The organism is Candidatus Sericytochromatia bacterium, assembly GCA_035285325.1.
Taxonomy (GTDB): Bacteria; Cyanobacteriota; Sericytochromatia; order S15B-MN24; family JAQBPE01; genus JAYKJB01.
Genome location: JAYKJB010000038.1, coordinates 1 through 57469 on the forward strand (window position 1 = coordinate 1; position 57469 = coordinate 57469).

Below are 57469 nucleotides of genomic sequence, written 5' to 3' on the forward strand. Positions count from 1 at the left end.
CCCAGGCCGAGGCTGAACGCTTGCGCCTGGGAGAGGGCTCCATGTTCCAGGTCAACCTGCGCGAACAGGTGGCGGCCGAGGCCGCCGTGCGCGAGGTGGACGCGCTGGCCGAGCATCAGCGAGCGCGAGCCGCCTACCAGGCAGCGGTGGGGCGCTATGCGTTGCCGGAGCGCCCCGCAGCCCCTCCCACTCCCCGTTGACTTCAGGTCTGGGTTTGTTTAATCAAGGCTTAACCCTGTTTTAGGGTTTTGTTGGCCTTTTGTCGGTCGCTTCCCCGACAAGCTCCGGGTCGTTCCATCGCTCTGGAAGGGGGCCCGTGTGTCCGTTCGTCTGGTTCCGTGGCTGCTGCTGGCTGCCACGCTGGTGGCTTGCGGCCATCCCACGCCCGGCGTGCGCTGGCGGGAGGGGCAGCCCCTGCTCGCCCGGCAGCGAGCCACCCCCGAAGTCTTGTTCGTGAAGCTGAAGCCCGATGCGGCTCAGGTCGCGGGCACCCGCTTGGCGGCCGCCCATGGCCTGCGAGAACTGGCTGGCGAGCAGCCCCTGCTCGCCAAAATGGGCTGGCGTGCTTGGCGTCGGCAGGCCGGGACGCCTGAGCCTGCGCAACTGCGGGCCCGCCTGCAGGCCGACCCGGCGGTGGCCGAAGTGGCCTTCGACGAGGCGATCGCCCTGGTGCCGGAGGCGCCGCGACCGCCGGCTGCTCCAGCCTTTGGGCCGGCCGCGACGGGCCCTGACCCGTTGGCCCCTCGCCAGTGGGCCGTGGCCAAGCTGCAACTGGAAGCGGCCCACCGCATCACCACGAGCAGCCCCCGGGTGATGCTGGCGATTCTCGATTCCGGGGTGGACTGGACGCACCCTGACCTGGCGACGGCCGATGGCCTTTCCCGGGTCGTGAAAGGACGGGACACCCTCAAGCACAACGATGAACCGCACGATGGCCACGGGCACGGGACCCACGCGGCCGGCATCGCGGCGGCCAGCGCCAACAATGGGGTGGGCGTGGTCGGGGTGGCTCCGAATTGTCGCATTCTGGCCGAGAAGGTGGTCTCCGACTACGGGTACGGCGACGTGGCCAGCGTGGCGGCCGGCATCGTCCATGCGGTCGACCAGGGGGCGCAGGTGCTGAGCATGAGCCTGGGGTCGCCCACCCCGAACCCGGTCGTGCGCGACGCCGTGCTGTACGCACAGGGCAAGGGTGCGGTGCTGGTGGCGGCCATGGGCAACAGTGGCCACGAGGACATCCTCTATCCGGCCGCCTTTCCGGGCGTGATCGCGGTCGGGGCGACTCGCTCTGACGACACGCGGGCTTCCTTTTCCTCCTTCGGCGACTGGATCTCGGTGGCCGCCCCAGGCGACAACATCGTTTCGACCGTGCCGAGCCACGCCAGCATGCACCCGGTGCGCGATTACGGCTGGATGAGCGGCACCTCCATGGCCACCCCGCATGTGGCCGGCCTGGCGGCCTTGCTGCGTGATCTGCATCCGGATTGGACCTTCGAGCAAGTCAAGCAACGGATCGAACAGACGGCCACCCCGCTGGGCGGTTCGGCATTCAACAAGTACTTCGGCCACGGCCGGATCGACGTGTATCGCGCCGTCAAGTCCTGAACCGCTCTCGCCTCGTTCGTGTCTCCTCGCCCGGCCGGCTTGCCCGCGCCGGGCGAGGGCCTGGTGCGGTAGCATGGTCGTGGGCGTTTCTGCCCACGGGCCGATCGGCCGGGAGACCTGGCGATGCAACTGACCCCCTGGGAAAACGAACGCAAGCATCAGCCCTTGCGTGAGGACATTCGCTACCTTGGAAACCTGCTGGGGCAGGTTCTGCGGGAGCAGGCGGGTCCCGAAGTGTATGCACGCGAAGAGGAACTTCGCCTCGGCTTCAAGCAGCTGCGCGCCACGCCGGACGACCAGGCCCTGCGGGCGCGCCTCGAAGCGGCGATCGCCGAACTCGACACGGCCACGGCGGCTCAGGTGCTGCGTGCCTTCACGCTCTACTTCCAGCTGGTCAATCTGGCTGAGCAGCACCATCGCGTGCGTCGCATCCGGCAGCGGGGGCAGGAGGCAGAGGCGCCGGCGCCTGCAGGTTCGCTGGACGCGGTGATCGGGGGCCTGGTCGGGCAGGGGGTTTCTCCCGCTGCCCTGCAGGCCTTGCTGAATCAGCTGAGCATCGCGCCGGTCCTGACGGCGCATCCCACCGAAGCCTTGCGGCGCACCGTGCTGGAAAAGCTGCATGGCCTCTCTCACGCGCTGACCGCCCGGGACAGTGGCGTGCTCGAACCGGCCGAGCGGCGGCGCCTGGATGCCCGCATTGCTGCCGAGATTGAATGCCTCTGGCAGACGGACGAGGTCCATCACCGGGCGCCCAGCGTCCTCGATGAGGTGCGCCATGGCCTGTATTACCTGGACGAGGTGCTGTTCGATGCGGCCCCGCGCGTCTGGCAATCCCTGGAAGAGGCGCTCGCGCATCACTATCCGCAGGCCAGCTGGACCGTGCCCCCCTTCCTGCGCTTTGGCTCGTGGATGGGCGGCGATCGCGACGGCAATCCCTACGTCACAGCCGAGACGACCTATGAGGCCCTGCTGATGGCGCACAAGCGCCTGCTGCGCCGCCACCTGGCCCAGGCGGAGCGATTGTCGGCCGACCTCAGTCAGAGCACTCACTGGGTGGGCGTGTCGGACACCCTGACGGAGAGCCTGCGGGCGGACGCCCAGCGCTTTCCCGAGGTGGTGCGTGAGGCTCAGGAGCGCAACCCGGCCGAGCCGTACCGTCAGAAACTGGCGGTGATCCAGCATCGGCTGCAGCGCACTCGCGCCTGCTGGCCCGACACGCTGGCCGCTGCGCAGGCCTTCAAGGCCTCCCCGGATGAGGCGGGATACCCCGATGCGCAGAGCCTGCTCCAGGAACTGGCCCTGCTCCAGGCCAGCCTGGTGGAGCAACGGGGGGCGCGCATCGCGCACGATCGGCTCGACACCTGGCGTCGCCAGCTGGCCATGTTCGGCTTTCACGGGGCGCGCCTGGATTTCCGTCAGCACAGCGAGGTGCATCGCGCCGCCCTGGCCGACGTGGTGGACACGCTGCGCTTGCTGGAACGCCCGTTCGCGACGCTGTCGGAAGCGGAGGCCACCGCCTGGGTGCTGGGCGAACTCGCCGGGCATCGTCCACTGGTGCCCGAGGACCTGACGGATTTCGCGCCGGCCACCCAGGAGGTTTTGCGCACCTTCCGGGCGATCGCCACGGCGCGCCGCACCTTCGGTCCCGCGGCGATTGGCAGCTTCATCGTCAGCATGACGACATGTCCGCTGGATGTGCTGCTGGTGTTGCTGTTCGCGCGCGAGGTGGGGCTTTTCCGCGCCGAAGCCGGTGGTCGCGTGCGCAGTGGGCTGCAGGTGGTACCGCTGTTCGAGACGGTGGCCGACCTGCGCGCGGCCCCGCGCATCCTGGCGGCCTTGCTGGAAGTGCCCGTCTTCCGTGCCCACCTGCGTGCGTTCGACGACGTGCAGGAGGTCATGCTGGGCTACAGCGACTCCAACAAGGACGGGGGCATCTTGACCTCAGCCTGGGAGCTGTACCAGGCCCAGCAGGCCATCTGGGCGGTGGCCCGGCCGGCCGGCGTCTCGCTGCGCCTGTTTCACGGCCGTGGTGGCTCGGTGGGTCGTGGCGGCGGTCCCTCCCACCTGGCGATCCTGGCGCAGCCACCTGGCACGGTGGCCGGTCGCCTCAAGCTGACGGAGCAGGGCGAGGTGATCAGCCAGAAGTACGGCCTCGATAGCCTGGCCCGGCGCAACCTGGAACTGGTCACCTCGGCCGTGATCGAGGCCTCGCTGCGTCCTGAGCTGCACGCGGCGGCACCGCAGGAGGTCGCCCGCTGGGAGGCCGTCCTGGCCGATCTCAGCCGGCGGGCCTTGGTGGCCTACCGCGGCTGGGTCTACGACGACCCTGACTTCCTTGACTTCCTGCAGCAGGTCACGCCCCTGTCCGTGCTGGCGGGGCTTCAGCTGGGTTCCCGTCCCGCCAAGCGACGCGCCTCGTTGCGCATCGAGGATCTGCGGGCGATTCCCTGGGTGTTTGCCTGGACCCAGACGCGCATGATCCTGCCTGGCTGGCTGGGCGTCGGTACGGCGCTGGAGGGCTTCTGCCTGGCGGATCCGCAGCGCAACCCCGAGGTGCTCGCCACCATGGCGCGTCAGTTCCCGTTTTTCCGGGTGCTGCTCTCGAATGTGGCCATGACCCTCGCCAAGGCCGACCCGGCGATCGCCTCGCGCTACGTGAGCGGTCTGGCCGGCGACGAGGCCCGCCTGCAGCGCCTGTGGGACGCGTTGCAGGCGGAGTACCATCGCAGCGTGCGCCTGGTGACCCAGGTGCTCGGTCATGAGGCCTTGCTCGCGGACGATCCGACTCTGCGGCGCTCGATCGCCGTGCGCAATCCCTATGTCGACCCGATCAACTATCTGCAGGTCGACTTGCTGCGGCGCCACCGGGCCAGTGGCGAGGCGCTCGACCCGGCCCTGCGGGATGCGTTGAAGCTGAGCGTCAGTGGCATCGCCGCCGGCCTGAAGAACACGGGCTAGCGGTCGCGCGGAGCCGCCCATCGCCTAGGGCATCGGGGTCAGTTGCACCCGCACGGTGCTGCCGTAGACCTCGCGCACGGCTTGCGCGAGTAGCGCGGCGCGGCGGTCCCCCAGCCGGGCGAGCAGGGGCGCTCGCAGCGCGATCGGCAGCGTGCCGTCCGATTGCGGGACGTCGATGCGGCCTTGCTGGGCCAGCATGGCCGCCAGGCTGCGGCTTTCTCGCTCGATGACCTGCAGCAGGCGCTGGTCGGGCGAGACGTCGCAGGAGGGCTCGGGCACGGCCGTCTCGGCGCATGGCGCGGCACTCGCGGGTGAGACCGGCAGGCCCTGCAGCGGCGGCAGACGGAGGCCCTCGGTCTGCGCCAGTTCCCGCACCATGTGCCAGAAGGCGATCGCCGTGGCCTCGACGTCTGCCATCGCGCGATGGCGGGCTTGCATCGGAACCTCGTAGTAGGCCACCAGGCTGTCCAGGTTGTGCCGGCGCAGGTGCGGGTTGCAGCGCCGCGACAGTTGCACCGTGCAATAGCGTCCGTTGAAGGGCCAGCTCAGTCCGGCCTGCTCGAATTCAAACTGCAAGAAGCGGGCATCGAAGCCGGCATTGTGCGCCACGAAATGGCCGGGTGCGGCCGCCAGGTGGGCACGGAAGGCTTCCATGGTGGCCTGCGCGCGTGGTTGACCACGCACCATCGCGCTGGTGATGCCGGTCAGGCGCGTGATGAACTCTGGAATCGGTCGTCCCGGGTCGATCAGGCTTTCGAAACGGCCAACCACGCGCCCGTGCTGCAAGGTCAGGCAGGCCACCTCGATCACCCGGGCGGAAGGCGGGGCGCTGCCGGTGGTCTCGGTGTCGACAACGTGGAATCGCTCGCCTCGCCCGGCGGCCTGTATCAGCCCTTCCCACTCGCTTGGCATTGGGTATAACGCTCCTGAGCTTGATATGTTCCCCAGGGGGGCCCGGTCGGCACCAGGGGGCGACGGCTCGTCCCGTGCTCGACGACTTCGCAGGCGTTTTTGTGCGCCCACGAGGAGGGGTGTTTCCGTGGTTCAACGCGCTCTGGTCACGCTTCCACTGGTCTGCGCCACCTTGTTGCTGGCTTGCCAGGCATCCCCCGGAATGAAGCCGTCTGCCGTTTCCGCCGACGCCGTCAAAGCCGGCAAGGGGGGCAAACTCATCGGTCAGGACGGCAACAACGTCGTGAGCGACCGCGGAGCCGCGCTGATCGGGATGGACGGCGCCACGCTGCGCACGGTGGTCGGGTCGGTGAAGGCGCCGCTCAGCCTGAAGGCCAGTGGAGGCGTGACGCTGATCTCGGACCGCGGGCTGGGCATCATCTCGGACCGCGGAAGCAACCTGGTGTCGGATCGCACCAGTGGCTTGGTGGCCCACGTGCCGCGGCTGGTCGGGACGCGCGACCTCAGCCGCCCCTCGGACGCGGCCCGTGCGGGAGCGCTTCGCCACGTGCTGCAGCAAGCCGCGCCCCTCGCAGAAGGGCTCGCGGTGGGCGCCCGCGTGTACCTGGCGGATGCGGCCGGACAGCGCATCCTCGGGTTGCCGGAGGGGCGGACCGATGCCAACGGCCAGTTCCAGATCGCCAACGTGCCCAGGGATTACACCTTCGTGGTGGTGGCCGAGGTGCCCACGGAAGCAGGGCGGACGGCCAAACTCCAGACGATCGTGCGGCCTGCGGCCCTGCCCAGCGCAGTCACGCTCGAAGCGGCCTCGACCCTGGTGGCGGCCGGGGTGCTGAAGGGCCTGGTCGGTCAGGACATGGGGCAATTCAATCCGGCCAGTTTCCAGACCGTCGTCGAGGCGACGCGCCGCAACCTGACGCCTCAGGAGCTGCCCGACCTGACGGACCGCCTGGCGGTGGAGCGCCAGATGAGCGCCTTGGCTGCTCGCATCGAGGGCCTGGAGGCCAGCCTGGAAGCCATGCGCAAGGACCTCCGCGCGGTCGAAAAGTCGCTGGAGGAACTCAAGCGGGAACTGGCCACGCGGCCTTCGGGCGAGGCCACGCCGCTCACCGGAACCCCTGCCTCGGACCTGCCGGCGACGCCCACTGCCCGCCCGAGTGCCGCGCAGACGGTCGCCCCCACTCAGGTTGCCACCGCCACGCCATCGCCGTCGGCCCAACCGACCCCGACCCCGACGCCAGCGCCAGGCTCTGCCGAGACCTGGCAGGTCACCACGGTGGCCGGCGTGGGCCAACAGGGGGCGGCAGCGGGCAGTCTGGCCTCGGCCTGGTTCAATCAACCGCAGGGGGTCGACCTGGATGCCAATGGGCGCATCTTCGTGCAAGAAACCATGAGGGTTTGGCTGCTGGATGCGGACAAGGCGTCGGTGTATGCCAGCACCGATTTCCCCTTCACGGGTCTTGCCCTGAATGGTTCCGGCGCCTTGTATCTGAGCATGTCCCAGGGCGTCTGGCTGGCTGGCTACGCGCTGTACCCGGTCGCAGGCGACCAGAGCGAGGCGGGCCACGCCAATGCGGGGGGAAAGCTCGCCCGCTTCACCACGCCGGGGGCCTTGCTGGTCGATTACCAGGGCAACCTGCTCGTCGCCGACACCGGCAATCACCGCATTCGCAAGGTGGCCCTGATCGACCAGTCGAATGCCGTCTCGGATCTGGCAGGAGGCCCGCTGGGCAGTGCCGATGGCGCCGCCTTGAATGGCGCCCAATTCAATGCGCCGAACGGCCTGGCCCTCGACCCTGCCGGTCACTTGCTGGTGGCTGACACCGGCAACCATCGCATCCGGCGCATCGCGGACGGGGTCGTGACCACGCTGGCCGGTAGTTCTGAAGGGTTTGCGGATGGCACGGGCACGGAAGCCCGTTTCAACCGCCCCCGCGGCCTCGCGGTGGATGCCCAGGGCAACCTCTACGTGGCGGACAGTTACAACAACCGCATTCGCAAGGTGACGCCGCAAGGCGTCGTCACCACCGTGGCCGGGGCTGCCCCCTCGGGCAAGCTGGATGGTCCCGGCCTTGACGCTCGCTTTTTCAGGCCGTCCGACGTGGCCGTGGGCCCAGGGGGCGTGTTGTACGTGGCTGACACGGGCAACAACCTCGTGCGGAAGCTCACGCCCCGCCCATGACACAGGAGAAGACCAACCCCGCTTTCGACGCTGGAACCCAAGCTTGGGGAGGGCCCGGGTGGCTCGCTTTCGACAACCGCTTCGTGCGCGAGCTCCCGGTGGATCCGCGTTCGGACCTCGGCAGCCGTCAGGTCCGGGGAGCCCTCTCCTCACGGGTGGCGCCGACGCCTGTTGCCGCCCCGCGCCTGCTGGCCCATGCCGCGGAAGTGGCCGACATGCTGGCGATTCCGGCTGACTATGTTCGGCATCCCGACTTCGCCGAAGTCTTTGCCGGGAACCGCCTTCTCCCCGGCATGGAGCCGATTGCCACCAATTACGGGGGCCATCAATTCGGTGTCTGGGCAGGCCAGCTGGGGGATGGTCGGGCCATCTCGCTGGGCGAGTGCCTGCTCCCTTCCGGCGAGCGCTGGGAGCTTCAGTTGAAAGGGGCGGGGCCGACGCCCTATTCGCGTGGTTCGGATGGACGCGCCGTCCTGCGCTCCTCCGTGCGCGAGTTTCTCTGCAGCGAGGCCATGCATCACCTCGGCGTGCCCACCACGCGGGCGCTCAGCCTGGTGGCAACAGGGGACGCGGTCGTGCGCGACATGTTCTATGACGGGCATCCCCGCCCGGAACCTGGGGCGATCGTCTGCCGGGTGGCGCCCTCGTTCATTCGCTTCGGTCATTTCGAATTGCTGGCCGCCCGGGGGGAAACGGACCTGTTGCGCCAGCTGGCGACGTTCACGCTGCGACGGGACTATCCTCATCTGAGCCCTGAGGGGCTGGCGGACGACGCGGCATTGACCGAGATGTTCAGAGAGGTCTGCACCCGCACGGCCCGCATGGTGGCGGCCTGGATGCGGGTGGGCTTCGTGCACGGGGTCATGAACACGGACAACATGTCGATCCTGGGCCTCACGATCGATTATGGACCCTATGGCTGGCTGGAAGACTTCGACCCCAACTGGACTCCCAACACGACCGATGCCGGGCAACGCCGCTATGCCTTTGGCCAGCAACCGCAGGTGGCCCTGTGGAACCTGACCCGTCTGGCGGAGGCGCTGGCCCCTCTATTCGACCGCCCGGAGCGTCTTCAGGAGGGGCTGGATGCCTATGTCGACACCTTCAATCAGGCCACACGCGAACACCTGGCGGGCAAGTTGGGCCTGCGTGCGCTGCGCGAGGGCGATCTGGCCCTCGCGCGTGAGCTGGACACGCTCATGCAGCGCGGTGAGGTCGATATGACCCTGTTCTATCGGGGCTTGATCCAGCTGGACCTGGAGGAGCCTCGACCTGAGGCGCTCGGGGAGGTTTTCTACAGCGACGCCAAGCGCCAGGCCGTCTGGGCGGACCTGTCGAACTGGCTGGAACGCTATGCACGTCGCGTGCAGTCTGAAGCCTGGTTGAGCGCTGAGCGTCAGGCCCTGATGCGGCTTGCCAATCCCCGCTACGTGTTGCGCAATTACCTGGCGCAGGAGGCCATCGATCAGGCCGAAGCGGGCGATCCCTCCGGCATCGAGCGCCTGCTGCAAGTGCTGCGAGCGCCCTGTGAGGACCAGCCCGAGCACGCTCGCCTGGCCGCGCTTCGCCCCGAGTGGGCCCGTCATGCGGCTGGCTGCTCCATGCTGTCTTGCAGCTCTTGAGAGCGGCACCTCCTCACGACGCGCGCGCCCTGAGGTCAATTCGCGGCCTGGCGCTCTGAACCGTGTTCCCAGACCAGCTGGTCGCGCGCCACCTCCCAGAACTGGCTGAAGGAACGCATCGTCCGCGCCGGGTTGGGGGTGAAGCGTGCCACGTGTCGCAGGCGCGCCAGTTGCGGCAGGTGTTCGGCGTAGCCGGGATTCAGGCTTGCCGTCGCGGTCGTACCTGCCGGCAGTCCCTTCAGGCTCGCCAGGTCGCCGATCCAGACCGCATCGCAGAGACTGGCGAGGCGGGTCAGCACGAAGCGCCAGCGCAGGGTGCTCCAGGGAAATCGGGCGTGGAAGGGCAGGTGCAAGACCCCCAGACGCCAGGCGGGCAAGGCGCTGCGGCTGCGCAGATCCCACGGGTGCAACAGTTCCCAGGGGCCTTCCCGCAGGGGGCGTGGGCCCTCCCCGCGAGGCTTCCACCAGCCTTCACCGGCCTCGACGAGCGGCACGAACAGCTCGTCCCACAGCGCCAGAGGTGGCACGGCGTGGTTTTCAGGCTGGTCCGCTGCCTTTCGCTCGCCTGGCTCAGGGCCGACATCGCCGGCTTCCCGAGCCAGCTGGGCCAGGCGGTCGTAATCCGTGTCGATCGCCGTGCCCGGGCTGTGCCAGCTGGCAGGGGCGTAGCGCGCCACGTTGGCGCCATTGAACAGGTAGGGTTTGCTCGAGAAGGTGCCGGCCACCCATTGCCAGCTGAGGCTGTTGCTTGCCAGGTCGCCATCGAGCAAATGGGCGTACATCCAGGCGGCTCCGACCGACCAGTGGACCTTGCGCAGGTGTACCAGGTAGGAGGCCAGCCACATGCGGGCGTGGTTGTGCAGGTGTCCGGTGTGGTGGAGCGTTTGCACGGCCTGATCGATCGCGGGCACGCCGCTGGCAGCCGCCAGCACGTCTGCTGGCATTTGCCGCGCGTAGGCTCCCGGCCAGACCGGTGGGCGCAGATCGCGGAAGATGCGAGCTCCTTCGCGCTCCCACACGTGATGGAAAAATTCGCGCCAGCCCAATTCCATCACCAGCTTGTCGTCGGCCGTCAGCGGTCCTCGTTCAGCCAGCGTCGCCAGAATTTCCCGCGGCGCCACGAAGCCGTGCGTGATGAACGGGGAGAGCCCGGTCACCCGACCATCCAGGCTGTTGCGGGTGCGGGCGTACGCCTTGGGGTCGACCCCGCGCAGCCGCCGTCGCCAGGTCTCATCGTGCGGGAGGGTGCGGTCGAACAGACTCAGTTGCATCACGCCACCCTCGGCAGGGCCGCGCGATGCAGCCAAGCAGCGGTGTGCCAGCCCGAAAGCCAGGCGTCCTCGACGCGCGAGCCTCGGCACCAGTCCCCGCAGGCCGCCAACCCCAGACCCTCATCCAGCAGCCCTTGCACCCCGAGCGCCTCAACCACCTTGGCGTAGCGCCAGCGGTGGGCGCGTGCGTGGCGGGGCGCCGGCAGTGCCTGCCCCGCCCAGTCGTCGAAGGCGGCGAGCAGGGGAGCCACCACGTCCTCTGCCGGCGCTTCCAGGTGCGTGTGGGACCACGATGCGCCGGCATGCAGCACCCACCGCTCGCCCGAGTCGCGTCCCGGCTTGCTGGCGTCCCGTGCGACCCAGGCCAACACGGGATGTTCGGCCTCCATGGCGTCGAAAGGCAAATCCAGCGGCTCGTCCCAGGAGACCATGAGAGCCCAGCACGGGGCCATGCGGGCCTGGGCCACGCGGGCGGCCAGACTCGGGGCGACCGGCTCCAGCAGCTCGTGGGCCTGCGGCGCGGGCACGGCCAGCACCACCTGGGTGAAGGGGCCCCAGCGCTGCCCTCCCTCCGCGTCCAGATACCAATCCTGGCCATGCCGCTGCAGGCCCACGATGCGGACACCCCGTTCGATCGAGAGATTCTGGACCAGGGCCTGGGCCAAGGCGCTCATCGACGGACTGCCCACCCAGCGGGTCGGGTCTTCCCGATCGCCGGGCTCGCGATCCGGGCGTCTCAGCCGCCAGGCAGCGCGCGCCACGCTGCCGGTCGCGATGCCCTCATTGATCCAGATCTCGAAGTCGGGGTCCCGCACGGTCACGAACTGAGCCCCGTGGTCGAAGTTGCCGGCTGTGGCGTCGTGACGGGTGCAGACCCGGCCCCCGGGGCCTCGACCCTTGTCGAACACCTGCACGTCGTGACCCATCCGCCTCAGGCGCTGGGCACAGGAAAGACCGGCCATTCCGCCACCCACGATGGCGATGGTTGGGGAGGCGGGCATCATTGGTACCTCCGGTAGCACACAAGCTTGTGTAATTATTGTACAGGACAATGGTTGCACATCCAAGCCTCTGGTTACAATGGGGGCGTGCCGACCGGCAGGAGGGAAGTCACCCCGTGGAACTGCGTGTCAATGGACAGCTCCTGCGCTGTGAGGCGCCTGCGGAGATGCCGCTGCTCTGGGCCTTGCGAGATTTGCTGGGACTTACGGGCACGAAGTTCGGGTGTGGTCAGGGCCTGTGTGGCGCCTGCACGGTCCTGCTCGATGGCGTGGCGGCACGGGCCTGCATCACGCCGGTGGCTGCTGTGGGGACGCGCGCGGTCACGACCATCGAAGGCTTGCACCCGCAAGGGGAGCACGCCCTGCAGCGCGCCTGGCGAGATCGTCGGGTGCCGCAGTGCGGTTACTGTCAGCCGGGCCAGCTCATGCAGGCCGCTTCCCTGTTGCGGGAGTATCCCCGACCTACGGATGCCCAGATCGACGCGGCCATGGCCGGCAATCTTTGTCGCTGTGGAACCTATCCGCGCATCCGCGAGGCCATTCACGAGGCGGCGGGGACCACGGCATGATTCGCAAGGTGAGTCGTCGCGGATTCCTCAAGGGTCTGGCCGCCGGGGGGCTGCTGCTGGCGGTGGGAAGCGTGTCCCGTTCGGCCCAGGCCGAAACCTGGGGCGCGACCGGTCCCTTGCCGCGCGTCCCGCACGACCCGCTGGTCTGGCTGGCGATCGCGCCGGATGGGACGGTCACCATCGTGGTGCATCGCTCCGAGATGGGGCAGGGCAGTCGCTCGACCCTGGTCGCGGCGGTGGCCGATGAGCTCGAGGCGGATCTGGCCCGCGTGCGCGTGGTGCAGGCGGAGGGAGACGAGGCGCGCTACGGTTCCCAGAACACGGATGGATCGCGCAGCATTCGCATGGACCTGACGCGCCTGCGGGAGGTCGGGGCGGCGGCCCGCCAGATGCTGATCGCCGCGGCCGCCCGCCGCTGGGAGCTGCCGCCCGACGAACTGCTGGCGATCCAGCACGAGGTGCGTCACCCGCCCAGTGGGCGGCATTTCGACTATGGCGAACTGGCGCCGGAGGCCTTCCGAGAGCCCGTGCCCCGTGCCGTCAAGCTCAAGCCGATGGCGGACCTGCGGGTGCTCGGCCGCGAGGGGATGCCGGCCTTTGACCTGTCCGACATGCTGACCGGCCGGGCCGTTTACGGGGCCGATGTGGTCTTACCGGAACTGGTCTACGCGGCGATCGCCCGTCCGCCCGTCGTCGGCGGGCGCCTGTCAGGCTGCGACACGGCCGCGGCGCGGCGTGTCCCCGGGGTCATCGCGGTCGAGACCCTGCCTGGCGCGTCGATTCCGACCGGCTTCAAGCCGCTGGGGGGGGTGGCGGTGCTGGCTTCCAACACGTGGGCGGCCATTCAAGGCCGCGATGCGCTCGCGCCCCGCTGGGATGACGGCCCTCATCAGGATTACGATTCGACCGCCTATCAGCAGGAGCTGGCCACGCTGGTGGCGCAACCAGGCCGACTCGTGCGCGAACAGGGGAACTGGGAGACGGCACGTCGGGAGGCCGCGCGCGTGCTGTCGGCCACCTACCATGTGCCCCATCTGGCCCAGGCCCCGATGGAACCGCTCGTGGCGACCGCCCACGTGACGCGCGACGGCTGTGAGATCTGGGCCCCGACCCAGCATCCCCAGGAAGCCCGCCAGACGGTGGCCAGCCTGTTGGGGCTTTCCGTCGAACGGGTGCGCGTCCACGTGACGCTGCTGGGCGGCGGGTTCGGGCGCAAGTCGAAGCCGGATTTCATCGCCGAGGCAGCCTGGCTTTCCCGGGCGATCGGTCGCCCGGTGCGCGTGCAGTGGACCCGCGAAGACGACCTTCGCCACGGCTACTACCACGCCGTCAGCACCCAGCGGATCGAGGCAGCGCTCGATGCCCAGGGGCGTTTGCAGGGCCTGTTGCACCGCACCGCCTTCCCATCGATTGCCTCCCTGTTTGCGCCGATGTTCGCCCTGCGCTTGCTGTACGATCGCCCGGTCGATCCCGAACTCGGCATGGGCTTTTCGGACTTTCCTTATGCGGTGCCTCACCTGCGGCTGGAAGCAGCCCTGGCCGAACCTCACGTGCGCATCGGCTGGTATCGGGCGGTGGCCAACCTGCAGCACGCCTTCGCCGTCAATTCCTTCCTGGCCGAACTGGCCGCGGCCACGCGCCAGGACCATCGCGACCTGCTGCTGACGCTGCTCGGTCCGGACCACCGCGTCGAAGCGCCAGGCTGGAACTATGACGGCCCGGCCGGCCAGCATCCGATCGACACGGCCCGGCTGCGTGGCGTGCTCGACGTGGTGGCGCGGGAGGCCGGGTGGGGGCGGGACTTGCCAGCCGGACACGGCCTGGGGTTGGCCGTGCATCGGAGCTTCCTCAGTTACGTGGCGATCGCCCTGCGCGTCGCCATCTCGCCCAAGGGGCAACTGCACATTCCCCGCGTCGATGTGGCGATCGACTGTGGCTTCGTCGCCAATCCGGACCGGGTGCGCGCCCAGCTGGAGGGCGCCGTCATCATGGGGCTCAGCAACGCCATGTATGGCGCCATCACCTTTGCCAAGGGGCGCGCCAGCCAGGCCAATTTCCACGACTATCCGGTGATGCGGGCCGATGCGGCGCCCCGGGAGATTCGCACCTGGTTGCTGCCTTCCGAGGGGCCGCCGGGCGGGGTGGGGGAGGCGGGCGTCCCGCCGGTGGCGCCGGCCCTCTGCAACGCGATTTTTGCCGCCACGGGGCACCGGGTGCGGGAATTGCCGTTGGCCCAGGCCAGCTTGCCGTTCTCCCTGGGATAGCGCCCCGTCCTCGCTGGGTGGGCCTGGCGTCCGCCTGGTTTGCCGTCGGGTGGGCGCTTGGGGGCCGGCGACGGACCCCAGCAAAAACCGCTCCCAGGCAGGGAGCGGCGAGGAGTCGTCCGGCGCGGCGGCTACTGGCCGGCCTTGCGCAGGGAGAAGCGGCGCGCCTCTTCGAGCAGGCCGTCCAGGTAGCGGAAGGTGGAGCGTCGCTCGTCCGGCGTTTGTTCCCAGAAGACCGGGTCCGACAGAAACCCCGCGAAGATGCGGCGTGCGTTGGCCTCATCGACCAGCCGGCGCTCCTCCGGCGTGGCCGGGTGCTTGCCGTGCTGGGGCGAGGGAATGGCAGGCGGGGGAGGCGCTGAAATCGGCAGATAACCTGCGGTCACCAGCAGTTCGTCCGCATCCACCTCGAGCGCGGCCGCGAGGCGAATCACGTCCTCGCGATCGGGCGGATTACGGGCGCCTCGCTCGATCCGGCACAGGTGGGAGTAGGTGAACGGGCCGCGCTCTTCCATGTCGCGCAGCGTCAGCCCGGCTTCCTCCCGGTACTGACGCAGGAGCGCGCCGAAACGGGTTTGGAAGGGCGGTGGGTTGCCTTTGCGGCGGTTCGCTGATGTGGCTGGCATGGGGCCAGTCTAACAGCCTGCATCGTCGTCGCAAAGCGCTTCTTGGCTGTTTCGAGGCTTATCCATGATGGAAAAGATCGGTCTAAAATTATGCCGCCCAGGTGCGAGCTTCCGCGCTGCCCGAGGCCCTCTCAAGGCCTTGATTTCCCGTGGGGGGGGCGTTTCGTCCCATTCTGGCGCTGCGGATGAGGTGGGCTCACCACACGGTTCAAGGCGGCGGAAGGGGTTTCCATTTGCCAGATGAGAAACCGCCCTGACCTAGGAAAAGTCAGAGGTTTTGGCCCCGGAAATTCCGCTGTCAATTGGGAAAAAAAATCAAATCCGCCTGGGTCGCCATGAACGGGGGTTTTTATGGCTCTGGTGAGACGATTTGCAGATCAAGAAAATTGGTCTAAACTCGGCAACTTGATATTGTGAAAAATTGTAAAGGGATTGATGCTCGAGGCGGCGGCGCCATCAGCCCTCGAAAAAGTAGCCGCGTCGCCCGAGCGTCTTCAGCCAGCGCGGATGCTTCGGGTCGCTTTCGATCTTGGCGCGCAGGTTTCGCACGTGCGCATGCACCGCATCCACCGAGCGGGCCTGTCCCTTGATCGCCGTCAACACGCTATCGGCCAGCTCCTCCGCCGAGAAAACCTCCTTCGGATGCTGCATCAGATGCGCTAGCAGCGCCGTCTCGAGGCGGGTCAGGGCGACCTCGTGCCCCTCGACCGCTACGACATAACGCGCCGGGGACAGGCGGAATTCCGGGGGGCCGAATTCGGCCCGGACCTCCTCTTCCGAGGCGGAGACCAGGCGCAGGAAGGCCTGCACCTTGAAGATCAGCTCCAGCGGGTCGAACGGTTTGACGATGTAGCCATCGAAGCCGGCCTTGTAGGCCTCGTACTTGTCGACCGTCTGGTCGCGCGCCGTCAGCGTGATCATCGGAAGGCGGGCCGTTTCCGGGCGCTCGCGCGCCCAGCGGCATAGCGAGAGCCCGTCCTGGTCGGGCAGCATCAGGTCGATGATCAGCAGATCGGGCCGGCTGGCGGCGATGCCACGCCGCGCCTGAGCGGCGTCCTCGTAACCAGTGGTGGCGTACCCTTCGTTTTCCAGCAGAAAGGCGATCAGGCGTCTGATGGCGTCGTCGTCTTCCACGATGGCAATGTGCTTGGACACGTGGACTCTCCCGCGCGCGATTTGTCTCAAATGTACCACGGAAGCAGCGCTCGCTGCTTCGTTCTGGCGCCCGGCGGGCTGGCCTTCAGGATGACCTTGCTTGTCTGGGGTCAGCCTGACGCCTATACTGATCGGCGAGGGGGCTTTCTGTTCGCCCGGCAGCGCCCGCCTTGACCGCGATTGTTAAGTGTCGCGAGGTGTCTGCCCTTGGATGCCCATCTGCGGGAAATGCTCGACCTGTTGCTGCGCTGGAGCCATCTGGTCGCCGGCATCCTGTGGATCGGCAACTCCATGCTCTGGAACTGGCTCGATCGCAACCTGACGCCGGGGGATGCGGCCGACCCGCTGCATGAGGGCACGATCTGGCTGGTTCACAGCGGCGGCTTCTACGAGATGAAGAAGCGGCAGCTGGAACCCCACCAGTTGCCGCCCCAGCTTCACTGGTTCTGGCTGCAGGCCACCACGACCTGGCTCACGGGGGTGGCCCTGCTGGTGGTGGTCTACTACATGGGCGGCCGTGCGGCCCTGGTCGATACCGAGATCGCTCCGTGGTCACAGGGGCAGGCGATCGCCCTCAGCGTGGGCCTGCTGGTGGGCTGCTGGCTCGTGTACGACGTGCTCTGGCGCTCGCCGCTGGCGCAGCGGCCGCGCCTGGCCGCTGCGGTTTCCCTGCTACTGCTCGCGGCGCTGGCTTACGGCCTGACCCGCACCTTCAACGGACAGGCCGCCTTCCTGCACCTGGGTGCGATTCTCGGCACCCTGATGGTGTCCAACGTCTGGCAGCACATCTTGCCGTCCCAGCGGGAGCTGGTGCGCCTCACCCGGGCCGGTGAACGTCAAGAACTGGCGCTGGCCAAAGCGGCCAAGCAGCGCTCCATTCACAACAACTACATGACCTACCCGGTCCTGTTCACGATGCTCTCAGGGCATTTCCCGAGCACCTACGGGGGGCCCCACGCCTGGCTGGTGTTGCTGCTGCTGGTCCTGAGCGGCGCCCTGGTGCGGCACCTCATGAACCTGCGCTTTCAGTGGCCTGCGTGGCGCTATGCCCTGGCCGCGACGCTGGCGATCGCGTTGCCGCTGCTCTACTGGCTGACCCGGCCGGCGCCGCTCCCCGCCACATCGGGAGCGCCCGTCGCCTACGCGCAGGTGCGCGCGATCCTGCAGGCACGCTGCAGCGAATGCCACGCGACGCATCCGCGCCATCCGGCCTTCGCGACCGCCGCCGCGGGGCTTGCGCTGGAGGATCCGACCCAGGTGCAAGCGGCCGCCTCGCGCATCCGGGCTCAGGCCGTCGACACGCGGGCCATGCCCCCCGGCAACGCCACGGGCATCAGCGAGCAAGAACGCGCCATCCTGGGCGCCTGGATTGCCCAGGGCGCTCGGCTGAACGCTCCCTGAGGGCGTCGCCTCCGCTGGCTCCGGGCGACCCGGAATGGCGATTGCCTCGCCATCGGGCGCGCTGGCTGGCCGAGTCGGCAGCCTTCCCCATTGACGGCGGTCGGGGTGCGTGCGATCGTATTAACGTATTCTTTCTTAAGGCTTAATCTAATGATAAAGATGCAACCCTGCCTCAGCCTCGTGGCCCTTGTGCTGACGGCCTGCGGGAACCTCCCGCCCGCCGTTCCCACGCCCGCGGTCCGTGAGGGCGGTGTTCGCGCGGCCGGCGTTCGCGCGGCCGAGGAGATCCTGGTGTCGTTCAAGCCGGGCGTGCAGGCGCAGCCCTTGTTGCAGCGCCTCGGCATCAAGGCACGCGCTCGCCTGGCAGCCCTGAACGTGCTGGTGGTCGCGGCCCCGGATCGGGCCGGGGCCCTGCAGGCTTTGCGCCGGGACCCAGCCGTGGCCTGGGCCGAGCCGAATGGGGTGGTGCGCCTGCCGCGCCCGACAGGGGAAGCGCCGGCCCTGGCCTTCCGCGTGGCGCAGGGGGGCGACCCGTTGATCGATCAGCAATGGGGCCTGGCCAAGCTGGAGGCGTCGGCCGCCTGGGGCGTGACGCCAGGGCGCCGCGAGGTCAAGGTCGGCGTGGTGGACACCGGCATCTACTACAAGCATCCGGAGTTCGGCGATCGCGTCGATCCGGGCTTCGACTTCATCAATCGGGACGACGACGCTCGGGACGACATGATGCACGGCACCCACTGTGCGGGCATCGTGGCCGCGGGCTTCGACGATGGGCACGGCATCGCCGGGGTGGCACCGGGCGTGCGTCTGCTGGCGGTCAAGGTGATGGACCAGGTCGGCGAGGGCACCTGGGCCAACATTGCCGATGGCATCGTGTATGCGACCCAACGGCGCTGTGACATCATCAACCTGAGTTTGGGGGCCTCCAACTCGTCCTACACCCTCAAACAGGCCGTGGCCTACGCTGTCGAGGCAGGGGTGCTGGTGGTGGCCGCGATGGGCAACGAAAATACCGACACCCCCAGCTTCCCCGCCGCCTACCCCGGGGTCATGGCCGTCGGTGCCACCAAGGCCGATGACAGCCGGGCCGGCTTCTCCAACGTCGGGGCCCACATCTCCGTGGCGGCCCCAGGCCATCGCATCCTCTCGACGGTCCTGTACGGAAAATACGAGGCCGTGAGTGGCACGTCCATGGCGGCGCCGCACGTCGCCGGCCTGGCCGCGTTGCTCAAGAGCGCCCATCCGGACTGGACGGCGGCTCAGCTCAGGGCTCGCATCGAAGCCACCGCCGATGATCTGGGCGCACCGGGCCAGGACCCGGTCTTCGGGCACGGCCGAATCAACGCGCGTCGGGCGCTGACGGAGGCCCGTTGAGCGACCTGCCAGGGGACGCGCAAGCGCCCGCTGGTGACGCAGAACCTCACATCCCGAGACCGCTCGGCCCGCAGGCGGTCCCGCCCGCGCGCGCAGGGACCGTCAAGCCGATTCGTCCTCGTCTTCCGGGAGGGCCTGGCAGTCCAGCAGCGTGACCGAAGTATTGAGCGGGTTTCCCAGTGCCTGCTCCAGGGCTTCCACCAGTTTCCACAGTTCCGCCTGCACCAGCTTGCGGGCCCGGTCCTCATCGTCCGGGCCCGCGAAGCGGGTTTCAATCAGGGCGTCGAGCTTCCAGCGCATGCGCCTGACGCGCCTAACCCTCGTCGTCGCCGCCGAACAGTCCGCCGATCAGGGCGCCACCGGCACCCGCCAGCGCCCCGGCGGGAGAGGCCGCCGCGGCTCCCTCGCGCTGGATCGGCAGCAGCTTCATGAGCCACGACGAGAAGGCATCGGGATTGCGGGTCTGCATCCAGATCGTGCCAGGGCCCGTGAACTTCATGACCAGCCCTTCGCCGGTGGTGGCCGAGTTGATGCCCCGCTTCAGGAAGCCGCCTTGCTCCGACGCCATGCCCACATCCATCTGCACGCCTTCCTCGTAAGCAACCAGATGCCCGCTGTCCACCGTGTAGCGCTCGCCGGGGGCCAGCTTCTTTTCGTGGACCGCGCCGAAGCTCGTCAGCAGGGCCGTTCCGCTGCCTGCGATACGCAGGAAGAACAGGCTCTCACCGCCGACGAGGTTCTTGACGGCGCGACCGAGGTTGAAATTGGTATCGACCTCCACGCTCATGTCGCTCGCCAGATAGGAGCCACCCTGCACCAGCAGGGCCCGTCCCCCCAACTGCACCGCCATGATGTCTCCCGGGGTCCCGGGGGCCAGGGTCACCTCACCCGCCTTGTCGGTGGCGCGGATGGAGGTGATGAAGAAGCTCTCACCACCCAACACGGAGCGCTTGACCGCCCCGAGCGCGGCACTCAAAAAGCCTTTTTTCTCGCCGCCGGCGTTCAATTTGGCTTCCAGGACCAGGTCCGACGACATGCTGACCATGGCACCGGACTCACAGCGGATTTCCTCGCCGGGGCCCAGTTGGACCACTGCCAGCGAATAGGAAGGTTGATAAGCAATCTCGTAGCGCACGATGAAACACCTCTCGAATCGAACGAACAGGGCGCGGCGTCATTGTAGTCGCGCAGGACGGTGGCCGCAACTGAGGTGTTCGCAAGCCTCCAGGCCGTCGTCAGGGGCGGCGATGCTGGCTGGGCTCACGGGACCTTCGCCATCAAGGGGCGCTGCCGGGCGGACGCGGGGGAGGCTTGTGGCCCGGGTTCGGGCGACCGATCAGAAACTCGTCTTGCACCTCACGCAGACGCGCGGCCAGATGGCTGTCCAGCTTGCGCGGGCGAGCCTCCGAGCCGGGACGGGGGCTCGCCTGTTGCTGCACGAAACGGTCGTGGATGCGTCGCCCCTCGATCTCCTGCACCGAGACGACTTCCCGCCCCTCGGGCAGCGCACCATCAGGGCTGGCAGGGTCTTCCGCCCGGCGCCCCCCGCTCGGCAGCCATTCGTCCCGCGCTTGCGTGATGCCCGCGCGCAGGTGGGTTTCCAGATCGTCTCCGTGCGCCACGCCGCTCGCCTCCTGCATGGGTTATACCTCGACGCCGGGGCTTGGCTGAGCCGTGCGGGGCGCGAATCCCTCGGAGCCGCGCTAAAGGGTTGACCCCGTGGCGGCGTCAGCCAGTCCGTAGATGGCCAGATAGCGCGCCACCCGGGCCTCCAAGGTCGGCAGGGGGGCCACCTCCAGACAGATCGCATCGGGCTGGTAATTGCGGCAAACCGGCGGGCGATCGTCGTAGATCCGGCAGAGCTGGTCAGCTCCCAGATGACGACAGGGCTGCCCGAGCGGTTTGCACAGGGTGCTGATGTCCGGCGCGACGCAACACGCGCCGCAGGCCACGCAGGTGATCGCTCCGTCGGCGGATACGCTCACGGCGCGCTGGCTTCCGGCGTCGCAGGGGCCGGCGGGACGACGGTCTCGACCGCCGTCGGTTCGGGCTGCGGCGGGCTGGGGGGCAGCGGCTCGGGGGTACTCCACTCGGTTTCCGGGAGCGGCTCCGCCAGGGGGGAGCCTTCCAGGGCCGGCTGCAGGGGCGGCCCGCTGGCCGAGGGGGGCGCCACCGGCGCCGGTTCGGTCGGCAGGCTCAGGCTGGCCTGCGGATCCAGGGTGGCCGACGCGTTGGGGTCCAGCGCCGGGTCGTTGGCGCCGGGCAGGCCCCGAACCGGCAAACCCCGGTGGGCCGCCCGCATGAAGCGGGACCACAGCGGCGCCGCCAGCTGTCCCCCGGTGGCCTTGCCGCCCAGCCGGGAGTTGTCGTCATTGCCGAGCCACACGACACAGGCCATGTCCGGCGTGTAACCAGCGAACCAGGTGTCCCGGTTCTCACTGGTGGTGCCGGTTTTTCCTGCCGCGGGCCGCCCGAACTGGGCCGCCGCGCCCGTGCCGAAGTTGATCACCCCCGAAAGGCAGCGATGCAGGGCGGCCACGGCCGTGTCTGCAAATACTGAGGTGCCGCGCGCCTGGGTTTGCTCGATCAGCTGGCCACTCTGGTCTTCCACGCGGTCGATCAGGTGTGGTTCGGCGTAGGCCCCGTTGGCCCCCAGTGTTGCGTAGGCCCCGGCCAGCTCGAGTGGGGTGACTTCGGCTGACCCCAGCGCCACGGAGAGTTCCGGCGGCATGTTGCTGGTGATGCCGGCCAGGCGTGCGGTGTTGATCACCTCCTGGATTCCCACCATGTCGGCCACCCGGACGGCCGGGACGTTGTAGGAGAAGGCCAGCGCCTGCGCGAAGGTTACCGTGCCCCGGAAGCGGTGGTCGTAGTTTTGCGGACGGTATCCGCCGAAGTTCGCCGGGCTGTCCTCCACGGTCGAACCCGGCAGGTAGCCCTTGCTGAAGGCCGTGAGGTACACGAACGGCTTGAAGGTGGACCCGGGTTGACGCAGGGCCTGGACGGCGCGGTTGAACTGGCTGGCGTCGTAACTGGTGCCCCCTACCAGGGCCCGGATGGCCCCCGTGCCCGGCTCCACGGCAACCAGCGCACCCTGCTTCACGCGAAATCCGGCATAGCGGGCGACGCCCGAGCGAATGATCGCTTCGGCCTCTTCCTGCAGGGTCAGGTCCATGGTGGTGTGGATCCGCAGGGCCCCCCTTTCGACCAGGTCGCGACCAAATTTTTCCGTCAGCTGCTTGAGCACCTGGCTGGTGAAGTACGGCGCCCGGTAGGCGTAATCAGGGGTATTGGCAAAGTTCAGCTTGCGGGAGGCCGCTTCGGCCGCCTCGGCGGGGGAGAGGAAGCCGGCGTCGACCATCCGCTGCAGCACGATTCCCTGCAGCCCCTTGATCGATTTGGGATTGCGGTAGGGCGAGTAATACTCCGGGGCAGGCAGCAGGCCTGCCAGCAGGGCGGCTTCGCCGGCTTCCAGTTCCCGCGCCTTCTTACCGAAGTATTTCTTGGCGGCCGCTTCGACGCCCCAGGCCCCGTGGCCGAAGTACACCTGGTTCAGGTACATCTCCAGGATCTGACGTTTCGACAGGGTGCGTTCGAGCTGGAGGGCCAACCACATGTCCGCCACCTTCCGCGAGAGCGTCCGGTCGGCGCTCAGGAACAGATTTTTCGCCAGTTGCTGGGTCAAGGTGCTGCCCCCGCCCCGCTCACCGCGACTGAACAGGGCGCGTGCGATGCCCCGCGGGTCGATGCCGAAATGCTCGTAGAATCGAATGTCCTCCGAGGCAATCACAGCTTGCTGCATCGGCACGGCGATGTCGTCCAGGGGAACGATCTCGCGGTTCTCCCCATTCTGCAGGCTGGCCACCACGCGGCCGCGGCGGTCGTAGATCGTCGTGACTCCGGAGGGTCTGGCGGCCAGCAGGGTTTCGACCGGCGGGATGTGCCAGACCATGAAGCCGACGCCGGTGGCCAGGCCCGCAGCCCCGGTGGCGGATAGCACCAGGGTCGCCACCAGCCACGTTTTGAGCAGGGAACGGGTGGGCGCGGAGGATGAGCGACGGCGGCGTTGAATGGTCATGAACGTACGAGGGGAGACCGAAGCAGCGGGTGGGGGCGGGCGCCATTATACCGCACGGATGGCTTTCTTCCGCGATGACACGCGGGCCCGGGCGCGTTCCCGACGGCGATCACTGAATACGCCCGAAAGCTGGGTAGGATCTGAACAGGCTTGCGTATGAAAACCCGAATGGCCCTGCTGCGCGCGGCGTTGACCGCGATATCGGTTGGTGTACTGGCCGCTCCCGCGTGGGCGGACGCTCCCGTTTGCGCCATGTGTGGCAAAGAAATCGGTCCAGGGCGATACGTCCAGGACCAATGGCGCGCCAACTTCCACCTGCAGCATCAGAGTGCGCCGCGCTGCTATTACTGCGCGCGTGCCATCTCCCCTTTCAATACCGGCGGCGGCGTGCGCTATCCGGGTGGTCGTGAGGTGTGCAACATCTGCCACCACACCGCAGTGGTCGATCCGAACCAGGCTGCCGCGGCGCTGGCGCGCGTGCGGCAGCGCATGAGTAGCTGGGGCCTGCAGTTCGACTACGGAGAGATTCCGGTCCGCCTGGTGGACCAGGCGACCCTCAATGCCATGTTTGGCCGGGGCAGCGCTTCCCACGATGGCAACATCAATGGGCTCACCACCAAGCGCTGGACCAAGGACGACAAGGGCCGCGTGCTGGCGCGCGAGGTCACGATTTCCATGCTTTATGGGCTGCCGCTCGAGGTCTACGAAAAGACCATGGCCCATGAACTGATGCACGCCTGGATGTTTCTCGACAGCCAGCCGGAACACGAACCGGTGCTCGAGGAAGGGGTCTGCAATCTGGCCGCCTACTATGTGCTTCAAGAGAATCCGAGCGATCTGGCGAATTTCACGCGAGAGGCCATGTGGCGCTCGAAGGACCCGGTTTACGGGCAGGGGTTGCGGCGGGCGATCGCCTTCGTCAAGCGCCACGAATTCTCCGGTCTGGTCAAGATGCTGCGTGAACGGAAGGGCTTTCCGGCCGGCTTCTGACCTGCCAGCGGGGAGGGCTGCCAGGGCCTGATCAGCGGGTGCTGCGCGGCCTCGGATGCGCGTGGTAGCATGCCGACCGGGGAACCGGAGCGCCGCTTCAGAGGCTGTTTGATGCCGAACGCTGCACCGCCAGTCGCGGACGTCGTGATCGTGAATATCCGGGAGCTTTGCACCCTGGCGGGCCCCCCGGGGCAGCCGCGGCGAGGGCATTGGGCCAGTGAACTGGGCCTGCTGGCCGATGCGGCCGTGGCGATCGCCGGTGACCGGATCGTCTGGGTGGGCCGTTCGGACGATGCGCAGAGGGCCGTCCCCACGCACGCCGAGACCCGGGTGCTGGATGCGCGGGGCCTGACGGTCACGCCGGGCCTGGTGGACCCACACACCCACCTCGTATTCGGTGGCAGTCGCGAGGAAGAGTTCGTGCAGCGGCTCTCCGGGGCCAGCTATGCCGAGATTCTGGCGGCGGGGGGAGGCATCCACCAGACGGTCGCCCACACGCGGGCGGCCGCGCCCGAGACCTTGTTCGAGGAAGGACGGGCACGCTTGCGGCGCATGCTCGCGCACGGCACCACCACGGTGGAGGCCAAGAGTGGCTACGGCCTGTCTTGCGCTGAGGAGGTCAAGCAGCTGGAAGTCGTGCGCCGGCTGGCCGCAGAGGGACCGCTGGAACTGGTTCCCACCTTCATGGGGGCGCACGCCGTGCCGCCCGGAATGGAGGCCGATGCCTACACGCAACTCGTGATCGACGAGATGCTGCCCGAAATTGCCCGTTTGGGGCTTGCACGCTACGTGGATGTCTTCTGCGAGCAGGGCGTCTTCACCCCCGCGCAGACGGAGCGTATGTTTGCCGCTGCCAAGGCGGCCGGCTTCGGCTTGCGCCTGCACGCCGATGAGCTGTCGGACCTCGGGGGGGGCGCACTGGCGGCCCGCTGGGGGGCCGCCTCCGCTGACCATCTGCTGATGACCGGGGCTGACTCCGTGGCGGCCCTGGCCGCTTCCGACACGGTGGCGGTCATGCTGCCTGGCACGCCCTTCTTTCTGGGCATGCGGGAACGCGCCCCGGCGCGGGCCCTGCTGGCGGCCGGCGCAGCCCTGGCGATCGGGACCGATTTCAACCCCGGCTCGTGCTTCTCGGAGTCCATGCCGATGATGATGACCCTGGCCTGCTTGCACCTGAGCCTGACGCCCGCGGAGGCTCTGGTGGCCTCCACCTGGAACGCGGCCTATTCACTGGGCCTCAGCACGCGGATCGGCAGCATCGAGGTCGGCAAACAGGCCGATCTGGTGGTCTGGGACGTGCCGAATCACGCGCACCTGGCCTACCACTTTGCGGTTCCGCTCGTGAAGCACGTGCTCAAGAAGGGCCAGGTGTGCCTGTGATGGGGGGGCAGGCCACGGGGGTGCTGGCGTCCCTGCTGCTGGCCATGCCCTTGCCGCTCGACGTGGGGGCGCCCGTGCCGGCCTCGCCGGCCGAGACCAGCCTGCGCCTGAGCGCGACGCCCCGCGTGAGCCTGAGACTGCAACCTGAGCTACGCCGCTTGAAGGGGGAGGCCACCTGGCAACTGACGGGGGAGTGTCCCCGCAGCCTGGTGGGCATCTTGCATCCTCGCCTGGTGGTGGAGGCCGTGAGCCTGAACGGCCGCACGTTGTCCTTCGAGCGCAGCGGGGAGCGTCTGGTGGTCGATGTGGGCTCGCGTCCCGCGCTAGCGGCTGGCACGCTGGTGTTGCGCTATGCCGGGCGTCCGTTGGCGTCCCAGCAGGGTGCCTTGACCCAGGATGTCGATCCTCGCGTTGTCGTGTTGCGCGAGGGAGGGCAATGGCTCCCGCAATGGCAGACCTTGCCACGCAGCGGGGTTCAGCTGTCGGTCGAGCTGCCGGATGGCTGGCGGGTTCAGGCCATCACGCCGCGGGCAGAGGTTCGGCGGGAAGGGCGCAGCTGGGCCTGGCAATTGCCCGCCGGACAGCTGCCGGCTTGGTTGGCCGGTCCGCATCGTGAGGGGCGCCTGGACGGGGTCTCGACCTGGTCGCTCGCTCCGTTGCCGGAGAATGCCAGCCGTCTATCGCCCTGGCTCGCCGGGCGACTCGGCGAGGCGGTACAGCCTGCCCTGGCGACCTGGATTGAACTGCCTGGTGGCTTTGCGCCCATGGCCGGGGCTGGGGTGCTGGCGTCGCGTCGTCCGCCCGGCGGCGGGGAGTCGCTGCTGCTCAGCTTGCATCTGTCCGCAGCCAGACCGCAGGCCGCGCTGATGGCTGAACGGCTGTGGTTGGTCGAAGGGTTGGCCTGCTACCTGACGCGACTGGCGCAGGCCGCTGGCGCTCCTGCCCGGGTGCGGCGCGAAGCGGAGGCCGCCTATGGGCGCTTCGTGCAGGAACGACCGACCCAGGATCGCCCGATCGCGCAGGCCTGGTCGGCTGCAGAGCCTGCCTGGACGGCCCTGATTCGGGATAAGGGGGCGCTTTCCTGGGCGATCTGTCACGAGGCCGCGGGCGATGAGGCCTTCTGGGGCTTGCTGCGCGCCTGGCGAACCGAACTGGGCCGCGGGGGCGGCACGTGGGAGGAGTTTCAGGCTGTCTCCGCGTTGCCGGTTCAGCCCTGGCGTCGCTGGTTCGAATTGCCCGGGTTGCCGGGGGTGCGTTTCGAGAACGTCTCCCTGCGTGGCGCGGATGGGGCCTGGCAGGTGTCCGGGGAACTGGCTCAGCCGCGGGGTGGCACGGGCTATGACACCGACCTGGTCCTGGTTGCTCAGGACGGTGTTCAGCGCGTGTCCTTCAAGACCTTCTCGGAACGGACGCCCTTTCACTTCTCGAGCCCGAGTCGGCCGTTGCGTCTGGTTTTCGACGCCTCCGGGCGTGCACCGGTCGCCCGCCGCGAGGTCGTGCGCATCACCGAGGCGCTGGCGGCCCCAGGGGCGCTGATCGTGTTTGGTACCCAGGGAGATGCGGCCACCGCCACCGCCAGCCAGGAGGTGGCCCAGGCCCTGCGGGAGCGCCTGCGGCAACTCGATGGCGTCACGCGTGACCTGCTTCCGGACTCGGCCCTGGCCGAGCTGCCGTCGCGTCCGCTGATTCTGGTCGGCACCCCGGCGGTCAATGCGGTGGCGCATCGTCTGGCCGATCAGTTCCCGGTGCGCTTCGTGCGCCCGGCCGGCAGCCAGGCGCCGGCGATCTGGTGGCAGGGGCGTGCCTGGACGGCCCGCGATGCGGGGGTGGTTCAGGCCATTGCGAACCCTCAGGCGCCCCGAGAGACCGTCCTCTTGCTGGCGGGCCTGTCACCGGCCGCCTTGCGGGCCTCGCTCAATCATCTGGAGCAGGCCAATACCTTCTGCTTGTACGACCGGCGTGGCACGCTGGAGATGGGCACGGCGCTGTGTCCGTTTCCAGACTTGGAGTACCCGCTCTACTGAACCCCCAGGATCGTCCCGCAGGGACATCCTTCAGGGCGAAACGCTCGGGGCTGGAGGGGCCTGGTAACCCGGGTCTTCCTGGGATACGCGGGCCTTGTGGATGCGATCGCCGATCGTGAGTTCCCGCACCACGTCCATCCCACTCGTGACCTGGCCGAAGATGGCGTACGACTCCTCCAGATGAGGGGCCGAGTCCAGCGTCACGAAAAACTGGCTGTCACCGCTGGTGGGGGACTTGCCGCGAGCCAGGCCCACCGTGCCAGGCAGGTAGCGCACCGTCTGCCCGACAAATTCCGGGGCGATCGTCTTGCCGGATCCGCCCCGGCCGATCTCAGGATGGGCCGCCGGCTTGTTGCGCGTGCCCGGATCGCCCATCTGAACGGCGGTTCCCCGCACGATGCGATGGACGGCCAGCCCATCGTAGAAGCCCGCGCGAACCAGGCGCACGATCTGCTCCACCGTTTTGGGGGCTTCCCTCGGGAAGGTCACGAAAGTGAAGTTGCCCTTGCTGGTCTCGAAGGTGAGCCGCGCGCCCAGATGGATCACGTGGCCGGCCTCTTCCTCCACGAGCGGGAGCGGGGCGCCGGGCTGGCGATCGGCTTGCTGGGGCGTGGACTGGGACTTGGCGGCCATGGCCCAGGCCGGTGCATCGGACAGGCCAAGGCCCGTGAGCAGGGCAAGCGTCGACAGACAGAGCAAGCGCGTGTGCATAGTGAGGAATTGTAGCAGCCCATTTCTTCAAGGCGCCAGCGGTTTATTCACAGACAGGGCCTCGTGATAGATGCGTTGCAACCGCAACATGTTGTCAGACAAGCCATAACGCTGTTCGATGCGCTGGCGCACCAGGGGGCGCCGGCGCCTGATCTCGTCGGGGCTGGCGATCGCCTGCTGCATGACCTGTGGCAAGCCCTCCGACAAGCGTGACGGGTCGAGGGTCCAACCCACGCCCGAAATCACCTCACCGTCGGCGCCCACATCCGTGGCGGCCGGCACCGCGCCACAGGCCATCGCCTCCAGCAGGGCCAGCGAGAGACCCTCGATGCTCGAGGGCAGCAAGAAGACGTCGCTGCCACGCAAGATGTCGATGCGCGCCGCCTCGTCTTGAATCCAGCCCAGCCAATGAACCCCGCTGAGGTGGCCCCAGCGAGCCCGCAGCCTGGCGGCCAGCACGCCGTCCCCGACCAAGGCGAGCTTGGTGTCCGGGGAACGACGCAAGCCTGCCCAGGCGCTCAGCAGCTGGTGGACATTTTTCTCGGGGTCCAACCGCCCCATGTAGGTGAACAGCAGATGCGCCGGATGAGCCCGACGAAAGTGGCTCTCTCCGGGGCTGTATCGACGCAGATCCACCCCGTGGGGAAGCACCCGCAGGCGGTTGCCGGGTACCCCCAGCTCGGCCACGCGCCGGGCCTGACCCTCCGAAAACACGATCACCCGCTGGCAGGCCCGCAGGGTCGGCCCGTACAGCTGATAGACCAGGGCGGATACTTGCCCGGGAAAGCTCGGGCGGTGGTCCAGGGCCACGTGGAAGGTGGCCACCAAGGGGATTCCGAGCTGCTGACAGAGCCTGGGCAGGCACCAGTCGAGGGGCCCCAGCGCGAATGAGGCGTGGACCAGGTCAGGGCTGAACAGCTGCAGCTTGTCAGCCAGTTGCCGCAGCGCGGCAGGGCGTGGGACGACGAACAGGGGGGTGCGCAGCAGGGCCGGCAGGCACTCCTCGCCATCCGCAGCGTCGTGGACGTGGCAGAACATGACCTGGTGCCCGGCCTGACGAAGGGCTCCGATCAGTTCTCGGCAATAGGTGACGATGCCGCAGAATGGGTACTTCTTGCCCAAGACCGCGATGCGCATCGTGGTTCCTCCATCCGCGACCCTAACGACTTTCCAGGCGGATGCGGATGTGCGAGCTGGCTGATTTCTCCTGGGCAAGGGGGAGGTCGATCCGCAGATCGATCCGTCCCCTTCGCCCACGTGCCGCCATTTCAGGGGGTTTGCCGGCTCGTTGGCCGTCCGGAAAGCCAAAAAAATGGTTCAGAAAAGGTTAAGTTTCCGAACTTCAACGCAAGTTTAGGGGCCTTTAAACCTAAATTAACCCCAAGAGCCGTTTGTGAGATCAGCCCAGGGCCCTCGCCCTGACGCCAGGAGGAACCATGCCCACTGCCGTTGCCAACCGTCCCCTCGTCAGCGCCAAGCCCGTTGCCGCTCCGGCCGCGTTGCCCGCTGGTGACAAGCCTGTGGCCGCGCCGGCTGCTGCCCCTACGCTGTCGCCGGTGGCCGCGAACACCCCTTCGCTGATGAACGGGCTCGACATCATTCGCACCAGTGCGGCGGTCGGCCAGGCGGCCGGGCGGGTGGCCTTCACGCCCCCCGTGATTGTCGACATCTTCAAGTCCAGCATTCGCTCGGGTTTCAGTCTGACCAACATTGCCTGGTTCGTGGTGCCGTCGGCCATTCGCAATGGTCGCGATGTCGCCAGCGATAAGATTTCCGTGGGCCGGGCGGCGGCCAACGTGTCGACCGAAGCCACCATGGGCATCGGCAAGGGCATCATGGCCGGCACGGTGGTGCAGTCGCTGTCGATTGCCACCGGTCCGCTGATGGGGCTGCTGCCCATCTCGCCCGCGATCCTGCCGTTCGTGAGCATCGGGGTCGGCCTGGTGGGCATGGTCGGCACCTACTGGGTGATGAACAAGGTGGTCAAGGCCACCGGCATCGACCAGAAGATGGCCGACACGCTGACCCGCTGGTTCGGCGGCGACAAGGCCGGCACGACGACCCCGCCCAAGGTCCAGTAACGCCCCGCCCGCGTCGAGGGGGAGCGAGTGCCGCTCGCTCCCCGGCAGGGGCGAAGAAGTGGCTCGCTCCCCTGCAGGCTCCTGCCCGCGTGCTCCCTATGATGACCTCACGCCCCCGAGGGTTCTGCGTGAGGTCATATGGCTGGTTTGCCTCAAGCGTCCAAACCACTGCACCTGGTGGTGATCGATAGCTGGTTGCCTGCGGCGGTTGCGAGCGAGCTCCAGGCGGGCCGCTTGCCCGCGCTGGCCCATCTGCTGGCTCACGGGACGATCGACTACGGTTGCACGACCACCTTTCCCTCCGTCACGCCGGCTTGTCTGGCGGCGCTGGCGACCGGCGTGGGGCCGGAGCGGAATCACATCACGGGTGTGCTCTGGTACGACCGGCATCCGGATCGCTATGTCCACTACTGGCCCTATCCGCAGAGCCTGGTCTGGGGAACCCTGACGCACGTCCTGGGGGATTTTTTCCTCCGCATGAACGCGCACCATCTCAACGCGAGCCAGCCGACCCTGTTCGAGGCCCTGGAGTCCCGAGGGGTGCGCGCCGCGGCGGTCAATTTTCCGCTCAGTCGCGGCAGCACCTTGCACCGGGCGTGCGTCCCGTGGCTGCTACGTCAGCTGGGGGGGCTGCCACGCGAGTGGGCCGTGGCAGGGCCGCGCTACCTGCGCCTGGGGGATCTGGTTCCGGGCGATCGCCCGGTGGCCGGCGGCCTGTGGCGCAAGTATGGCTTCAACGACCGGGCGAGCGCCGCCTACAGCGCCGAGTTGATTCGACAGGTGCGGCCGGACTTCATGCTCACCTATTTCAACGAGAACGATCTGCGCACCCATCACCATGGGCCCGACGGCATCGGCTGGAGCTTGCGTCGCGTGGACCAGGAACTGGGCCGCTTGCTGGAAGCCTATGGTTCCTGGGATCGCGCGGTGAGGGAGGCACGCTGGATGATCGTCGGGGATCACGGGCAGAGCCATACCTTTCCCTGGCGCAGCGGCCACGCGGTGAACGTCTTCAAGGCCTTCCCGGACTTCCGTGTCGCGCCGCTCCGGGATGGAGGGTTGCGGAGCAACGGGCACGACTTTGCGGTCGGCCCGAACGATCGCATGTGCTATTTCTACTTCCACGAAGGGCGCGCCCACCTGCGGGACACCATCCGCGACCGCGTCTCCGAATGGCCCGCGGTCGACCAGGTGCTCTGGCGTGAGGGGGACACCTGCTGGGCTTTTTCCCCGGCCCGGCGGGCACGCCTGGGTTGGCAGTCCGGTGGACCGATCCGCGACGCCTGGGGCCAGGCCTGGACGCTGTTCGGCGATCCAGGTGCGCTGGATGGGCGCCTGGAGGGGGAGCGTTTTCTGGACGGGGCCTACCCCAACTGTTTGGCGCGCGCCCACGGGGCCTTGAACGCGCCCCAGGCCTCCACCTTGATTCTCACGGCCCGGCTGGGTTACGAGTTCACCAGCGGCTTTCCGATGGGGCGGGCCAACCACGGCTCGTTGCACCGGCTGGACTCCTGTGTGCCCCTGGTGACGGTGGACGTGCAAGCGCCGGCTCTGGCCCGCATCACCGACCTGTATGAGGTGGTGATGCACGCCATGCTGTCGCGGCCAGTCAGGGCGTGAACGGTCGGTCCGGCCTCAGGACGCGGTCGAGCTCGAGAAGACCCGCGAGGCCAGACTCTCGAGCTCTGCCTCGATTTCCAGAAGGGCCTTGCGCCAGTCCCACGAGCTGCAACTGCTCACATGGTCGATGGCGGCATCAAGCGTGACGAGTTCCGCACGCCAGTTCCATTCGCTGGGGACGGGGGCCGTGGCTGTCGGGGAGGCGAGATTCATGGTGACTTCATCATAACATCAGGGACGTGACTTCGTCGTGGGGCCCGAGGACGGGCGCCCCTTCCCTCTACGGCGCCTTTCCATCAATGCCCTGAGCGAGAAATTCCTGAGCCGGAAGTTCCACGTGGGCACTGTGACTTGCCTCGGGAAACCGACCGGCGCGTACGTCGCCCGCGTAGTTCGAAATGGCCTGGACCATGGGGGCATGGAGTTCGGCATATCGGCGCGCGTGCTTGGGCAGGAAATCGGTGTACAGGCCGAGCAGGTCATGCACGACCTGAATCTGGCCGCTGCAGCCGACGCCCGCCCCGATCCCGATGGTGGGGATGCTGATCTGCGAGGTGACCAGGGCCGCCACTTCGGCCGGCACCAGTTCGAGCACCAGGGCACAGGCCCCTGCCGCTTCGACGGCCTGGGCCTGGGCGACCAGCGCCTGGATGGCCTCCGGCGTCTTGGCCTGGACCTTCATGCCGATCGCGTGGACGGCCTGCGGCGTGAAGCCGAGGTGCGCCACCACCGGGATCCCGGCCTGAACGATCGCCGAGATGCAGGCGAGCTGGTGGGCGTATCCCCCTTCCAGTTTGACGGCCTTGGCGCCGGCCTCTTTGAGGAATCGACCCGCGTTGCGCACGGCCTCCTCCACGCTGGCGTGATAGGACAAAAAAGGCATGTCGCCAATCACCCAGGCGCGGCGAACGCCCCGCGTGACCGCCCGCGTGTGATGCAGCATGTCTTCCATCGTGACGGGCAAGGTGCTGTCATAGCCCAACACCACCATCCCGAGTGAGTCACCCACCAGCAGCACGTCGACGCCAGCCTCATCAGCCACCTTGGCCGAGGTATAGTCATACGCGGTCAACGCGACGATTTTTTCGCCTCGCGCGCGCATCGCAGCCAGTTCTGCGGTGGTGACAGGGCTCCAGTTTTGCTTGTTGGACGGGCCGTACACGAAGCATCCTCTCCACGATCAGTCAGTCGGCTGCGGGCTTTTTACCCCGGTGGGGCAGGTGGGTCGTCGCGCGTTTGCTGGCTGGGGATCACCGCGCTACAATGCTGCCGGGTTCGCACCGCAAGGAAGGAAAACCACGATGGGCAAGACGCGCGTCATGAGCGGCATGCGTACCACGGGAACGCTCCATATCGGCCATTACATGGGGGTTCTGGTCAACTGGGTGCGGCTTCAGGACGAGTTCGACTGCTTCTTCGCCGCGGCCGACTGGCACATGCTGACCACTGGATTTGCCAAGACCGAGGGTCTGCGTGGGCATACCCGCGCCATCGTGCTTGACTGGCTGACGGCGGGCGTGGACCCGACACGTGCCACCATCTACGTGCAATCGGCGGTCACGGAGACCGCTGAGCTGCATTTGCTGCTTTCCATGCTGACGCCCGTGAACTGGTTGCAGCGGGATCCGACCCTGAAGGAAATGGTGCGGGAACTGCACATGGCGGAGGACACGGTCAGCTACGGATTGTTGGGCTACCCGGCCCTCCAGACAGCCGATATCCTGGGGGTCCTCGGCCAGCTGGTGCCGGTCGGCGAGGACCAGGTGGCTCACCTGGAGATCTCGCGCGACATCGCCCGGCGCTTCAACCACCAGTTTGGCGTCGAGCTGTTCCCGGAGCCACGCCCTCTGCTGGCCGAGATGCCGGTGGTGTTCGGTCTGGATGGTCGCAAGATGAGCAAGAGCTACGGCAATGACATCAAGCTGGCCGATCCGGCCGAGGCGGTGACTCAGAAGGTCATGGCGTCCGTGACCGATCCGTCCCGGGCGCGCAAGACCGATCCGGGCCATCCGGAGGTCTGCTCGGTTTATACGGGCTGGGAAACCTATGCGGCGAGCGAGGCTGCCGAGGTGGCCGCGGAGTGTCGGGGTGGGCGGATGGGGTGCGTCGCTTGCAAGCGCGGGTTGGCCGAGCGCATCAATGGCCTGCTCGAGCCGATGCGGCAGCGTCGGGAGGAATTGGGACGCGACACGGAGCGTCTGGATGATATCGTGGCCGACGGCAACCGGCGGGCGCGCGAGGAAACGGCCAAGACGTTGGCCCAGGTGCGAGAGGCGATGGGGTTGAACCAGTTTTGCCCGAATGGGCGTTTGAGGGCCTGACGTCACGTGAGCGGGGCCACCGATCCCACAACTGGGCGTGCGCATACTCAGGACCTGCCTGAGAATCGCCCATCCACCATGCCTGCCCAGCGCCTGCAGAAAATTCTTGCCCAAGCAGGGGTCGCGTCCCGTCGTCACAGTGAGGACCTGATCCGCGAAGGGCGCGTGAAGGTCAATGGTGCGGTGGTCAGCGAACTCGGCTTCCAGGCCGATGCTGAACGTGACACGATCGAGGTGGACGGGCGTCCGATCGTCTGGACCTCGGCCCGGAGCTATTTTCTGCTTTACAAGCCGCGAGGCTATCTGAGCACGTGCTTCGATCCGCAAGGGCGCAAGACCGTGCTGGAACTGGTTCCCTTCGTTCCAGGACTCCATCCGGTCGGTCGGCTCGACAAGGACACCTCCGGCCTGCTGCTGCTGACCAATGACGGGGCCTTGACCGAAGCGCTGACCCATCCGCGGCACGGCGTCTCCAAGCTCTACGTGGCCGAGGTACTCGGTCGCCCTTCCCCCACCGCGCTCAAGGCCCTGCGAGAGGGCGTTCCGCTGGAGGGCGGACGCACCTTGCCAGCCGCGGTGGAGTTGCTTGAAAAGCGCGCCGAGAGTACCGTATTGGCGATCACGCTGCGAGAAGGACGAAATCGTCAGGTCCGACGTATGATGGAGCATGTCGGGCATCCGGTCCGGCGCCTGGAACGGGTGGCCATCGGTGACCTCACGGCGGGTGACTTGTCGGAAGGGCAATTTCGGGCATTGACGGCGGAGGAAGTGCAAACGTTGCGACGGGATGCACGGCGAGGGAAGGCACGGGGAGGATCGCGTGGCTAGCCTGAACGAGGTAGGCCAGCGCCTGAAACAGGCGCGAGAGGCCCAAGGGTTGAGCCTGACGGAAGTGTCGGCCCGCACCCGGATCACCGTGCGCCATCTGCGTGCGCTCGAGGAGGGGATCGAAGCCGATCTGCCCGAGGTGTTTTACATCCGTGGGTTCTTGAAAAAGTACGCGGAGGTGGTGGGATTGTCGCCCGGGGATGTGGCCGATGCCTACCGCTCGGCCCCCGTTCCGACGGCCCCTCTGCCGGACCTGCGTCAGAGTTCCGGTCCATGGGGTTATTACCTCGGAATCGCCGCCTTGCTGGTGGGGTTGCTGGGGCTGGCCTGGTATTTCCAACCGCGGGTGAGCGTGATCGAAGCGCCGCAGGCCACGCCCATGGAGCCGGCGCTTGCGTCGCCCGCGCCGGTGGCCACTGCGGCGATCGCCAGCGAAGCCCTGGCGCTTGCGCCAGCGGCCAGTGGCACGCTGGCGGCGGCGACGGCCGCGCTGCCCGTCGCCAGCCCGGCAAGTGCCTCTGCGGCCGAACTCGTTCAGGCGGCCACGCCTCCCGTGGCGGCCCAGGCTCCCTCGCCTGACGCGACGGCCACGGCGCCGGTCTCGCCTGCACCTTCCGTGACGCCCACCCCTCGCCCCTCGCCGACGCCCAAGCGCAGCGTGGCCATCACCTTGGCCTTGCAGGAGCGCTCCTGGGTCGAGGTGCGGGTCAATGGCACGCTCCAGATCGAGGGTGTGCTCTCGCGCGGGACCATGAAGCGATTCTCCGGGCGCGAAGTCGAGGTTTCCGCGGGCAATGCGGGCGGCGTGCTGGTGTTTCGGGACGGCAAGGCGCTTGGCCCGTTGGGCTCGCACGGCGCGGTGCTGACCCGCGTGTATCGCCCCACGCCCTGATGCCTCGCGTGAGACGTGGGCTGGCGTGACGCTTGTGAAGCAGGAGCCCCCTTCAACGCCTGGTGATGCCCTGACGGACATCGGCACCCGCGTCCGCAACATGGCGGGGGCGGCAGGCATGATCGTGTTCCTGCTGCTGCGCATGCTGCTGGTCAAGGTGATCGGGGAACGGTTGCGGGTCTTCAAGAACTGGCTGCTGTATCGGCTGGCGGTTGCGCTGGCGACCTTTTTCAAGTGGTTTCAGCCCCATTGGGAGCGCCTGAACCGTTTGGCCCAAGAAACCAGCCACCGCTGGCTCCGCCAGGGCCTCGCCTTGTTGATCACCTGGATCGGGCCGCTGGAGCGGCGCCTGGGCCAGTGGGCCGGGGTGGTGCGTCAGCAATCCAGTCAGCTGGCCACCCGGGGCACGCTGACGGTGGCCGAGCTCTTGCGAGGTTTCTTCAACGCGCTGGGGGCGGCCCTGGCCGCCGGCTTCAGTCGTCCGGCGGTCCAGCGATTGATGCAGCGCATCGCGGCCCTGCTGGAAGAGGCCCAACGCTGAGCCGCTGAGTGCCTCCGGGCCCGCGGGCTTGCTCCCACTCACCTGACCGCCACCAGGCGTGTAAAATGAGGCAGCGCAGGGGGCGCGGAAGGAGACGACCTTGGACATCGCGATCATCGGCAGCGGCTACGTGGGGCTCGTGACTGGGGCGTGCTTTGCCCACCTGGGCCATCGGGTCGTGTGCGTGGACAACCAGGTGTCCAAGATCGAAAAACTCAAGGCCGGCCAGATGCCGATCTACGAGCCCGGGCTGGACGTGCTGGTCACGACCAATGTGGTGGAAGGCCGACTGCGCTTCAGCAGTGACATTGCCGAGGCCACCGCGTGTTCGGAAGCGATCTTCATCTGCGTTGGAACGCCGCCCAAGCCCAATGGCGAGGCCGACCTCTCCGCCTTCGAACGGGTCGCCCACGAGATGGCGCCGGCGATGAACGGCTACAAGCTGATCGTCGAGAAGAGCACGGTGCCGGTCCGGACCGGGGAGTGGTTGGCCGAGTTGTTCCGCAGTCACCTGCCGGCCGGAGCGGATTTCGACATCGCGAGCAATCCGGAATTTTTGCGCGAGGGGTCCGCGATCAAGGACTTCCTGGAATCGGACCGGGTCGTTCTGGGCGTCAATTCCGACCGAGCGGCGTCGCTGCTGATCAAGCTTTACACCCCGCTCAATGCCCCCATCCTGGTGACCGATCTGAACAGCGCCGAACTGATCAAGCACGCCTCCAATGCGTTTCTGGCCATGAAGATCAGCTTCATCAACGCCGTGGCGCAGGTCTGTGAGCGAACCGGGGCCGATATCACCAAGGTGGCCAAGGGCGTGGGGCTGGACAAGCGCATTGGCGAGCAGTTCTTGCGGGCCGGCGTGGGCTACGGCGGCGCTTGTTTTCCCAAGGATGTGGCGGCTTTCATCTCCATTGCGGAAAAGCACGGCTACGATCTGGAACTGCTGCGGGCGGTGGAGCGCATCAACGAGTCGCAACGTCAGCACGTCTTCGACAAGATCGTGCGCGCGCTGGATGGGCAACTGCTCGGGGCCAGGATTGGCGTGCTCGGACTGGCCTTCAAGCCCAACACGGACGACATGCGCGGGGCCGCCAGCGTGGACATCATCCGACGTCTTCAGGCTGAAGGTGCCGAGGTCTGGGCGTATGATCCGGTGGCTCAGGGCACGGCTCAGGAAGTTCTGACCAACGTCAAGTATGCGGAAACGCCCTATGGTGTGGCGGAGGGCGCGGATTGTCTGGTGCTGCTCACCGAATGGAATGAGTTTCAGAGTCTCAATCTGCCCGTGGTGAAATCCCTCATGCGACGTCCCATCATGGTGGATGGCCGCAACATGTTCGATCCGACGAAGATGTCCCATCTCGGCTTCACCTACGATTCCATCGGACGTCCGGGGGGGGCTCCCCTCGCCACCCTGGCGGTGTAGCATGCCTGTGCTCCAACTGGACGCCGCCCTGGCCTACCAGACCTGGGGCACGGGCGGGGAACCGGTGCTGTTGTTGCACGGGGCCCTGTCCACAGCGGAGCAGAATTATCGCCTCGTCCTGAGCCCCCTGGCGCAGCGACATCGCTTGATCGGCCTCGACTTCCGGGGTCACGGGGGGAGCAGCAACCCCTCCGGCCTGTTCACCCTGGCGCGCCTGCGCGATGATGTGCTGGCCTTGCTCGATGCGCTCGCCTTGCCGCGCGTGCACGTGCTGGGTACCTCGCTGGGGGGCTACGTCGCGCTGGCCCTGCGCAGCGCCGCGCCAGAGCGCGTGGCCACGCTGGCGCTGGCGGGTGTCAAACCCGGCTGGAACGCTGGACACGCGAGGGAACGCCAGGATTTTTTCCAGCCCGAGTCCATCCTGGCTGAATATCCCCATTGGGACCGCTACCTGGCCGATTTGCACGGGCAGCACCACGGTCCGGACCATTGGCGCACCCTGGCTGGACAGGTGGGCACCCTGTTGCAAACCCTGCCCGACCAGCCGGCGGTGGGCTGGGATGCCCTGGCCGCCGATGCGGGGCGGCTGCCGCTCTTTTATGCCGTGGGAGACCGGGATGCGCTGGTCCCGCTTGACACCGTCGTGGCGGTTCACGCGCGTCGGCCGGATGCCCATATTCTGGTGGTGCCGCGGGCGGGTCACCTGTTTCGCGAGTACGAGCCGACGGTCTTTTCAGCGGCTTACACGGCGTTTCTCCGGCGCTACCCCCTCACGGGGGCGTGAGCCTGGCCTGTTCGGCACCGACCCGTTGGCCAGAAAAAAACGCACCTCACAGGGCTGGCCTGGAGGTGCGGGTCAGAGAGACCAGCGTGTTTATGGCGCCTCGGCGCTCAGCAGTTCGGCGATGCCATCCAGGGTCTGACGGTAAATCTTGTCGGAGTTGGCCCCGGACGCCGCGAGCATTTTCTGCGCGGCCACCAGCGACGTTCTGGCTTCTTGCAACTTGGCGCGCGAGAGGCTGTCCTTGCTACCGTAAGCGAGCAAGTTGAAGACCTGCTCGACCTTGTCTTCCAAGGGCTGGTCGGATGTGCGTTCCCCCCCTGATTCGGGTGCCGCCAGATGATCGTTGTAGGCTGTATACAGGCGCGAGAGTTGCTCCTTGAAGCGCGAACTGAAGGTGACCGTGTCACCCGCCGCCACGCGAATGGGGGCAGGCCGCGCCGGTGAGGGCAGGCCTCCTTTGATGCTGGCAGGCTTGGCCGGCGCAGGCATTTCGAACGGCATGTCGTGCCCTCCGCCCAGCGTTTGCGTATCGGGCAGCGCGCTTTGCGCTCCGGGTTTGGGCGCGCTGTGGCCATGGTCGTCTCCGTGGGCGGCGGGCTTGGGAGCGGCCGGCTTGGGGGCGGCATGACCGTGGGCGGCAGGCGGCTTGGGGGCAGCGTGCCCGTGAGCATCGCCGTGGGCGGCAGCCGGCTTGGGTGCGGCGTGCCCGTGAGCATCGCCGTGGGCGGCAGCCGGCTTGGGTGCGGCATGCCCGTGGGCATCGCCGTGGGCGGCAGCCGGCTTGGGTGCGGCGTGACCGTGCGCATCGCCGTGGGCGGCAGCCGGCTTGGGTGCGGCGTGACCGTGGGCACCGCCGTGGGCAGCGGCCGGCTTGGGGGCGGGTTGGCCGTGGTCGTCACCGTGGGCTTCTGGCTTGGGAGCCTCGTGGCCATGGGCATCTTCCCGACTGGCTTTGGGCTTGGCCGTCGCAAACAGGGCCAGCACGTTATTCATGCGCCGTGCGCGGGCGTACTCGGCGGCCGAGAGACCATTGTTGTCCTTCATGTTGGGGTCGGCCCCCTCGGCGAGCAGCGCTTTGGCCACCTCATAGAAGAACTTGGGGGCCTTCGGGCCAGCATAACCGCGCACGGTGGCCAGCAGGAGCGGTGTGCGCCCCTGATAGTCCCTGGCGTTGACGTTGGCCCCCTTGGCCAGCAAGGCCTTCGAGGTGAGGGGCCAGCCGGATTGCGCAGCCCAATGCAGGGCCGTGTAGCCGTTCTCGTCTTGGGCTTCGACCGACGTGCCCTCACTCAACAATTTCTGGACCTTCGGCAAGAGCCCCGCATAGGCTGCCTCGATCAGTTCATTCTCCTGCGTCGTGCGCGCAGGCGCGGCCCAAGCGGGAGTTATGGCCGCGTGTACAACGACAGCCGCCACGGCGAGGCTGAAAAAAGACTTCGAGGACATGGGCTCTCCTTGGTGGGCCATTCAAAGCACCCTCAGTATACAAGACGGATCCGCCCGTTCGTCCATGCGCATCGATCACAATTCCCGCTCTTGATTGCTGGCGGATGGCGGGGGCCGGAGGCCGAGGCGCTCTCTCAGGGGGGCGGCTTGAGGCTCGCCGTGGCAACGGGCGGCGCACTCGGGCGGAGGGAGCCGCTCGCTTCAGCGGTGAGGGGCGGCAGCGGATAGGGCGGGTCCGCGTCTCGCAGGCGGAATCCATCGAAGAGGCGTTCATAGGTGGCCGTTGCCTGGGCCCAATAAGCATCAGGCACCGACAACATGACGATGTAACCCCGGTCGCGATGGACCCGTGCACGGGCCACATGGCGGGTCACGGGTCCCCCGTTGGGACTGGTGCCGACCATCACCACCTGGTAGGCCGTGGCGCCCGAGAGCAGGGCCTCGCTTTCGCGCACTTCCGGTACGCCCGCGAAGTTTTGACGAAGGCTGCGTCGCGTCACATCGGCCAGCGCGGCGTCACGGTCAGTCGGGTCGAGACGATTGACGGTGATGACCCGCAACCCCTCCGAGACGGCGCCACCCGTGTCGAGTGGAATGGAGCGCCCCACGGCGACGCGCAAGGTCGAGAAGCCAGCGGCATCGGTCTGGTCCAGTACGGCGTGTCGTTCTTCCTGGCCCGCCTCGTTGACCTTCAGACTGGAAAGCGGCCCCCACGGGCCGGGGTACACCAGTTCAAAGTCTGAGGCCTCGTGACGCTGGGGGCTATTCTGGGGGGGCCTGGCCGCCATTTCGGCCCGCTGCGCATCGAACTGACGACAGGAGGTCTCCTTCCCTGTCAGCGTGCCGAGGCACAGGCCAGTCGCGGGGGTGAGGGCCAGGCAGCCGGCCACGGTGGGCGCGACCAGAACCAGCAGAGCCATCAGGGGACGACGGGAACGAAACCATTCAGGGCGCAAGCGAACTCCTTCGGACGAACCGCTCCAGCTGCCGCCGAACGGCGGCCCACGGGCCTCAGACGACCGCTTTCAGTTTGGACAGGACTTCCTCGGCGTGAATATCGGTCTTGGGCTTCTTGAACACGTGCTGGACGATGCCGTCCGGTCCGATCAGGAAGGTGGTCCGCAGGATCCCGGTCACCGTTTTGCCATACATCGACTTGCTGCCCCAGGCGCCGTAGGCGGTGGCGACGGCATGGTCTTCATCCGCGAGCAAGGGGAAGGGCAACTGGTATTTCTGGACGAATTTTTCATGGGACGGAATGGCGTCCGGACTGATGCCCAGTACCACGACCCCCTGGTCCAGCAAAGGTTGCCAGTGGTCACGGAAGGAGCAGGCCTGCTTGGTGCAGCCAGGGGTGTCATCCTTCGGATAGAAATACACCACCACGGTCTGGCCCCGAAACTGTGACAGCGAGAGGCGCGCGCCCGTGCTGGCCTGCAGGTTGAAGTCCGGGGCGGCTTGGCCGGTTTCGATCATCGGTGAAGGCTCCTGCTTTGACCCGCCGAGGTCGTCAGTGCGCGGCCTTGGCCTCGGGGGCGGGTGGGGTCTGGTTGGATCCACCGCAAGGGCGTCCCTTCCAGAGCAGGCCCTTGCGCGTCCAAACGTACCACGAGGCGATCGCCGCGGCCACCATGAACCCACTCGCCAGGGGGTGCAACAGCGGACTCCACAGCGGCTGCTTCAGACGCAACGCAAGCGCCAGGCGCACGCCGACGCCGATCGCCAGCTGCAGGAGGCCGGCGCTGGTCAGACCCGGCCAGTGGAGCAACAGACCCAGCAGGACGGCGATCGCCGGTAATCCATGCAGCACGGCATACCCGGCCACCCCCGCCGCATAGGCCTGAGGGTGGCCGCCAGACAGTGGAAACAAATGTCGGCAGTGCTGCTCCCATAGCGCCTTCGGGGCCTCCTCTGTCTGCCGCGTCAGGTGGCCCTCCGCGTCGCGCAGCACCACCTTTCCGCCGCCAGCCTTGACCGCGCTGGCCAGCGCCACGGCGTCCGAAAAATGGCTCGCGCAGGCCTGGTGTCCCCCGGCCCGAGTATACTCGCGACGTGTAAACATGAGAAACGCGCTGTCGGCCGCTGCCAGCCCAGCGGGCGGGAGTCCCTCGGCCCAGGCCAATGGCAGGCTGGACAGCAACAAAAATGGCCGCATGGGCAAGATGGCGGCGCCCATGGGCGTGTGAGGGGTGACCCGCGGTGACCAGGACAGCAATCCGCTGCCTTGTTCCCGGGCGATCGCCACCGCCGTGGCGATCGCCTCGGGCGCCAGCAAGACATCCGCCTCCAGAAAGCAAATCCAGTAGCCGCGGGAGGCTTCAAACAGCTGCTGACAGGCCCAGGTCTTGCCGGTCCAACCAGCTTCCGGGGGGCCTCCCGCCAGCAGTCGGAAGCGGGTATCTCCAGCCGCCGCCGCGCTGGCTGCTTCCGCCGTGCCGTCGTCGGAGCCGTCGTCGAGGACCAGGACCTCAATGTCCGCGTGGGTCTGGGCCAGCAACGCGCTCACGCAAGCCCCGATGCGTGAGGCTTCCTGTCGGGCCGGGACCAGCAGGGAAACCAGCCTCTCCGAATCGGTTGCGGAATCCTCCGAGGGACGGGCTCCCAGGTTACGAGGGGGCGAGGGGGCGGCGGGAGGGGCGGGGGGGGCCTCTTCCGAGGAGACTGGTGGGGCCGTCGTCCCAGGACTGAAGGCCAGCAGGTTCCGTCCTGTCAGAACCGCCTGTGCCGCCCCCGCCAGGGGCCAGAGCATGGCCAGGAAAGCCGTCAGGTTCATGGGGTGGGGGTCCTCGCGCCGCGTCTCGCCGCCGGTGCCGACTGGGTCTCCCCGGCAACTTACCCTGGCGACGCCCTGCTTCCACGAGCCGGCCTGACAGGCCGGGGGCGCCCTGCTGACGAGCGTCGCCAGGCTTGATTTTGCCATCATAAAGGCTATGATTTAGGCATGCCTAAAGATGAAGACACCGCCGCTTCAGCCACCGCGAAGGTGCCGCCCGTGAGTCGCTATCCGCACAGTGAGCGCGGTGACACCACCACGGCCATTCAGGACTACATCAAGGCCATTTTCAAGTTGCAGGACGGCTCGGCCGGGGTCACCAACACGGCGATTGCGGAGAAGCTTGGCTACACTCCCGCTTCCGTCACGGGCATGCTCAAGAAACTCGCGCGGGCCGAGCTGGTGACCCATCATCCGTATCAAGGGGTGGTGCTCACCGAGAAGGGGCGGCGGCTGGCGCTCGAGATGATCCGCCATCACCGCCTGATCGAGCTGTACCTGATGCGCGCCCTGGGATACTCCTGGGACGAGGTCGATGCGGAGGCGGAGCGCCTGGAACACGTCATCTCCGAGGAGATGGAAGATCGCATGGCGGCCTTCTTGCAGGAGCCGACGGAGGATCCCCACGGGGATCCGATTCCCACCCGCGATGGCGTCATGTCCACGATTCGCTATGCCCCGCTGGCCACCATGCAACCCGGCCAGTTCGTGCGCATCCGGCGGGTCAAGGACAGCGACCCGAGCCTCTTGCGCTACCTGGGCCAGCTGGGGCTGTTCCCCCACGTGGTCCTCGAGGTGGTCGACCGGGCCCCCTTCGACGGACCGCTGACGATCCGCATCTCTTCCGCTCAGCACGCCCTCGGGCCCCAGGTGGCCAACAGCGTCTTCGTCGAGCCGGTGCGGGAGGGAGCCAGCTGATGTGGCGGCGTGTAGCCTGGCTGCTTGCGTTGGCTTCTCTGCTGGTCTCCTGCGGGCAACCTGGGTCGCAGGACGGGCCGCGGCTGGTGGCCACCACCACGATGGTGGCCGACATGGTGCGTCAGATCGCGGGCCATCGCCTGCGCGTGCAGGGCCTGCTGACGCCGGGGGCCGATCCGCATATCTACCGTCCCGTGCCCCGCGACGCGGAGGCGATCGCCCAGGCGCCGCTGGTCTTCTCTCATGGGTTGCACCTGGAGCCCTGGTTGCCGGACCTGGTGCGTCAGAGTGGCGGAAAAGGGCGTCAGGTGGTCGTGGCGGAAGGCCTGGCCAACCGACGCAGCCCCACCGATGCGAGCCTGCCAGACCCTCATATCTGGTTTGACGTGCCGCGCTGGCGTCGGACGATTCCCCGGGTGGTGCAAGCGCTGTCGGCGCACGACCCGGCCGGCCGGCAGGTGTTCGAGGCCAATGCCAGGCTGTATGACCAGCAACTCGGTTTGCTCGATGCCTGGATCCGTCGCGAACTGGCCCAGGTTCCTCGCGCGCGGCGGCGTCTGGTGACCAGTCACGACGCTTTTGGCTATTTTGGCGCGGCCTATGGCTTCGAGGTGGTCCCGATCCAGGGGGTCTCCACCGAGTCCGAGGCCGGCACGCAGGATCTCGTTCGGGTCGTGCAACGCGTGAAGCAGGCCCAGGTGCCGATGGTCTTCGTGGAAACATCCGTCAATGCGCGCCTGGTGGAGCAGGTGGCCCGCGAGACCGGCGCTCGCGTGGGGGGGCCGCTCTACAGCGATGCGTGTGGTGCCTTTGATACCTCCGGGGGCAGTTACGTGGGGATGCTGCGCGATAACGTGGCCGTGATCGTCGAGGGCTTGCAATGACCCAGGCGCGTGAAACCGGTGAGCCAGAGGCGCTCGCCACCACCTCCCTTTCGGCCGGTTACCCGGGTCATCCCGTGCTGGAAGGGGTGACCCTGCGCCTTCCGCTGGGACGGTTGGTGGGGGTACTGGGACCCAATGGGGCAGGCAAGAGTACCCTGCTCAAGGCCATCCTGGGCCTGCTGCCGATTTCCCGGGGGCGGGTGTCCGTGTTGGGGGGAACCTGCCAGCAGGCCGGCCATCGCCTGGCCTACGTGCCCCAACGCAATGCCGTCGATTGGGATTTCCCCGCTACGGTGCTGGATGTCGTGCTGATGGGACGCTACGCCCATACCCCGTGGTGGCGACCGGCCAGTCGGGCCGACCGGCAGGCGGCACGTGAGGCGCTGGCGCGCGTGGGGCTGCTCGATCTGGCAGACCGTCGGATCGGGGAACTGTCGGGCGGACAGCAGCAACGGGTGTTTCTGGCCCGGGCGCTGGCGCAGGAAGCAACCCTGTATCTGCTGGATGAGCCCCTGGCCGGGGTCGATGTGGCCAGCGAGGCCGTGATCATGCGCGAACTGCGCGCCATTCGGGATGCGGGGGGCGGCGTGGTGGTGGTCCACCACGATCTGCACACGGCGCCCGCCTACTTCGACCACGTGGTGCTGCTCAATCGGCGCTTGGTGGCAAGTGGGCCGACGGCGGAGGTGTTCGTCCCGGACCTGCTGGCGACGACGTATGGCGTGCCGGTGAGAGCCGCCGCCTCCGAGCCCTCGGCCCTGCTGAGGCAGGAGTGAGCGAACGATGTCCGAACTGAACGTTGCTCCGCTCTCGCTCGCCTGGGAAGCCCTCACCCTGCCCTATGCCTTCATGCGCTACAGCCTGGCGGGCACGGCGCTGGTCGGGGCCGCCTGCGGCCTGCTGGGCTGCTTCATCATCCTGCGTCGCCTGTCGCTGTTCGGGGATGCGCTGGGACACGCGGTGTTTCCCGGGGTGATGCTGGCCTCGTTTCTGGGAGCCGGGCATCTGGGCGTTTTCCTGGGCGCGCTCGCGGCCGGTCTGGCGGCGGCCGCCTTGGTGGCCTGGATTCCCTCGGTGACGCGGCATCGCGCCGATACCGCCATGGGGGTCGTCTTCACCGGATTTTTCGGGCTCGGCGTGGCCTTGTTGACCCTGCTCCCCGTGGGCACCCATCGGGTGGCCACCCTGATGTTCGGCCGCGCGCTGGGGGTCGGCCCCGCCGATGTGCTGGCGGCAGCGGGCGTTCTCCTCACGGTGCTCCTCTTCATCACCCTGGCGTTTCGTCCCCTGGCGCTGGCCACCTTCGATCCGGTGGCTGCAGGGCTCCAAGGGGTGCGCGTGGGACTGCTGACCGTCCTGCTCATGGTGCTGCTGACCGCCACGGTGGTCGTGAGCTTGCCGATTGTGGGCGCTGTGCTGGTGGTGGCTTTGCTGGTCATCCCTGCCGCAACCGCGTCGCTGCTGGTGGATCGGCTCGCGCCGATGCTCGCGCTGGCCGCCTTGCTGGGTCTTCTGGCGGCTGAAGGCGGCCTGGTCATGAGCCACGTGTGGGGCTGGGCCAGCGGCGCCTCCATGGTGCTGGCCTCCGCCGCCTATTTCCTGCTCGCGCTGGGCTGGTCGCAGGGGCGTCGCCGCTGGGCGACGGGAGGTCTGCGTGCCTGATGGGAGTGTCTGGCTGGCGGCACCGTGGTTCTGGCAGGCCACCGGCTTGATGGCCGTGGTGGCCGCGCTGTGTTCGCTGGTGGGGGTGTTTCTGATTCTGCGCGGGTTGAGCCTGTTGACGGATGCCATCAGCCACGCCGTGCTGCCGGGGGTGGTGGCCGGCTACTTGCTGGCGGGCTACATGCCGCTGGCCTTCCTGGCCGGTGCCGTGCTGTCGGGCCTGGCCTGCGTGTCCGCCATCGGGACGCTCACCCGTCGGACCCGGCTCAAGGAGGATGCCGCCATGGGCGTCGTCTTCCCGCCCATGTTCGCGCTGGGGATCGTCATGCTCTCGAGCCTGCGTGGGGTCGATCTCGACCCTGGTTGCGTGGTGTTCGGCGAACCCCTGGCCGCCAAGCCGGAGAGCTTGGTGCTGGCCGGTTTGCTGCTGGTGACGACGCTGGCGGTGGGGGCGCTGGCCTACCGCCCGTTGACGCTGGCGACCTTTGACCCGCTGCAAGCCCGCCTGCTCGGTGTTCCCGAGCGCTTCATTCACACGGCCTTGCTGGTCTTCGTCGCTCTGGCCACAGTGGTGGCCTTGCGGGCGGTGGGCATCGTGCTGGCGATCGCCTTTTTCATCACGCCCGGGGCGACGGCCGCCTTGCTGGTCAAACGCTTGCCGGCCCTGCTGGGGCTGGCGGCTCTGCTGGCCGTTGCGGAGGCTTTTTTGGGTATGCTGCTGGCCGTTTCGCAGAACGTCAGCCCTTCGGGCGTCACGGCCTCGCTCGCGTTATTGGTGTTCCTGACCGTGGTGACGGTCCAGGTCGTCGTCGCTCGCGTCCGTGCGCGCCTGGCTGGGTCGCTCAGGGCCGTTCCAGACTCTCCCGCTGGCGCTTGACCTCGTCGGCCAGGCCCCGCAAGCGGTCCTCCAGGAAGCGCAGGCCTTTGGTGGAGGTGTCCCGGCTGAGCTGGGCGCGAACGAACCCCTTGAGGTCCTCCAACACGTGGCCGAAGGCTTCCGACGGCTCCTGTTCGCTGGGTCGGTAGGTGCGTCCGCACCCCAGGCAACTCACGGTCGTGGCGTGGCGCTCGGTGACCAGGTTGCGCATCTGACAGTGGGGACAGCGGGCATAGGTGGGCCCGGCGCTCCCGCTCGGGGGCTCCTCCGTCGCGCCCTGGTCGGTCGGGCGGCTACCCAGCGGTTGCTGGCAGGTGCTGCAGCGGACGGCCACCTGGCGAGGGTCTTGCGCGACCCGATTGAGGGCACCGCAGTGTTCACACAGGGCCACCGACACCTTGCCAGGGGAGCGAGGCCCCGTGGGGCCTGACGGGTGACTGCGCGACGCATTCGCGGTGGTCTTGGTGCTGCGGCGGTCGCGATCGTAAGCCGCCCGCCGGGTCGGGTCGAGCAACACGTCCGCGGCTTCGTTGACCAGCGCCAGCCGTCCGGCATCCCCGCCCAGGTCCGGGTGCAACTGCTTGGCCAGCTGGCGATAGGCGGTCTTGATCTCACGTGCCGAGGCCGTCGGCGCCACGCCGAGGCGCGCGTAATAGTCGGGCAGTGCGGGCACGCGTCACCTCCTGCGGCTGGAACTGGTCGTGTTCAGACGATCTTGACCGTCATCTCTCGCTCGATGCGCTCGGCCAGGCCTTGAATTCGCTCGCGCAACTCCTGTTCGGAACTTCCCGTGACCAGCAGGCCCATGTGATGTGGCTTGGCAGGGAGTTCCTGCACGTGAGAGCCCAGGTAAGCGCTCACATCGGGACGGGCCGCGGCGGTGGCGGAGGCCAGCACGCCGGCGTAGACATCCCGGTCACGGCTGATGCTGTAAGGCGGCAGCACCTCTCCAACTTCGAGGCGGGCCCATTCGGCCCACAGGTTGATGCCGCTTTCGGCCTCGACCATGTTCTCGATCAGGCCCGCACCGACCCGCGCGCTGGCTTCCAGGAAGTAGAACTGCCCGTCTTCGCGGCCCCGGATGTATTCGATGTGAAAGACGCCCGCCAGCATCCCGAAAGCCGCAATCACGCGACGGTTCAGGGCATACAGCTTTTGCGCATCCTCCCCCTGCTCTTCCAGACGCCAGCTGGTGTAGACGCCCCCTTCCGTGTGCAGGTCCAGAATCGGTTTGCCATAGCGGTGCGCCGCTTCGAACAGCACCTGGCCGCCAGAAACGACCCCATCCACGTGAAACACCTCACCCGGCGTGTAGCGTTCGAGCAAATGGTGGCTGGCGCGATCGCCCAGCGCATCCAGGCTTTTCCAGACCGCATCGGCCTCCGTCAGTTTCTGGATGCCCTTCGAGGAGGCGGCCATGCGCGGCTTCAGCACCCACGGCGCCGGCACCTCCGCCATGAAGGCCGCGATGGCGGGGTGATGAATCGCCCCGATGAAGCGAGGCACCAGGATGTCCCGCCCCTGCGCGCGCTCGCGCATGGCGAGCTTGTCGCGGAAATAGCGCGCGGTGGTTTCCCCCATGCCGGGGATGCGCAGGTGCTCGCGCAGGCGCGCCGCCACCTCGATGTCATACTCGCCCAGGCCGATCAGACGGTCGATGCGTTCGGTGCGCGCCAGGTAGCCGACGGCATTCTCCACCCCCAGCGGGTCGAAAATATCAGGCACGGCATACAGCGCATCCATGAGGTCGCGGGGCCAATCGTAGCCGAGCGCGTCCGCCCGCGTGAGGACGACGACGCGATGCCCTTGCCGCTTCAGTTCTCGCAGGAAGGACTCCCCATAGAGCCCGTGAGTGGCAGCCATCACGACGAAGAAGTGCAGTTTTGCGCTCATGCGCCCATTCTACCCCATCGTGGCGGCTGTTGGCTGCGCTCGGCTCGGAAAGCGTCAGCCGAGCAGCAGTTTGCGCTTCTGCTCCTCCAGCATGTCCACCAGCATGGCCTTGACCTGATGCTCTGTTCCAATCTCGCCCATGTGCCTCAGCAGGGAGGCGCTCAACGCGCTGATCAGGCCCTTGGTCAGGCTCACGTTTTCGGGGTCGCTGATCGCCCGCAACATCGTGCCGTGCATCTGCGCCAGGCTCTCGGTGATGATGCGTTTCAACAGGGCGTCCGGCAAGCTTCCCAGCACGGGCACCTGGCGCAGCTGGAGATAGGCGGGGGATTCCTCCAGCGCGTCCTGTGCCGCACGCGCCATGAGCTCCTCCAGGCCGGGGCGCACGTCGGGGAGCACCTTCTGAATCACCAGGGCCACGTTGCTCTCGATCAGGCGGGCGACCTCCTGACGCTGCGCGGGCGTCAAGGAATCGAGAGCCTGCTGAACGCTGAAATTCTGGATACTGGTCTGGTAGCTCGACAGCAACTTGACGTTGACGAGGTCTGCCACCGTGTCGAGGGGCTTGGTCAAGTAGGGTTTCAGAATCGCCACCGGGTTGATCAGGCCCAGTCGCTCCATGCGCGCGCTGACCGAGATAATCCGGATGGCGTGTAAAGGCCCCTGAAGCGAGGGGGGGAGGGCGTACATGACCAGCGGGAGCACGTAGATGACGTCGTACCAGCGCGCGGCCGTGAACAGCGTGAAGGTCTGGTAGACGCCGCGGCGTACCCCGATGGCGCCCCGGATCAGAAACTCCGCCACGAAAATGGGCAGGAAGAGACAGTCAATCAGCCAGAAATGGTCGGCTGGCTCGCCGTCCTCGCCGTAGGTCTGCCAGTAATTCCTGGCCAGCAAGGGCGCGATCTCACGTTCGAACCAGGCCTGCTCGGCCTCCAGCCGGGCAGGGGCCAGGTTGCCCTCGGACCAGAACCCCGGCAGGATACGAACTTCGCCCCCCCGCTTGTTGGCGTTCCCGCCCATCATCGCGCTGGAAACCGAATAGTGATCCCAGGGACGCGGCCTGATTTTCAAGGCTGCTTCGAAGCGGACCAGGCTGAGGCGGTCTGCCCAGCGGACCAGTTCCTGGGGCGAGGCCGTGTCTTGCCAAGCGTGCTGGCGAAACTTGGCCTTCAGCTGCTCGGATACGCCCCGCAACCCTGAGCTCAAGAAGGGGTCCTGGTCCAACATCCGTCGCGACAGGCTCCGCATGCGAGCCAGCTGGGACCGGGTCTCCGGGCTGGACGGGGCCTCGCGCAACATCCTGAACGTCGCCTCGGCCGACCGGCCGTAGGCATCCGTCTCGCGGTGGGGCTCGATCCCCTTCACCAGGTCGTAGCGCGTCACCACCTCCTGCCAGCCAAACGCCTGGTAGTGATGGCGCAGGTCCAGGTAGGTGTAGTCGAACAGCACCAGCAACAGGTTGACGACTGCCAGCAGCAGGATCAACCAGTTCGCAGGGACGTCAAAAAGCCTCCAGGCACGCCACTCGCGTGTGCCTGGCGTTGGAGCACGCTCGAGCGGCGGACGGACGAGCCGCTCCACAGCTTGCGTGATTTCAGGACGATCCGAGCCCCTCACCGGGAACTCGCCAGATGCAGGGCCGGCATGGGCCGAATGCTATCGCTTGTTAGGACCGCCCGGCCCTCCAGGGGGCGGGCCACCTCCTGCGCCGTAACCGGTCTTTTCCCGGAACGTGATGCGACCTCGCGAGAGGTCGTAGGGTGAGAGTTCGACCCGCACCTTATCTCCCAGCAAGACCTTGATCCGGAACCGGCGCATGCGACCAGCCAGGTGACCGAGCACCTCGTGGCCATTGTCCAGGATAATGCGGAACATCCCATTGGACAGAGCTTCCTGTACGGTGCCTGTCAATTCGATGACGTCTTCTTTACCCATAGCGACGACTCGGACCGCTTTTCTTGACGCTGACCGCGGGGGGAAGCGTCGACTGAGACGAAGGACGGAACTGCGTGGTCGCCCCGCACCAGCCGCCATCATCATCCTGTAGGACCGGTTGCCCGGGTCGAAAACCACACACCTCCCAATGTGAAGCTTCCAACGCAGGGTCACCAGCGATGTCCAGGTGGTGAAGCGAACTGACTCGAACGAGCCATCCCAGCAACGCTAACATACCCACGCGAGCGGTGGAATGATTCAAATCACCACCGTTGTCCTGCGGTTGGACACGAAAAGGCGCGCGCGATCTGCGCGGTGATGGGGCTTATTTTGCTATACTGGGCCACTGTCCCGCGTTTGAGGAGATCACTTCCGCGGCCGGAAGCCCCCTCCCTTGATCAGATCGGCTGACGCCCTGATCAGCAAGCCTGTGGACGCACCTACGTAGAAAGATCGGCGCAAGCGGATGCAGGACTGGGATCTCAAGAAGTGGGGCGACCCGGCCACGCTGCGCCGAGGCGCTGCTTACGTGAAGCGCGGGGCCGTCGGCTCTCGCGAGGTGACGGAACCTCAGGTGGGGCACCTGGTCATCGAGGCGGAGGTCGACGAGGGTCCGTTGACCCCCGTGCGGGTTCGCTTGCATTGGGACGGGCGGCAACTCGAGGCGGTCTGCAGCTGCCCCATGTCCCCTCCCTGCAAGCACGCGATGGCCCTGGCGATGGCGCACATCCAGGACGCCTCGCGGGCGCCGGTCAGCCAGGGGGCCGAGACGGTCTCCGGGCTGCGTCCCGGCCAGGAGGTGCTCTGCTACAACGTGCATCTCGCGCCGCCGCCCAAGCGTCTGGAGAAACAGTACGCCAGAAACCTGGCCGTGTGGGTGTCCCTGGAACGCGCGGTGGTGATGGATGACGGGCTTCCAGGCCTGCCACGCCCCCTGGCGATGTGGGGGCCGATCAAGCGGGATGGTCTGACAGCCTTGGACGTGGCCGTGCTGGACCTGATTGAACCCTATTATCGCAGCCACCACCGCGATTTCTCGTCTCCCCACGCCCACGGCATCCCGTTGCGCGATGAGATGGTCAATCCGGTCTTTGCCTGGCTGGCGCGCAGCCCCTTCGTGTTCGGGGCTGGCCGGACGCCGCTCGAAATCCGGCCCGACCTGCCCATTCGCAGCGTGGGTGGGCCCTATGAATCGCTGTGGGACATCGAAGGGCAACTGGTGGTGGGCGCCACCGCCCGCCTGGTGGGGGCCGAGCCTGCCTGGCTGCAGGTGCGGGAAACAATGCGCCCCTTGCTGGAAGTGCCCGGGGAGGGCGCCGGGGAGGCGCTGGAGCCAGGCCAGACCTCCGACCCTGGCGAAGCGAATCTGGCGGAGACCGTTCGCCACGACGACGTGGCTCCGCGCGCGCGCCTGACGCTCTCGGAGGAAGGCGAGCGCCTGATCGCTCGGGTCACCTTCCGCTACGATGCGTCCGGTCCGGTATCCCCCACGGACAGTCGCGCCCTGCTCGGCGGCGAGAAAAATGGGGTCTGGGGTGCCTGGCAGCGCGACCCGGCAGCGGAGAAGGCCCTGGTCGAGCGCCTGGGCCCAACCGGTCTGGATGCGCGCGGGGGTGGCCAGTACTGGGCCTGGGGCGATCTGGCGCTGGCCTTCCTGATGGATGAGGTGCCGCTCCTGCTTGCAGAAGGCTGGGAGGTCTTTGGCGAGGAGCGACTGGCCAATCTGAGGGTCAATCGCCAACGGGCGCACCTGTCGATGGGGATTTCCTCCGGCATCGACTGGTTCGATCTGAAAACCGCCGTGCGCATCGATGGGGAACTGGTGCCCTGGACGGCCCTGCGAGAAGCCTTCAAGCAAAATTCCAGGTTCGTGAAGTTGGGCAGTGGCGCCTATGGCCGTCTTCCCGAGGAATGGCTGGCGCGTCAGGTTCAGTTGGCCCAGAGCCTGGGCATTCAGGGCGAGGGGGAAGCGGAAGGCTTCTCCCAGCGCCTTCCGCGTTATCTGGCCCCCTCTGCCCGCGAGTTGCTCGAACTGGCCTCCGATGCCTCGGTCGATGTGGACTGGCGGCAGTTTTTGCAGGGCCTCGAAGGGATTGACAGCATTCCCGAGGTCGAGACACCGACAGGTTTTCGCGGTGAGTTGCGCCAGTATCAGCTGCGCGGTCTGGCGCGCCTGTGGTTCTGGCGGGAGTATGGCCTGCACGGCATTCTGGCCGACGAGATGGGCCTCGGTAAGACCATCCAGGCGATCGCCCTGTTGCTGCACCAGAAGTCCTCCGGCAGCACCGGGCCCAGCCTGCTGGTGGCGCCCACCAGCGTGGTCTACAACTGGGAGCAGGAAATCGCGCGCTTCGCGCCGGAGCTGAAGGTGCTGGTGCTGCATGGCTCGGATCGTCACGCACGCTTTGACAGCCTGCCCGATGCCGATGTGGTGGTCACCAGTTATGGCCTGCTTCAGCGAGACCGCAATGTTTTGCTGGAGCAACCGTTTCATTTCGCGATTCTGGACGAGGCCCAGAAAATCAAGAATCCTCGCTCCCAGGCGGCCAAGATGGCCTGCCGCATTCGGGCCCGCCATCGGCTCTGCCTGACGGGCACGCCGATCGAGAACAACCTGCTGGAATTCTGGAGCCTGTTCCACTTCCTGATGCCCGGCCTGCTGGGCTCGGAGCGCCATTTCCGGCAAACCTACTTCAAGCCGGAGGCGACCGAGACCGCCTCGTCGCGCGATCAGCTGCGGCGGATGACCCGTCCGTTCTTGCTGCGGCGTCTGAAGGCCGATGTCGCGACCGATCTGCCGCCGCGCACCGAGATGGTCAGCTACTGCGAATTGGGCCCCGAGCAGCGCAAGCTCTACGATGAAACCTTGGCGGCCGTGCGCGGCCACATCTTCTCCGAGGTGCGCTCCAGGGGGTTGCGGCGGGCGCACTTCCACGTGCTGGAAGGCTTGCTGCGGCTGCGCCAGGTGGCCTGCGACCCCCGCTTGGTGCTCAAGGACGAGGCACGCGTGCCCTCGGCGAAGGTGGAGCAGTTCATGGAACTGCTGCGCGAGATGCTGGCCGAGGGGCACCGTGTGCTGGTGTTCTCGCAATTCGTGAAGATGCTGGCCTTGCTGCGGACGGCGCTGGAGCAGGAAGACATCGCCTACGCCTATCTCGATGGTCAGACCCGCGATCGCCTGGAGCGCGTCCAGCGCTTCAATGCGGATGACACGCCGGTGTTCCTGATCAGCCTGAAGGCGGGTGGCACGGGTCTCAACCTGACCGGGGCCGATTACGTCATCCACTTCGACCCGTGGTGGAATCCCGCCGTTGAGGATCAGGCGACGGACCGGGCCCACCGGATCGGGCAGACGCGGCACGTGTTCAGCTACAAGCTGATTGCCCGCAACACGGTCGAGGAGAAGGTCCTGAGCCTGCAGGCCCAGAAGCGCCAGATGGTCCAGGATGTCCTGGGTAGCTCGGATCTCGGCTCGGAATTGACCCTGGAAGACCTCGAATTCCTGCTTGAGTAAATATTCGGGATAATTGATCTTATCTGGAATATTTTGTCTCGCGCGTTCGGGGGTGCCACCCTCCGGCCGGCGGAGTTCATTGCAGCACAGGGGATTTCAGCGTTCGCCCCTTCAGCCACCGTTCAGACCGGAGCCCGCCCGTTCCTTCGGCGTCCTCCGATAACCCTTCATGCCTGTATTGGCGCAGTATTCAGCCCGGTGTCAGGTCGTGGTCCGGCTGGTGTCACCTGGCACATAACGCTGAAAATGACGAGCGCTCGCCGTTATCGGGCCAGCGAGAGCGTGCGCCCTGCAATGGTGTGTAATTGTTTGACTCCCAGCGCCCGCAGGAGGTCCATGGCCTGAGGATAACCGGCGCCGACATCCTCGGGCCGATGGGCGTCCGAGCAGAGCACCAGAGGCACCTCGGCCTCGACCAGCAGCGCGATCCATTCCGGCGCCGGATAGATTTCCCGCACCGGCTTGCGCCAGCCCGCGGTGCTGACCTCGACGGCCATGCCGCTGGCCTTGATCTGCGGCGTCAGGCGCCTGTACCAGTCCATGGCCACCCGGGGCGCGTGAAATCCGAACACCTTGATCACATCCGCGTGGCCGATGATGTCGACCGGCCGATCCGCAATCATCTGCTCGAGAATCTGGAAGTAGGTGTTGTGGATTTCCTCGACGTCGCCCCGCTCCCACTGCTCGCGCATCTCATCGAGATCGAAGCCGAAGCCGCCCAACCAGTGGACGGAGCCAATCGCGTAATCGAACGGATATTGTGCCAGGAAGGTCTTCATGGCGGCCCCGTTTTCCGGCATGTAATCCATCTCGATGCCAATCTTGACCGGCACGCCGCGCTCGCGGGCTGCCAGCAGCATGGCCAGATAGGCGTCCAGATCCTCGGTTTTTTTGCGGGCGACCCAGGGATTCCAGAGCAAATGCTTGGTCTGATGAAAGCGGTAGGCGTGTTCGGAGATGCCCAGATCGGTCACGCCGGCCTTGTGGCCCCAGGCCACGAACTCATCCAGCCAGGCTTGGGTGTAGGGGCCTCGCTCGACATGAACGTGATAGTCGGTGACGGTTTGGAAGGCACGCACGGTGGGACTCCTGCTGGTTGATACGGGGAAACCTTACATGATGCGGCGCGACGAGCGCTTGGAGGGGCGTTTCAACAGGCCGCCAGGGGTGGTGTCAGGTCGGTGTCTGGACATCGGGGTGGTCGAAGAAGGCCGCTATTCTGGCGGCGCCTGCCTGCAGGTCGGCCACGGGGGCCACCCAGGACAGCCTGAGCCAGCCCTCCGCCTCGAAGGCGGAGCCTGGAATCGTCACGACCCGCTGGCTCTCCAGCAAGGCCAGGGCGGCATCCAGCGAGGTTCTGGCGAAATCGGGCGGGAGGGCCACCAGGGTGTAGAAGGCCCCCTCCGGCGCGATGTGGCGCAGGCGGTGGTGGCTCAGGGCCGCGCGGATCGCCTGTCGTTGGGCGAGATAGTGGGCGAGCGCGGCCTCGATACCCGGAGATTCCGTCAGCACGGCGTGCGCGACCCGTTGGGAATAGGTGCTGGCGGAGGTCAGCAGGAACTGGTGGGCCTTGACCACCGCTTCCGTGATCGGCTTCGGGGCCAGCAGCCAGCCTAGGCGCAATCCGGTCAAGGCGTGGCTCTTGGAGAGGCTGTTGGCAACCAGGGTGCGGTCATACAGGCTGGCCAGAGAGGGGGGGCGTGGTTCGACATAACACAAGGCGCGGTAAACCTCGTCGATGAGCACGTAGGGGCGCTCGCCGCCTCGCTGTGACAACCCCTCCGCCAGGGCTAGCAGTGCCGCCGCCGACCAGACCCGCCCGGTCGGATTGGCCGGCGTGGCGAGCACGATGAGGCGCGTGTTCGGCGAGAGCGCCGCGAGCACACGGGCCGGGTCGGGGGCGTAGTCCTCGGCAGAATCCATCACCACGAAGCGGTGAGCAATTCCCTCCAGGGCACACAGCTTGGCATAGGCGGGGTAGCAGGGGGCCACGATCAGCACCTCGTGACAGGCGGGGTCACAGAGCACCTTGATGGCCAGGTAGAGGGCTTCCTGCGAGCCGACCGTGACGCACACGTTCTCCGGCTGATCGAGACCTGGATAGGCACAGGAGGCGGCGATCGCCTCTCTCAGGTCCAGAGCGCCGGCATTCGGCGTGTAGGGGCAGCCGTGTCGTTGCACCCAGGCCGTGGCCCGTTCGAAGGGGGCCAGGTCGGGTCTCAGCAAGGGTTCCCCGAGGCCCAGGTCAATGTCACCGGGTTGTTTTTTCGCGTGGATGGCGCGGATCAGGGAGGCAGGGATGGCGGACAGTTGCGGGTTCATGGTTCTGGGCGTAAAAAAAGCCCCGTTTGGCACGGGGCTCCGCTCGGCGCGGGACTCAAAGGTCGCCGTCGTCCCCGATGGCGTTCACCGGACAGCCGGCCAGGGCCTCCTGACAAGCGGCATCCTCATCAGGCGAGGTCGGCTGCTTGTAGCAGACGTCGTGGGTGCCGTCTTCCACCGCGCGGAAATTGTCCGGCGCCAGCGATTCACACAGGTTGCAGAAGATGCAGGTTTCGTCGACGTAATATTTGCCCGTCGCGTTGTCAGCGTATTTGGTCGCTTTATCGGCCATGGAGATGCTCCTGAAAGGGTCGAGGATGGGGGAGCCGGAGTCGTGGCGCCCCGACGGGCCTCGGTGTGTCGGTCGTGGACCCTCCCGAGTCCGTATCATGCCAGATTGGCGTCCGTCCGGCAACCGGGCCGCCCGCGCAGGGGCCTGGCACGTCAATTTTCAGCGGTCAGGAACTGTTGCAGGTGGCGGTGGCAGGTTTCGAGGTCCGCGAACGCGATCGACTCGCGGGCCTGATGCGCCTGTGCCGTTTCGCCCGGTCCGAAATTGAGGGCTGGAATGCCACGAGCGGTCAGGCGGGCGACATCCGTCCAGGCTTGCTTGGGCTCGAGCGGCA

At 67.3% G+C, this 57469-nt stretch carries 52 protein-coding genes (1 of these 52 cut by a window edge); 26 read left to right on the forward strand and 26 right to left on the reverse strand.

Annotated elements, in window-relative coordinates:
• The 3 genes from VKP62_05375 to ppc all read left to right on the forward strand — a co-directional run.
• Positions 1-200 (forward strand): hypothetical protein (locus VKP62_05375; GenBank protein ID MEB3196617.1); only part of this gene is annotated, 200 nt, incomplete at its 5' end.
• Between the two features lie 118 nt (positions 201-318).
• A complete protein-coding gene (locus VKP62_05380) occupies positions 319-1605 on the forward strand; it encodes a S8 family peptidase (GenBank protein ID MEB3196618.1) in 1287 nt (428 codons plus the stop codon).
• Positions 1606-1728: 123 nt separating this feature from the next.
• Positions 1729-4563, forward strand: a complete 2835-nt coding sequence (gene ppc, locus VKP62_05385) for a phosphoenolpyruvate carboxylase (GenBank protein ID MEB3196619.1) — start codon at positions 1729-1731, stop codon at positions 4561-4563.
• Between the two features lie 24 nt (positions 4564-4587).
• Here the strand turns inward: ppc and VKP62_05390 are convergent, their stop codons facing one another.
• Complete coding sequence (locus VKP62_05390; GenBank protein ID MEB3196620.1) at positions 4588-5475, reverse strand: exonuclease domain-containing protein; 888 nt, start codon at positions 5473-5475, stop codon at positions 4588-4590.
• Between the two features lie 127 nt (positions 5476-5602).
• Between VKP62_05390 and VKP62_05395 the strand changes: the two genes are divergently transcribed.
• Together VKP62_05395 and VKP62_05400 are read left to right on the forward strand one after the other, a co-directional pair.
• Positions 5603-7657 carry an SMP-30/gluconolactonase/LRE family protein gene (locus VKP62_05395; protein MEB3196621.1) on the forward strand — a complete coding sequence of 685 codons (2055 nt, stop codon included), beginning with the start codon at positions 5603-5605 and terminating at the stop codon, positions 7655-7657.
• Positions 7654-9279: a YdiU family protein gene (locus VKP62_05400; GenBank protein MEB3196622.1), complete on the forward strand. Its 1626-nt coding sequence runs from the start codon at positions 7654-7656 to the stop codon at positions 9277-9279. Before VKP62_05395 ends, VKP62_05400 begins: the two co-directional genes overlap by 4 nt.
• A gap of 35 nt (positions 9280-9314) precedes the next feature.
• On the opposite strand, the gene VKP62_05405 is transcribed toward VKP62_05400, so the two are convergent.
• Positions 9315-10550: an FAD-binding domain-containing protein gene (locus VKP62_05405; GenBank protein ID MEB3196623.1), complete on the reverse strand. Its 1236-nt coding sequence runs from the start codon at positions 10548-10550 to the stop codon at positions 9315-9317.
• Complete coding sequence (locus VKP62_05410; GenBank protein ID MEB3196624.1) at positions 10550-11554, reverse strand: FAD-dependent oxidoreductase; 1005 nt, start codon at positions 11552-11554, stop codon at positions 10550-10552. Before VKP62_05410 ends, VKP62_05405 begins: the two co-directional genes overlap by 1 nt.
• Positions 11555-11667: 113 nt before the next feature.
• Here VKP62_05410 and VKP62_05415 point away from each other — a divergent pair, with 113 nt between their 5' ends.
• Positions 11668-12120 (forward strand): (2Fe-2S)-binding protein, encoded by a 453-nt coding sequence (locus VKP62_05415; protein MEB3196625.1) that lies wholly within the window; start codon positions 11668-11670, stop codon positions 12118-12120.
• 8 nt (positions 12121-12128) lie between these two features.
• Complete coding sequence (locus tag VKP62_05420; GenBank protein ID MEB3196626.1) at positions 12129-14384, forward strand: molybdopterin cofactor-binding domain-containing protein; 2256 nt, start codon at positions 12129-12131, stop codon at positions 14382-14384.
• 131 nt (positions 14385-14515) lie between these two features.
• Here the strand turns inward: VKP62_05420 and VKP62_05425 are convergent, their stop codons facing one another.
• Positions 14516-15010, reverse strand: coding sequence for a helix-turn-helix transcriptional regulator (locus tag VKP62_05425; GenBank protein ID MEB3196627.1), 495 nt, complete (start codon positions 15008-15010; stop codon positions 14516-14518).
• Positions 15011-15466: 456 nt separating this feature from the next.
• Positions 15467-16165, reverse strand: a complete 699-nt coding sequence (locus VKP62_05430; protein MEB3196628.1) for a response regulator transcription factor — start codon at positions 16163-16165, stop codon at positions 15467-15469.
• Between the two features lie 207 nt (positions 16166-16372).
• Here VKP62_05430 and VKP62_05435 point away from each other — a divergent pair, with 207 nt between their 5' ends.
• Together VKP62_05435 and VKP62_05440 are read left to right on the forward strand one after the other, a co-directional pair.
• The gene (locus VKP62_05435; GenBank protein MEB3196629.1) at positions 16373-17566 is read left to right on the forward strand and encodes a urate hydroxylase PuuD; all 1194 of its coding nucleotides are present in this window, start codon (positions 16373-16375) and stop codon (positions 17564-17566) included.
• A 159-nt stretch (positions 17567-17725) separates the two neighbouring features.
• On the forward strand, positions 17726-18940 hold the full coding sequence (locus VKP62_05440; GenBank protein ID MEB3196630.1) for a S8 family peptidase: 1215 nt from the start codon (positions 17726-17728) through the stop codon (positions 18938-18940).
• Positions 18941-19042: 102 nt separating this feature from the next.
• Here VKP62_05440 and VKP62_05445 read toward each other — a convergent pair whose 3' ends face one another.
• From VKP62_05445 to VKP62_05465, 5 genes are all read right to left on the reverse strand, one after another.
• Positions 19043-19240, reverse strand: a complete 198-nt coding sequence (locus VKP62_05445; GenBank protein ID MEB3196631.1) for a hypothetical protein — start codon at positions 19238-19240, stop codon at positions 19043-19045.
• A gap of 13 nt (positions 19241-19253) precedes the next feature.
• Positions 19254-20075 carry a TIGR00266 family protein gene (locus VKP62_05450; GenBank protein MEB3196632.1) on the reverse strand — a complete coding sequence of 274 codons (822 nt, stop codon included), beginning with the start codon at positions 20073-20075 and terminating at the stop codon, positions 19254-19256.
• A gap of 142 nt (positions 20076-20217) precedes the next feature.
• Positions 20218-20562, reverse strand: a complete 345-nt coding sequence (locus VKP62_05455) for a hypothetical protein (protein ID MEB3196633.1) — start codon at positions 20560-20562, stop codon at positions 20218-20220.
• Between the two features lie 81 nt (positions 20563-20643).
• Positions 20644-20925: a YkgJ family cysteine cluster protein gene (locus VKP62_05460; protein MEB3196634.1), complete on the reverse strand. Its 282-nt coding sequence runs from the start codon at positions 20923-20925 to the stop codon at positions 20644-20646.
• The gene (locus VKP62_05465) at positions 20922-23018 is read right to left on the reverse strand and encodes a PBP1A family penicillin-binding protein (GenBank protein ID MEB3196635.1); all 2097 of its coding nucleotides are present in this window, start codon (positions 23016-23018) and stop codon (positions 20922-20924) included. The genes VKP62_05460 and VKP62_05465 overlap by 4 nt, the downstream gene beginning before the upstream one ends.
• A gap of 156 nt (positions 23019-23174) precedes the next feature.
• Between VKP62_05465 and VKP62_05470 the strand changes: the two genes are divergently transcribed.
• The 3 genes from VKP62_05470 (at position 23175) to VKP62_05480 (ending at position 27412) form a co-directional block, all read left to right on the forward strand.
• The gene (locus VKP62_05470) at positions 23175-24008 is read left to right on the forward strand and encodes a protein DA1 (protein ID MEB3196636.1); all 834 of its coding nucleotides are present in this window, start codon (positions 23175-23177) and stop codon (positions 24006-24008) included.
• A gap of 111 nt (positions 24009-24119) precedes the next feature.
• Positions 24120-25388, forward strand: a complete 1269-nt coding sequence (gene hutI / locus VKP62_05475; GenBank protein MEB3196637.1) for an imidazolonepropionase — start codon at positions 24120-24122, stop codon at positions 25386-25388.
• Entirely contained in the window at positions 25379-27412 is a 2034-nt protein-coding gene (locus VKP62_05480) for a hypothetical protein (GenBank protein ID MEB3196638.1), read from the forward strand. The genes hutI and VKP62_05480 overlap by 10 nt, the downstream gene beginning before the upstream one ends.
• Positions 27413-27442: 30 nt before the next feature.
• Here the strand turns inward: VKP62_05480 and VKP62_05485 are convergent, their stop codons facing one another.
• Together VKP62_05485 and VKP62_05490 are read right to left on the reverse strand one after the other, a co-directional pair.
• Positions 27443-28123 carry a peptidylprolyl isomerase gene (locus VKP62_05485; GenBank protein MEB3196639.1) on the reverse strand — a complete coding sequence of 227 codons (681 nt, stop codon included), beginning with the start codon at positions 28121-28123 and terminating at the stop codon, positions 27443-27445.
• A gap of 27 nt (positions 28124-28150) precedes the next feature.
• Complete coding sequence (locus VKP62_05490; GenBank protein MEB3196640.1) at positions 28151-29260, reverse strand: glycosyltransferase family 4 protein; 1110 nt, start codon at positions 29258-29260, stop codon at positions 28151-28153.
• A gap of 299 nt (positions 29261-29559) precedes the next feature.
• Here VKP62_05490 and VKP62_05495 point away from each other — a divergent pair, with 299 nt between their 5' ends.
• Positions 29560-30204 carry a hypothetical protein gene (locus tag VKP62_05495; protein ID MEB3196641.1) on the forward strand — a complete coding sequence of 215 codons (645 nt, stop codon included), beginning with the start codon at positions 29560-29562 and terminating at the stop codon, positions 30202-30204.
• 138 nt (positions 30205-30342) lie between these two features.
• A complete protein-coding gene (locus VKP62_05500; GenBank protein MEB3196642.1) occupies positions 30343-31824 on the forward strand; it encodes an alkaline phosphatase family protein in 1482 nt (493 codons plus the stop codon).
• 15 nt (positions 31825-31839) lie between these two features.
• Here the strand turns inward: VKP62_05500 and VKP62_05505 are convergent, their stop codons facing one another.
• Together VKP62_05505 and panB are read right to left on the reverse strand one after the other, a co-directional pair.
• Complete coding sequence (locus VKP62_05505) at positions 31840-32037, reverse strand: hypothetical protein (GenBank protein MEB3196643.1); 198 nt, start codon at positions 32035-32037, stop codon at positions 31840-31842.
• A gap of 67 nt (positions 32038-32104) precedes the next feature.
• Positions 32105-32986, reverse strand: a complete 882-nt coding sequence (gene panB / locus VKP62_05510) for a 3-methyl-2-oxobutanoate hydroxymethyltransferase (GenBank protein ID MEB3196644.1) — start codon at positions 32984-32986, stop codon at positions 32105-32107.
• A gap of 139 nt (positions 32987-33125) precedes the next feature.
• Here panB and trpS point away from each other — a divergent pair, with 139 nt between their 5' ends.
• From trpS to VKP62_05540, 6 genes are all read left to right on the forward strand, one after another.
• On the forward strand, positions 33126-34145 hold the full coding sequence (gene trpS, locus VKP62_05515) for a tryptophan--tRNA ligase (protein MEB3196645.1): 1020 nt from the start codon (positions 33126-33128) through the stop codon (positions 34143-34145).
• Between the two features lie 78 nt (positions 34146-34223).
• On the forward strand, positions 34224-34973 hold the full coding sequence (locus VKP62_05520; protein MEB3196646.1) for a pseudouridine synthase: 750 nt from the start codon (positions 34224-34226) through the stop codon (positions 34971-34973).
• On the forward strand, positions 34966-35865 hold the full coding sequence (locus tag VKP62_05525) for a RodZ domain-containing protein (protein ID MEB3196647.1): 900 nt from the start codon (positions 34966-34968) through the stop codon (positions 35863-35865). Before VKP62_05520 ends, VKP62_05525 begins: the two co-directional genes overlap by 8 nt.
• Positions 35866-35890: 25 nt before the next feature.
• Positions 35891-36406 carry a hypothetical protein gene (locus tag VKP62_05530; GenBank protein MEB3196648.1) on the forward strand — a complete coding sequence of 172 codons (516 nt, stop codon included), beginning with the start codon at positions 35891-35893 and terminating at the stop codon, positions 36404-36406.
• 100 nt (positions 36407-36506) lie between these two features.
• Complete coding sequence (locus tag VKP62_05535; GenBank protein ID MEB3196649.1) at positions 36507-37832, forward strand: UDP-glucose/GDP-mannose dehydrogenase family protein; 1326 nt, start codon at positions 36507-36509, stop codon at positions 37830-37832.
• A gap of 1 nt (position 37833) precedes the next feature.
• Positions 37834-38616: an alpha/beta hydrolase gene (locus VKP62_05540; protein MEB3196650.1), complete on the forward strand. Its 783-nt coding sequence runs from the start codon at positions 37834-37836 to the stop codon at positions 38614-38616.
• Between the two features lie 90 nt (positions 38617-38706).
• On the opposite strand, the gene VKP62_05545 is transcribed toward VKP62_05540, so the two are convergent.
• From VKP62_05545 to VKP62_05560, 4 genes are all read right to left on the reverse strand, one after another.
• On the reverse strand, positions 38707-40062 hold the full coding sequence (locus VKP62_05545) for an ankyrin repeat domain-containing protein (protein ID MEB3196651.1): 1356 nt from the start codon (positions 40060-40062) through the stop codon (positions 38707-38709).
• 134 nt (positions 40063-40196) lie between these two features.
• Positions 40197-41018: a hypothetical protein gene (locus VKP62_05550; GenBank protein ID MEB3196652.1), complete on the reverse strand. Its 822-nt coding sequence runs from the start codon at positions 41016-41018 to the stop codon at positions 40197-40199.
• Positions 41019-41073: 55 nt separating this feature from the next.
• The gene (bcp, locus tag VKP62_05555) at positions 41074-41538 is read right to left on the reverse strand and encodes a thioredoxin-dependent thiol peroxidase (protein ID MEB3196653.1); all 465 of its coding nucleotides are present in this window, start codon (positions 41536-41538) and stop codon (positions 41074-41076) included.
• A gap of 34 nt (positions 41539-41572) precedes the next feature.
• On the reverse strand, positions 41573-42835 hold the full coding sequence (locus VKP62_05560; GenBank protein MEB3196654.1) for a glycosyltransferase: 1263 nt from the start codon (positions 42833-42835) through the stop codon (positions 41573-41575).
• Positions 42836-43003: 168 nt separating this feature from the next.
• Between VKP62_05560 and VKP62_05565 the strand changes: the two genes are divergently transcribed.
• Genes VKP62_05565 through VKP62_05585 form a run of 5 tightly spaced genes read left to right on the forward strand, consistent with a single transcriptional unit; the run spans position 43004 to position 47176 of the window.
• Positions 43004-43753: a metal-dependent transcriptional regulator gene (locus VKP62_05565; protein ID MEB3196655.1), complete on the forward strand. Its 750-nt coding sequence runs from the start codon at positions 43004-43006 to the stop codon at positions 43751-43753.
• Positions 43753-44637, forward strand: a complete 885-nt coding sequence (locus VKP62_05570) for a metal ABC transporter substrate-binding protein (GenBank protein ID MEB3196656.1) — start codon at positions 43753-43755, stop codon at positions 44635-44637. The genes VKP62_05565 and VKP62_05570 overlap by 1 nt, the downstream gene beginning before the upstream one ends.
• Positions 44634-45413, forward strand: a complete 780-nt coding sequence (locus VKP62_05575) for a metal ABC transporter ATP-binding protein (GenBank protein MEB3196657.1) — start codon at positions 44634-44636, stop codon at positions 45411-45413. The genes VKP62_05570 and VKP62_05575 overlap by 4 nt, the downstream gene beginning before the upstream one ends.
• 7 nt (positions 45414-45420) lie before the next feature.
• The gene (locus VKP62_05580) at positions 45421-46299 is read left to right on the forward strand and encodes a metal ABC transporter permease (protein ID MEB3196658.1); all 879 of its coding nucleotides are present in this window, start codon (positions 45421-45423) and stop codon (positions 46297-46299) included.
• A complete protein-coding gene (locus VKP62_05585; protein MEB3196659.1) occupies positions 46292-47176 on the forward strand; it encodes a metal ABC transporter permease in 885 nt (294 codons plus the stop codon). Before VKP62_05580 ends, VKP62_05585 begins: the two co-directional genes overlap by 8 nt.
• Here the strand turns inward: VKP62_05585 and VKP62_05590 are convergent.
• The 4 genes from VKP62_05590 to infA form a co-directional block, all read right to left on the reverse strand.
• Positions 47142-47849 carry a DnaJ domain-containing protein gene (locus tag VKP62_05590; protein ID MEB3196660.1) on the reverse strand — a complete coding sequence of 236 codons (708 nt, stop codon included), beginning with the start codon at positions 47847-47849 and terminating at the stop codon, positions 47142-47144. The two genes, VKP62_05585 and VKP62_05590, sit on opposite strands and share 35 nt — an antisense overlap.
• Before the next feature lie 32 nt (positions 47850-47881).
• Positions 47882-49069, reverse strand: coding sequence for an ATP-grasp domain-containing protein (locus VKP62_05595; GenBank protein MEB3196661.1), 1188 nt, complete (start codon positions 49067-49069; stop codon positions 47882-47884).
• A gap of 54 nt (positions 49070-49123) precedes the next feature.
• On the reverse strand, positions 49124-50557 hold the full coding sequence (locus VKP62_05600; GenBank protein MEB3196662.1) for a hypothetical protein: 1434 nt from the start codon (positions 50555-50557) through the stop codon (positions 49124-49126).
• A gap of 171 nt (positions 50558-50728) precedes the next feature.
• On the reverse strand, positions 50729-51007 hold the full coding sequence (gene infA / locus VKP62_05605) for a translation initiation factor IF-1 (GenBank protein MEB3196663.1): 279 nt from the start codon (positions 51005-51007) through the stop codon (positions 50729-50731).
• Between the two features lie 466 nt (positions 51008-51473).
• Between infA and VKP62_05610 the strand changes: the two genes are divergently transcribed.
• A complete protein-coding gene (locus VKP62_05610) occupies positions 51474-54521 on the forward strand; it encodes a DEAD/DEAH box helicase (GenBank protein MEB3196664.1) in 3048 nt (1015 codons plus the stop codon).
• Positions 54522-54784: 263 nt separating this feature from the next.
• Here the strand turns inward: VKP62_05610 and VKP62_05615 are convergent, their stop codons facing one another.
• From VKP62_05615 to dapE, 4 genes are all read right to left on the reverse strand, one after another.
• On the reverse strand, positions 54785-55600 hold the full coding sequence (locus VKP62_05615; protein MEB3196665.1) for a histidinol-phosphatase: 816 nt from the start codon (positions 55598-55600) through the stop codon (positions 54785-54787).
• Positions 55601-55694: 94 nt separating this feature from the next.
• The gene (locus tag VKP62_05620) at positions 55695-56843 is read right to left on the reverse strand and encodes a pyridoxal phosphate-dependent aminotransferase (GenBank protein MEB3196666.1); all 1149 of its coding nucleotides are present in this window, start codon (positions 56841-56843) and stop codon (positions 55695-55697) included.
• Positions 56844-56898: 55 nt separating this feature from the next.
• Positions 56899-57135 carry a ferredoxin gene (locus tag VKP62_05625; protein MEB3196667.1) on the reverse strand — a complete coding sequence of 79 codons (237 nt, stop codon included), beginning with the start codon at positions 57133-57135 and terminating at the stop codon, positions 56899-56901.
• A gap of 152 nt (positions 57136-57287) precedes the next feature.
• Positions 57288-57469, reverse strand: partial view of a succinyl-diaminopimelate desuccinylase gene (gene dapE, locus VKP62_05630; protein ID MEB3196668.1) — the final stretch only. Its footprint extends 892 nt past the window's final position; 182 of the gene's 1074 nt are visible here — the last part of the coding sequence; the start codon falls outside the window, past its right edge; it ends in the stop codon at positions 57288-57290.

What these genes read in the sequence shown, in the direction of transcription:
- VKP62_05425 (MEB3196627.1), bottom strand. Translation starts at nt 15,010, where the DNA reads ATGCCAGCCACATCAGCGAACCGCCGCAAAGGCAACCCACCGCCCTTC.
- VKP62_05595 (MEB3196661.1), bottom strand. Translation starts at nt 49,069, where the DNA reads ATGAGCGCAAAACTGCACTTCTTCGTCGTGATGGCTGCCACTCACGGG.
- VKP62_05500 (MEB3196642.1), top strand. Translation starts at nt 30,343, where the DNA reads ATGGCTGGTTTGCCTCAAGCGTCCAAACCACTGCACCTGGTGGTGATC.
- VKP62_05390 (MEB3196620.1), bottom strand. Translation starts at nt 5,475, where the DNA reads ATGCCAAGCGAGTGGGAAGGGCTGATACAGGCCGCCGGGCGAGGCGAG.
- VKP62_05575 (MEB3196657.1), top strand. Translation starts at nt 44,634, where the DNA reads ATGACCCAGGCGCGTGAAACCGGTGAGCCAGAGGCGCTCGCCACCACC.
- VKP62_05495 (MEB3196641.1), top strand. Translation starts at nt 29,560, where the DNA reads ATGCCCACTGCCGTTGCCAACCGTCCCCTCGTCAGCGCCAAGCCCGTT.
- VKP62_05570 (MEB3196656.1), top strand. Translation starts at nt 43,753, where the DNA reads ATGTGGCGGCGTGTAGCCTGGCTGCTTGCGTTGGCTTCTCTGCTGGTC.
- trpS (MEB3196645.1), top strand. Translation starts at nt 33,126, where the DNA reads ATGGGCAAGACGCGCGTCATGAGCGGCATGCGTACCACGGGAACGCTC.
- VKP62_05540 (MEB3196650.1), top strand. Translation starts at nt 37,834, where the DNA reads ATGCCTGTGCTCCAACTGGACGCCGCCCTGGCCTACCAGACCTGGGGC.
- bcp (MEB3196653.1), bottom strand. Translation starts at nt 41,538, where the DNA reads ATGATCGAAACCGGCCAAGCCGCCCCGGACTTCAACCTGCAGGCCAGC.
- VKP62_05620 (MEB3196666.1), bottom strand. Translation starts at nt 56,843, where the DNA reads ATGAACCCGCAACTGTCCGCCATCCCTGCCTCCCTGATCCGCGCCATC.
- VKP62_05625 (MEB3196667.1), bottom strand. Translation starts at nt 57,135, where the DNA reads ATGGCCGATAAAGCGACCAAATACGCTGACAACGCGACGGGCAAATAT.
- VKP62_05490 (MEB3196640.1), bottom strand. Translation starts at nt 29,260, where the DNA reads ATGCGCATCGCGGTCTTGGGCAAGAAGTACCCATTCTGCGGCATCGTC.
- VKP62_05520 (MEB3196646.1), top strand. Translation starts at nt 34,224, where the DNA reads ATGCCTGCCCAGCGCCTGCAGAAAATTCTTGCCCAAGCAGGGGTCGCG.
- VKP62_05505 (MEB3196643.1), bottom strand. Translation starts at nt 32,037, where the DNA reads ATGAATCTCGCCTCCCCGACAGCCACGGCCCCCGTCCCCAGCGAATGG.
- VKP62_05560 (MEB3196654.1), bottom strand. Translation starts at nt 42,835, where the DNA reads ATGAACCTGACGGCTTTCCTGGCCATGCTCTGGCCCCTGGCGGGGGCG.
- VKP62_05470 (MEB3196636.1), top strand. Translation starts at nt 23,175, where the DNA reads ATGAAAACCCGAATGGCCCTGCTGCGCGCGGCGTTGACCGCGATATCG.
- VKP62_05545 (MEB3196651.1), bottom strand. Translation starts at nt 40,062, where the DNA reads ATGTCCTCGAAGTCTTTTTTCAGCCTCGCCGTGGCGGCTGTCGTTGTA.
- VKP62_05610 (MEB3196664.1), top strand. Translation starts at nt 51,474, where the DNA reads ATGCAGGACTGGGATCTCAAGAAGTGGGGCGACCCGGCCACGCTGCGC.
- VKP62_05465 (MEB3196635.1), bottom strand. Translation starts at nt 23,018, where the DNA reads ATGACCATTCAACGCCGCCGTCGCTCATCCTCCGCGCCCACCCGTTCC.
- VKP62_05445 (MEB3196631.1), bottom strand. Translation starts at nt 19,240, where the DNA reads ATGCGCTGGAAGCTCGACGCCCTGATTGAAACCCGCTTCGCGGGCCCG.
- VKP62_05580 (MEB3196658.1), top strand. Translation starts at nt 45,421, where the DNA reads ATGTCCGAACTGAACGTTGCTCCGCTCTCGCTCGCCTGGGAAGCCCTC.
- VKP62_05565 (MEB3196655.1), top strand. Translation starts at nt 43,004, where the DNA reads ATGCCTAAAGATGAAGACACCGCCGCTTCAGCCACCGCGAAGGTGCCG.
- infA (MEB3196663.1), bottom strand. Translation starts at nt 51,007, where the DNA reads ATGGGTAAAGAAGACGTCATCGAATTGACAGGCACCGTACAGGAAGCT.
- VKP62_05410 (MEB3196624.1), bottom strand. Translation starts at nt 11,554, where the DNA reads ATGATGCCCGCCTCCCCAACCATCGCCATCGTGGGTGGCGGAATGGCC.
- ppc (MEB3196619.1), top strand. Translation starts at nt 1,729, where the DNA reads ATGCAACTGACCCCCTGGGAAAACGAACGCAAGCATCAGCCCTTGCGT.
- VKP62_05485 (MEB3196639.1), bottom strand. Translation starts at nt 28,123, where the DNA reads ATGCACACGCGCTTGCTCTGTCTGTCGACGCTTGCCCTGCTCACGGGC.
- VKP62_05440 (MEB3196630.1), top strand. Translation starts at nt 17,726, where the DNA reads ATGCAACCCTGCCTCAGCCTCGTGGCCCTTGTGCTGACGGCCTGCGGG.
- hutI (MEB3196637.1), top strand. Translation starts at nt 24,120, where the DNA reads ATGCCGAACGCTGCACCGCCAGTCGCGGACGTCGTGATCGTGAATATC.
- VKP62_05400 (MEB3196622.1), top strand. Translation starts at nt 7,654, where the DNA reads ATGACACAGGAGAAGACCAACCCCGCTTTCGACGCTGGAACCCAAGCT.
- VKP62_05405 (MEB3196623.1), bottom strand. Translation starts at nt 10,550, where the DNA reads ATGCAACTGAGTCTGTTCGACCGCACCCTCCCGCACGATGAGACCTGG.